This window comes from Enterococcus thailandicus (assembly GCF_001886265.1).
Classification (GTDB): domain Bacteria; phylum Bacillota; class Bacilli; order Lactobacillales; family Enterococcaceae; genus Enterococcus_B; species Enterococcus_B thailandicus.
The window spans coordinates 1-57,671 of sequence record NZ_JXLE01000004.1 but is presented as its reverse complement, the minus strand read 5'-3'; the positions used below and the strand labels follow the sequence as shown (position 1 = coordinate 57,671).

Here is a 57,671-nt window from a genome sequence, read left to right as displayed (position 1 = left end):
ATTTTTGAGTAATTTAGGCTTATTTGGAAGGAGTTACTTCTTGAACACCGAGGAAAAGGCTGTGGCGCAAAGCGTTTAGCTTCAAGCAATAAGAATGCTTTTCTAAAAATAGTTTTCCATATTTTAAGAAAAGAGGACTTATTGCCGAAGGAGCTGCTTTGGGAACACCGTGAATAAGGTTGTGGCGCAAAGCGTTTAGCTTCAAGCAATAAGAATGCTTTTCTAAAAATAGTTTTCCATATTTTAAGAAAAGAGGACTTATTGCCGAAGGAGCTGCTTTGGGAACACCGTGAATAAGGTTGTGGCGCAAAGCGTTTAGCTTCAAGCAATAAGAATGCTTTTCTAAAAATAGTTTTCCATATTTTAAGAAAAGAGGACTTATTGCCGAAGGAGCTGCTTTGGGAACACCGTGAATAAGGTTGCAGCATAAAGCGGTTAGATTTGAAAAAAACAAGTACCAACAAAAAAATTCAAGATATACACTAAGAGGCAAAGACAATTCAACTGATTGTCCTTGCCTCTTTCTCATTAGCTCATCAATCAATTCTTGATTGATGAATCATTCGATCAAATGGACGAATATAGGTAACCGAGTAATCAATAGCTGTAATCTCACTGTATTCAAAAATCCGACCATCAGCCAATAAAGCTCGATTTTTGATTTGCATTGCTGGTGTTCCTCTTCTAACCATTAAAACTTCTGATTGTGCCTTTGTTAAAGTCACTGGCGTGTAGTTACTAATATAATGTGAAATTCGGTACCCTTCTTTTTCAACAAAGCGTTGAATCGAATGTTCGACTACTTCTTTTGTTACTTTAGGGAACAATTTAACTGGCAACAATGATTTTTCTAGTTGCTCAATTTTATAGTTCACTAATCGAATTCGCGAAAATGACCAGATTTCTTCTCCAACTTCTAATTGAAATAGTTGACACTCTTCACTACTTGCTAAACGTTTTTCTAACGTCAACATTTTAGACTCTATTCGATCATAAGGCGTGCGTGTCAAAGAATTAAATATCAATGGGTTCTTAACCCATTTTTCGTGAACAAAGATTCCTGACCCTTGAACGACGCGCACAATTCCAATCTCCTCTAAGCTTTTGATTGCTTGTTGAATCGTAAAACGAGATACTTGGTATTTTTGTGCGAGTGTTCGTTGGGCAGGCAACTTACCATCCTTGAACTCTTCTTGATAAATTTTACTCAGCAAATCTTGAACAATAAATTCCTTTTTTTTCATAAAAAAACTCCTCATCTATAAATGATGACAACTCATGATAAGCAGACCTATCTTTCATTTTTCCCAGTTATTTCTTCTAGTATAGCAAATATTCACACGTTTTATTATTCATCAAAAAAAGGCTACGACAAAAGTCGCAACCTTTTTTAGTTACATGAGTTGATTCAAAGTGACTCTTCTATATAGATATAACTTACATTTACTACAAAGCATTGGAAGTTACTTTGAGTGCCTGCTCATTATCTAGTCGGAGCTAAATGTTTTGCGCCACAGCCTCTATTTACGGTGTTCAAGAAGTAACTCCTTCAAAATAAGTCTAACTTTCACAAAAATTTGAAAAGCAATTTCTGAAAATTTATTCTTATTTTTTGGAGCTAGGCACTTCTTTCACAACCTCTATCCACGGTGTTCCCAAAGCAACTTCTTCGGCAATAAGTCCTCTTTTCTTAAAATATGGAAAACTATTTTTAGAAAAGCATTCTTATTGCTTGAAGCTAAACGCTTTGCGCCACAACCTTATTCACGGTGTTCCCAAAGCAACTTCTCGAAATAACTCACAACTGGTCAAAAATATGAAAAACTATTTTTGGCAGTTGCTCTTTATTCTTTCGAAGCGAACCACTTTGCGCCACAACCTCTATTTACTCGTTACCGTCCCAATAATTTCGTTCACTTCACCATCTTGGCCAGTTGTTACTGAGAATGTATCGATTTTATCTGGATTTGTAAAGACAACGATCATGTCAGCTTCTTTACCACTTGCCTTCAAACTTGCTAGATTGACTTTTGCAAGCATTTGTCCACGTCCCACTTGTTGTCCTTCTTTAACAAAGACAGTGAATGGTTCACCATTTAATTGAACAGTATCGATTCCCATGTGAACTAAGACTTCAATTCCAGAGTCAGTTACTAAACCAATCGCATGTTTTGTAGGAAAGACACTTGTCACTTTCCCAGCAACTGGCGCAAAAATTTCGCCTGATTCAGGAATAACTGCAAAACCGTCACCCATCATTTTTTGTGAGAACACTTCGTCACCGACTTCAGTGATTGGAATCACTTTCCCAGTAGCTACAGCATATACATCTTGTGTTTGTGGTCCTTCTGGTTTGCTGATTTCTTCGGTAACTACTACTGTCCCAGCTGATTGGCTGACAGGACTTCCATGTAATTTACTCATTTCATCTGCTACAAATTGAACCTCTGTTCCAACAATAACTTGGATATTTTGATCATCAATTACTTTCAATCCCGGAACACCAGTTGCTTTGATTTTTGATTGATCAACTTGTTTTGTATCTTTCACTTGTAAACGAAGACGTGTTGTACAGTTATCAATTGATGTCACATTGCTTGCTCCACCAAGAGCCGCATAGATGCTATCTGCTAAAGCAGAAAACTTATCGTTACCAGTTGCTAAATCAGGCGTTTCTTCACCTGTACCTTCTTCGCGGCCTGGTGTCATCAAGTTAAATTTCTTGATAACAAACATAAAGGTAACATAGTAAACGACAGCCATAACCAAACCTAGTAAAATCAACATGTATGGTTTATTCGCAATTGGTACGCGTAAACTCAAGAAGAAATCAATAAAACCAGCACTAAAGTTAAATCCTGCTGTCCAATGGAAAAGTGCTGCTACAAACATTGAAATACCTGTTAAAGCTGCATGAACAACATACAGTGGCCAAGCAACAAACATAAATGAAAATTCTAGTGGTTCAGTAACACCAGTAAAGAATGAAGCAAATGCAGCTGCTAACATCAATGAAGCTGTTTGTTTTTTCTTCTCTGGACGAGCACATTGATAAATGGCTAACGCACCTGCTGGTAATCCAAACATCATTACTGGGAAGAACCCAGCTTGATACATTCCTGTAATTCCTTTTGTTCCTTCACTTGCCCAGAATTTACCAATATCATCAATTCCTGCAAGGTTGAACCAGAACACATTGTTCAACGCATGATGCAAACCTGTTGGGATCAATAGACGGTTAAAGAAACCATATAGTCCAGCACCGACTGCTCCCATTCCAGAAATCAATTCACCAAATGAAACAAGCGTATTGTAAACTGGTGGCCAAATAAAAATCAATAATGCCGAAATCAAAGTCATTACACCAGCAGTTACAATGGGAACTGCGCGCTTCCCGCTAAAGAAAGATAAAGCCATTGGCAATTTTACTTTACTAAAACGATTGTACATTGCTGCGGCAACTAGCCCAGCCAAAATCCCAATAAAGACATTTTTGTTGTTAATTGCGCCAAACGCAATGTTTACTTGTTCAACATCAACTTTTGTGAACAATGCAACTGATGCACTACTTACCAAAGTCATCGGTGTCAAGAAAGCAACCAACCCTGCCAAAGCTGAAGAACCATCTTTGTCTTTCGACATTCCTAATGCCAAGCCGACCGCGAACAACAATCCTAAATTATCTAAAATCGTACTACCAGCTTTAATTAAAAAAGCCGCCAAAATATTATTGCCACCCCAACCACTTGGGTCAATCCAATAACCAATCCCCATGAACAAAGCTGCTACAGGTAATGTTGCAACTGGCAACATCAATGAGCGACCCATTCTTTGCATATAAGCTTTCATCTTTTTCTCTCCCTAATTTTTAATCACAAACAGCGCTACGTAAGCGTTCAATGTGGATTGCTAAGTATCCCATTTCCTCACTCGTAATCGACATTTGATATTGTTTAAGTAATAAAACACGAATTTTTTTCGTCATTTCATAACTTGCTATATATTTTTTCTTGACCATTTTTAAAATATCTTCATCCAAAACAGCGTACTGCTGGTTCTTATAACGTTGTAATAATAATCTCAAGTGATTTGCTAAACGCGTGTAGCTCAAAGACATCTCTTGAGTATGCAAATCAACCTCAAGCTCTGCTTCGATTAAACGAATCACATCTGAAATAATTGTCACCTCTCGAATACTTCGATGATTGTTCAATTGATTTCTGCGACTCGAATGAATATGAATGGCAATATAGCCTGCCTGATCGTAAGTAAATGGCACATCTAACGTTTTCGTCAAATGTTCTACTGCCCATTGTGCAATTTGAAATTCTTCAGCGTACAAAACTTCGATTTCTCGTAATAGTTTGTTACGAATCACGATACCATTTTTCATATTTTCGGCAGCAAATGCGATATGGTCTGTTAATGCAATCAAAATATGTTCATTCAACGGCTCCATTAAAATCGTTTCTGCATGCTGAATGATTTCCTCAGCTGCAAATAAATATTTTTCATCAATTTGATTCAATAAGTTTTGCAAACGAAGTTGTCCTTCCGGTTCCATGACAAAGAGGCGCTCGATGTCCTTCATAAAAATAAGGTCATTTCGTTTCTTCTCAAAGCTGATCCCTTTTCCAATTGCAACTTTTTCTTGTCCGTCATCGTCTACCAACACAGCATTCTGATTAAAGATTTTTTTGATTTTCATAATGAGTTCCTTTTCTGCAGAAATAGGTTTTTGATTTCACAACTAACAATCATTTTCCAGAAATTTTTTGGCCTAAAGAATTTCCAGACAAAAGAAAAGCATGGAAAAATCACCTGGAAAATTGCTCTCCCACGTCATCTTTCCATGCCTAGTATGATCTAGTCACATGAAATCAATATTGTTAACAATTAAATTGTATAGACCAAATAGTATTTTGTCAACCGCTTTCTTTATTTTTTTATTTTTTGCGTTTGACAGTTGCTTTAACTTAACTCTGGCCAGAACTCTTTGTTTGCTTCGTGAAGCTCATCTAAAACTTTTTTACCCACTGTATAGTTAGGAATTGTTTTATTTAACATAACTGCTTCTAATGCTGTTTGATACGACCCTGACAAAGCTGCATCGACTGTCATTTTTTCGTAAGCTTTTTGCATCTCCATCAGTCCTTTTTGGAAAGTTGGTATGTGTCCGACGGTAATTGTTTCTGCCCCCATACTTCCCACATATGCTGGAACTTCGATTACTGCTTCTGGATCAAAATTTGCGATTGAGCCCTGATTTTTTTTGTTGACCGTAAAGCGTTCGCGTGTATTGTGGATAATCGCATAGGCAATATCCACAATATAATTTCCGTGGACACCCGCGTGTAAGCTTGAATCTTTGGCACTGCCATTAGCAATCACACGCCGACATTCTTCGTAAATTCGTTTTTCACGACCTTGCATTACGTAATCGCCACGAGTAAATGAAGGATCATCATGCACAATCATTTCGTCTGGTGTTAAATAATACTGCAAGTAGCAATTTGGGAAATATTCTGGGAACCGTTTGAATAAACTAATCATCTGACGATAGGTATCGATCCAATATTGATCTTCTTTCGTTTCATCATTTGATTGTAATAATGTATCGATTTTACCAGAAAGAACGTCTTCTCTTAAGATTGGTAAAAGGTCTGTTCCTGTCTCATCAATAATATTCGTCCACCAACCAAAGTGATTCATTCCAAAATATTTAAAGGTTAAGTCACGTAAATCTTTATTGAAATATTTAGCTATCGCACCTTCAATTGAAATCGGCATATCACAAATACACAATACATTTGCATCAGGAAATTCTCGATAGATTGCTTCTGACAAAATGGCTTCTGGATTTGTGTAATTGAGAATCCACGCCTTTGGACAAATTTCTTTTACCTTTCGAATAATTTCTAACACTGCTGGAATCACACGCATAGCAAATGAAAATCCACCTAGTCCACAAGTTTCTTGCCCAACAACACCATTGTTAAGACAAATTTTTTCATCAATTGCACGTTGTTTGTTCAAGCCTGGTCTAATTTGCATGAATAAGAAATCAGCATCAACTAATGCTTCATCAATGTTTGTTGTATAACTAACTGCCACTTTTGAACCTAGTTCTTGATAGTACATTTTCGTATATTGGCCAAGTAGTGACACTCTTTCTTCATCAATATCATATAAAACTAATTCACTTAGATTCAATTCTTCTGCACGTTTTCGTAAAACTTCTAAAATTCCTGGTGACTGTGTTGATCCTCCACCAATCATTACAAATTTATTTCCCACTGTTGTTTTCCTCCATTTATCTTAATTATTCATTTCTTTTAGATGAGTCAGATACGCTTCTACTTTTTCCCGTTCTTCTTCTACACCCATCCCAATAATAATCTGGATATGCTTTCCTTTATCCACAATACCTGACGCCTTCACTTTTTGTTTCAGTAAGTCGATGTCAACTTTTTGTTCATCTTTTACATCTACTCGTAGACGCGTATAGCAGTTAACGATGCTTTCAATATTTTCCGCACCGCCTAAACCAGCAACAATTGTTTGTGTTTGCGGCTCAAATTCACTATCGATACCTGTTGTAACAACTGTTTCATCAAGTGCCGCAAGTTGAGCTTCACTTTTCTCGCGTCCTAAAGTCGGAATATCTAAACGAACAATCAATTGCTTAAATACGACATATTCTAAGACAGCCGTTGCAAGAAACATAATTGGAATCAAGTACTGATGACCTAGCCGACTTGGAAATGCAAAGCTGTTGATAATCATATTGATGCCTGTATCAAATTGGATATTGATACCCACTAAATTTGTAAAGAATAAGCTTAGTCCGTAAACAACTGAATGTGCTAACCATAAAACAGGTGACAAGAATAAAAATAAAAATTCTAATGGTTCAGTCACACCCGCTAAAAATGCCGTTGTAACCATTGGAATTAAAATAGCCGCAACTTTTTTACGATTCTCGATTCTAGCTATTTTCCAAATAGCAAAAGCAATCCCAATAGGCAATGAAATCGAACCAAAATTAGATAGATAACCAATAGATGGATGCATTGATGTGATTTGACTAGCATTCCCCAATTCCGCCAGCCAAATATTGTAAGCTCCTTCATAAACTTGACCTGCAATTTCGGCGCTTCCCCCTAATGGTGTATAAAAAATCGGCATCCATAAGAAATGATGTAATCCAAGTGGTAGCAATAAACGATTTAAGAAACCATAAAAGAAAAATCCGGCTGAGCCAGCAGTTGTTGTTGCCTTAACTAAGCTTTCAACACCGAAATTAATCATTGGCCAAACATAAGTAATACCCATTGCAAACAAAATCGTAACAAAGACAATCAATAAGTAAACAGACTTTGTCCCAGAGTAAGGTGAAAGATACCGGTGCAACTTAATCTCACCAAATCGATTCACCATCCAGCCAACCATCACTCCTAATGAGATTCCTAAAAAGACCCCCATGTCTGTGACTTGAATCCCGAAGACCATTCCTTGACCAGTTCCATAAAGACCTTGTTCACCTGCGGTTGCTAAACGATCAGTTATTGTTAACCATGAATTATTTGCGTATAAGAAAAGCAAGTAAGTAATAATTCCTAAAATGGCGGCATCCGTTTTGAACTTTGGTTTTGCCAAAGCTGCAGCAATCCCCACACAAAAAATCGCACTTAGCTGTCCAATCATACCTGAAGACAAAATATTAAATACAAAATTCCCGACATCTTTGGTGAAAGTTGGCATCATCTCAAGTTTTAAGATTGCACAGACAGACAAAATAATCCCTGTAACAGCCATGAACATCACTGGTTGGATAATTGCTTTAGAAAAAACACTAGCCGACTTCATAACTTTCTCTTTCATTCTATTTCTCCTTTTTTAGTTTGGCTTTATGCTACTAAGCTACTTGCTAATGATTGACAATCAAGTGACCTGCTGAGATCTCTTGATAATTACACAACGTGATCTCTTGCTCATCCAATAAATTTTTTAATTGTTCAGCACACAAAATGGCAACTTCTTTGGTTCGTTGAAGATGAAAACTTGAGCCAAAGTATAACGACTCATCAACAAATGCTGGATGAACCATCAATTCAGTCACCTCATCATCTTCTACTTGTTCCACTACTGATTGGATCTCGGCCAAACAAGCAGCCATATTTTCAGCAAATGATTGATTCAAATCACGAATCGAAGGATAATTCATCAAATCAAGAAATCCACTGATATTTTTTTGATAAGGTAAGTTGATTTGTTTTTCCAAATCAAATGCGTTTCGAAAGCATAGCTGGTATTTTTCAGCAATTCGTTGCGTAATCGCTAAATTTTCTGGGAATGTATGCACATGATGATGGCTATCTAAATGGGTTAGTTTCAACCCATTTTCCAACAAGTAATCGATTTGACTTGACCATTCATGGAAAATCTCTTCTTCTTTCATAAGCGGACGATTTTTTTTATAATCTTCCAAATGATAAAATTGCCCTTCTTCATTTGTTAATGACGTTGCAGGTGTCAATGGTTGCCCGCAAGTCAATACAAGATGCCCACCTACGCCAAGTCCCTGATTCTCTTTTGCAAGCTGAATCGCTCCGTCTCTTCCTGACATGTTCGCCATCAAAGTAGTCGAAGTTAATACCCCATCTTGATAGGCTTTGATAATTCCTGCGTTGACAGCTGCAGAATAACCAAAATCATCTGCATTGATAATTACTTTTTTCATGCTTAACCTTCTTTCATCAAAGAAAATAGATTCATACAATTGTATTTGCTTTCTTTATAGCCATAGTATAGTATCTTAATAAAGCGCATACAATGCTTATTTAACAAGTTGACTCCGTTTTCACACACTGAAAATATTTTCAAGAGAGGAACTATTCAATGACAAAAATTTATTATCTTAATCGTTTATTCCCAAATAACTCATTTCATTCAGAAGATGAACGAATGATTGAAAAAATTGTCGAAGCAATCCATAGTGATGAAAACTTAGATATTCGCAATATTGCCAAGATCAATTACACCTCGCCTTCATCAATCAGCCGCCTAGCCAAACGAGCAGGATTTAATAATTTCAAAGAACTTATTTTTTTTCTTTCCAATAAGTTTTCTGCCTCTTCAGTCAATCAAATCGAAGAACTTTCGTTTGTCACAACTAATCATGAATGGGAAAAAATTGATTGTTACTTCAATGAAGCTTTTTCTGAGAGAAAGATCTATCTGTTTGGCGAGGGATTTTGCCAGTTTCTCGTTGATTATACTTACCGAAAATTATTACTAAAAAAAATTTATGCAATCGACTTAGAGGGAGTGGAAATTAGCCTCGTTACTGACGAAACCCCACATACCTTGATTACTTTTTCTCAATCTGGTGAAAATCAAAATGGTTTAATCAAAATGAACGAGTGCAAAAATTACGGTGGACATGTTATCACGATTACGGCTAACGAAAACAGCAGTTATGCCAAAAAAGGAGATCTCTCATTTCTAGTCGAAAGTGGTACTGTTGACTCTGGACCAGAAAATCAACAACTGAATTATTTTTTCGGTAATGCTTTAAATTTGATTGAGTATCTGATTGCTCGTTATGCCAATTGATAATACCACTAAATTTGCTATTGTTTCTATTCACTCGTTGAATCAATGCATCGATTTTTACCAATCAACGATGCAAAAAAGGACGCTAATTTTGTACCCACTTCCAAAACATTAGATTTTTAATCTATTTTTTGGGGCAGTACATTCCTCGCGTCCTTTTTCTGATATTATTTATTATTTTATAAGCCTCACCGTTTCCCGTAGAAAAAACAAAATTTCCTTTGGTCTTTTTAGTCAATCATTTCCCATTGACTTCTCCAAGCGCCAGTGTGAATAGGACTACATTCAAGATAGCCTAGGTTATTTTCTATATGGATTACTTGTGTCGGTTTCCAACGATTCACGAACCGAGTGTAATTACCGACGGTTTCTTTTTTCCACTGTGCACTGTAATACGTTTCTGGCACTACGCCGTGTTCTACATAACCTTTTTGGTGCTCATTGTGTAACAACTCATTTGTCCTTGCATTTTTAATCAGAAAATACTCACCTTTAGGAATCATTTGCCACTTTTCAAGATTTTCGTTTGTCGTAGACAGAATCACCTTGTCTGATTCCGTAGCCAAACTAAGAAATTCACCTGTCTCACGATTTTTAATTCCTTGTTTTGGTATATCATAGCCCGCATCTTTTTTATAAACCCGTACATAATCAATCGCCCATTCTTTAGGATAGACCTCATTGTGTTTTCCTGACCCTGCGTCTGTGTATATATTTAAAATCATCCCCATTGGATAATCTGGTGCTTGATTAATTGTCCTGAACAATTGACCATCAAAATAAAATTTCAGTGAACCAGGTTCCCATTCCATACCATACGTATGAAATTCATTAGTTAAGCTATCTACTCCAACTGCTCCTGGAACAACAGCTTCTGCACCGCCAATTGTTGTTGTCGTACTATCTGTCCACGATCTTGAAAAGAAAGGATCATTCCAACCATATGTGCATACTTGCCATAAGCCTTTCTGGCGATTGTCTTCTGTAACGTTCTTTGTTCCAACTGGTCGCTGAACATTTTTACTGTAATCAAAAAAAGTTTCAATAATATCAATTTCGCCTGTTTCTTTTGAATTTTCCCAATCATTCGTGTCATTTTGCATACCAACTAACCACCATGCTTGATGACCGCCACCACTACTATTTGATAATTTTGCTCGAATTTCAAAATAACCATACGTTGTCGCATACCCACCAGTTTTCTCATCCCCCAACATTTCATTTTCAGGTGAGATAGGAGACATTAGCTTCTTGCTGCCACTAAAATTATGAATCCAGTTTTTATTAAATGATTGAATTGCACTGGATTTGACACCTGTTGTTCCGTATCCATAATTATCCTTGTCTAGTGTTGGTGCCCAAGCTTTTTGATCTGGTTGAATAGACTCAATCAATTTTCCTTCTTCAAAACGATAATTTGCTTTGGCATCATCCGGATTATCTGCCCAATGTTCCAAATACTTATCGCTCCATTTTGATTGATCCAAAGTTGGTCCATTAAATTCATCATGAAAATCTAGGGTATATCCATTTTTTTCTGGAATTTGTTCCTCTGCTGCTACCACTTTTTCTAAACTCAATCCAACACTTACCACAGCCAATACACAAAATAACTTCCTCATAAAAGAAACCCCTTTCATTTTTTTGTTCAACCAAAGTGTAGCACAGCTTTTTAGCGACTTGATTGTGATTTGTTATCATGAATCTATTTTTATATTTTGAAAATAGTTGCAAAAAGAAGAAATGAAACCCAAAGGCTCATTTCTTCTTTTTCAGCTACTTTAATTATTTTGGATTTAGTGGTAATACACTTCATCAAGAAATAGTCCTTGCGCTGGCACTGTTTCTCCCGCACTTTTCCGCACTTTTTGTTCAAAAATCTCATCAATGGCAGCCACTGGCATCTTTCCTGCACCAATCTCTAACAATGTGCCCATCATAATTCGAACCATTTTATATAAAAAACCATTACCAACAAAAGTAAAGTGAAGCATACTTCCATCTTTTTCAATCGTAATTTTTTCAACCGTTCTTGTTGTAGATTTCTTGCTCTTTTTCAAGGCAGAAAAACCAATAAAATCATGTGTACCTACTAATCGTTTGCAAGCCTCGTTCATCGCATCCAGATTTAACTCTTGTGGAACATAAAAGCTGTGATAACGTTCAAAAGCTGTTGGGATTGGGTCGTTCCAAACATAATAGCTGTACTTTTTCCCACTTGCGTTGTAACGAGCGTGGAATCTTTCTGGCACTTCTTCAACCTTCTTGACGACAATATCACCAGGTAAGAAACGATTCAAAAATTCACACATAGCCAATCGATCCATTGTTGACTCTGTCTTAAAATTAGCAATCTGTCCTCTCGCATGTGCACCAGCGTCTGTACGCCCTGAGCCAATAATCTCAATGGTTTCACCTGTCATTTGTTTTAACACAGCTTCAATTTTACCTTGAATCGTTTTATCTGAATCACCAAGACGTTGCCAGCCAAGATAGCGACGTCCATCATACTCAATTGTTAGTTTGATATTTCTCATGTGTCTGCTCCTCTTATTATGAATGATGCGTTGTGAATGACGCAATTTCGTTTCTTAACTCATCGCTCATTATACCAAAGATCATTGCTCATATTAAAAAAAGGAACTGTTTTCTACTAACAACTTTTCCGCGCCAATAAAAAACAATCAGAAACAACGAATTGAGCGCTGTCCTGATTGTTTTATTGTTTTTATTTTACAGAAGCACTCGAAACTGCATCTACTGCAGTTTCATCGTGTGTGCTGGCGCTGGTTACTGCATCTGTTTTTTCATCATGAACAGATGCACTTGAAACCGCATCTTCATTTCCAACAAGTTGTTGACCCGTTTGTTGTAAATACCACTCAATGATTGGTTTGAAATCAAGAATGTATTCATTGATTCCAGCATACTCGCCATTTTCATCATGCATTGCTTGGTAATTATGCACAATATATTTTTCTGGCACTTGTTTTGGTACATGAACACGTACCGCATCTGTTGCTCCGCTTCGCAGTTGTTGAATTACCCACTCTACATTTTTATACGATTTTTCTGGGTGACAGTTGGCTAATGGATTCCCTACCTGACCGGGCACACGAGCAGCTAACATCTCTTTCGCTTCTTGGCGCAAATTATAATATAAAAATTGGTTATTATTATCTGCAAAAGTTAATTCCATCGGCATCGAATCTAAAAAGTAATTGATTTGATCCACTGTCAATAACCCACGATTTAATTTGACGTAAGTATTTCCAGAAACGGCACCGACTGCTTCAGAAGCTTTTTCCAACCAATGATCATCTGACATATCAACATCGGGTATTGTCGTAGCAATTGTTCCTGTCGCATGCAAATCTTCTGGTGGAAGCTTTTTAGGCCCTGCTAAGGTAGACACGACTTTAATGAATTTTACAAAACTTGCTAATGTACTGCCTAAAAAGTCAACAGTTCGTGGATCAATCAAGCGATCTTCTTGGTCAAATGCTTCTTTTGCTTTTCCCAATAAAAATTCATTTCCGGGCATCACCAATGCATTCACACCTGGTGCGTCCAAAATTTGGCGCAAGTGTAATTGCGCGCGTGAAGTTCCTTGATCGTAGTAAGAAGCACCCACAACCATTACAGGTTTATTTTCAAGTGGATGGATTTTAAATGATAGCCATTCAAGTGCACTTTTCAATACTGCTGGAACCGTATGATTGTGTTCTGGCGTAGCAATAATTACCCCATCAGCCATTAAGATTTTGCGATTTAGCTGTTGGATAGCAGGACTATTTGTTTGATCATCATCTTGATTGAACAGAGGTAAATCTTTGATTTCAATGATTTCTAAATTAAATAGTTCATGATATTGTTTTTTGATAAATGTTAATAATTTGCGGTTATATGAAAGTTCAGCTGCTGATCCGACGATACCTATTAATTTCATCTTTGTTTGCTCCCCTCGATTAAATCGTTTCCCATGAAAAGTTTTCGGCTTCACGTTTATTTGCTTGGTGCGCATGTTGCAATTGACTAGTGATTGTGACAAAGAGTAAGAAATCTTTGAATAGTTCACGTAATTTTGCGACTTGTTCTTCATCAATGAGTCGTCCTTGCTCATCAAAGGCTTGGAGTGAATGACCCAATAAAAATTCTGAGCTTGGCATAATTCGTGCCTTTAACTCTGGTGAATCCAATATTTGGCGCAAATGTGCTTGTGCGCGTGAAGAACCTAACGTGCCGTAAGACGCTCCGGTAATCATCACTGGTTTATCCACAAACGGAAAAATACCATATGAAAGCCAATTTAATGCGTTAATCAATGAAGCAGGAACCGCATGGTCATACTCTGGTGTGCTGATGATTACGCCATCTGCTTGTTCAATTTTTCCAGCAATTTCTTTAACAACATTTGGTAGTTCTGTGTTTTCAGGTTTGTTAAATAGTGGCAGCTCCTTGATTTCGACAATTTCGATTTCTGCCTCATTTACAAAATAATTTTTCATAAACTGTAATAATTCACGGTTTGTTGACCGCGTTGAATTTGTTCCTACTAATCCAATAAATTTCATCTTCATTCTCTTTCCTTTCTAACATCGATTTCTGACTGTTCGCACGTACTAAATTTTTTAAAATCCTTTTGTATACAAGAATTGATTCTCTTTTGTTACAACTGCTCCCTCGATACCCGGCTGTTCTTCAAGCGCTTTCAACACTTCTAAAGAAGATGCTCCAAATAAACGTGTAGTCCAGATTTCTCCATCTACAGAAGAATCAGACAAAATCGTCAGGCTTGCTACGTCATTTTTAACTGGAAAGCCAGTTTTCGGATCAATGATGTGATGATACACTGATGAACCATTTTGTAGATAACGTTCGTAGATTCCAGAGGTAACTAAAGATTGGTTGCTTAGTTTAACCACCGCAAGCGATTCTTCACGTGAACCTTTAGGATTTCGCAAACCAATACGCCAAGCACCATCCGAACGTCTTGGTGATTCACCAAAAACAACGATATTTCCTCCTAAGTTAACTAAAGCAAACGCTGCATTTCGCTCTCGGCAATGTGTAATTAATTTATCTGCAATGTAACCTTTTGCTAACGCCCCCAAGTCAATCATCATTCCTGGTTTGGTTAAAAAAACGGTTTTCATTTTTTCATCTAATTGAATTTGGTGTGGATCCGTTAGCAGAAGTAACTCAGTTATCTCTGCTTTTGTTGGAACCAATGCATCTTCAAATCCAATATGCCATTTTTGTACAACCGGACCAATAGCAATATTCAGATAACTATTTCTTGCACAACTATGTGCTTTTCCTAATTTGATGAGCTCAAAAAGTTCAGGATGTACAATCACAGCTTGTCGTCCAGCAGCTTGATTGATGGCCATTAATTCAGATGTTGCATCATGTGCGCTGAAGCGATGTTCATAAACGTGCAACCATTCGCCTAACTCTGCTAGTAATCGACTAGGCTCTTCATGCCCAACTTGTAATGTAATTGTTGTCCCCATCATTTGCCAGATTTTCGTTTCTTCGATCACCTGATTCATTTTTGTACCTTCTTTACTTGAACTACGGATTACATGAGTAATTAGTTTTTATTTTTGTTACTGTTTTCACAATCAGAGGATACGCCTGCTAGATTTATTTGTCAACCGATTTTATATATTTTTTTATATAATAAGGTAATTTTAATATAAAATTTTATATTGCAAAAAACAAATAAGGGAAACAAACAACACATTTTTGTGTGTTGCTTATTTCCCTCTAACTATCGTTTTCTATTTGATGGTTAACCTACTTAAAATAAATACTGCAACGACAAACGGAGATCAAGCATGCTTTGTAACGTATTTTACGAGAATTACGACTTTATTTTATTACTCTATCTTGCTGCCATACCCGTCTATCCCTAATCATCTTTGGTGAATTTTTTCAAAGTTAGCATAACAAAAATAAGTATTTTTTCCTTCGTTAATCAATAGTATCATTTTTTTTCATACGATTTAATTCATCAATTAATTTTTTGTTTTTATTAATTTTAGCAAAAGCTAGTGCATCTTGAATCAATTCGAGCACTTCTGCCTTCGACTTATTTTTAGCCTGTGCGTTCTTCGCTAATTGGGCAGCAGCTCGTGCTAAGTAATAAGTCAAATGGTTATCCGAACAAATATCGATTGCGTAATTTAGTAGTGCATCACTTGTTTCCAAATCACCGTCTTGCGCAAAAAAAACACCACAATGAAAGACGATATTTAACACCCGCCAGATATCTTCTGTTGTATGAATCGGATACGTATAAATTTTTTCAAACACTCGATTGAAATAAACTTCTGCTTTTTCCAACTCTTTTTCTCTAGCATAGACCATTCCAATACCTGTATATGCCAATAAACGAAACAACGTATTGGCTGTTTCTGCCATCAACAACTGATCAAAATGGAACAACACATCCGTAATTGGTGCATTCGTAAAAATCATTTCAAATCCTTTTAGATAGTAGTAACGTGCAATCAGCTCAGACTCGTCAATTACCTTGGGATCAATGGCTGCTAAAATCTGTGTCAATTGTTCATATTCACTCGTAATCAATGAAAACTCTGCTTTTTCTAGCTGTTCATCAAGTTGTGTATTGATCACGTTCATCGAAGAAAAAAGTTCAACTAACGGAAGATTGATTCGATTACATAATTTGATTAAAATTTTTAACGAAGGGACTTGACCATTGTTCTCAAATTTACTTAATGTTGCTTGTGTACAAATTCCTTCAGACACTTCTTTTTGAGATAAGTTGGCAGCCTTTCTTGCCGTAATAAATTTTTCAATGTTCATTATTTTCTCTCCAATCAGACCTCACACGAAAATCATTTCTGTCTCGATTTTAGCATGTTTTCTTTGGGAATGCTTTAATTGGTTAAGATATCAATAGTTTTTTGCTTTTGTTTATTCAACAGCATAATTTTTCAGCCATACTGAAAAATTCAAGAATATCAATCTTTTTATCAGTCAGTCTTCTAGAAAACTGACTGAGAAAAAGAACAAATACAAACCAAAAAAAGGCTCTGCAGTCATCCCCACAGAGTCCTTTGTTGCTATTCATTTTTAAATGATGTTTACTTATTTTTCAGTTGTTTTTTCTATAGTTATTAAAAGAGATAAATAGTCATAAGGTTGGATCGTTGTTGACGCTTGTTTTCTTTCAATAGCATTCACCACGTCACCCATTTCCAGAATTTCTTTTGGCAAAATCACTTCCTTCGCTGTTGGATTGGCAAAACGAACCACATAATAGCCTTCATTAAAATAGGAGGGATAAATTGCTGACACGAGTAGCTCTTCGGGAAACTCAACCAATGAAAATTCTGTTGGAATAGTTAATTCATTTTGCAACGGCCAAATCTTATTATCTATCCGCTGAATAAAAACGTTTAAGTTTTGTTTTTGATAGGAAATTGATTGGTCTAATCGTGATTCGGATAGTTTCGCGACTTTCCATTCATCAAACACACCATTTCTTACCGTAAATCCAAAAGTAAAATGATATTCACCTATTTCCTGTGCTAATGGTGTTTGCATCATGATATGTCCTTCATTAGTCGTATCTCCGGAAGCACGCCCTGGACGCCATGCAAGGTTTGGCTTTCCAAGTTCACCAGTTGTTGCCATTAATGTGATGTACAATTTTTGGCCAATCCGTTCGTATTCCTTCAAACCATCTGCGTAAAAAGTTAGATAAGAATCATCCTTGACAACTGACACACTTTTATCAAAAATTTCTAAATTCACTGGCTTCTCAACCATTCGTTCTTGCCAATCTTCAGGAATAATGTCCGGTTTATTTTCGATAAAGCCATTTTGAATTTGGGCAATTGATTTTTCAGAGTCATCCAATACATTTACTACCATTCGAATACGATGTGAGTAAATAGTATTTTTTATTTTAATGGAACCTTCCACAACTTCCCCAGCACCAATGCTCAGAGTAATTTGATAGTCCACTTCTGCTTCCTCTGGATGTTTTGCTAGTCGATCTTCCAAGTTTTTCGGTAGCTTAGTCTTTCCATTAATAATCAAGGTTTCTTTAGAAGAATCAAGTAACACTTCTGCTTTGTCGAAGTTCAACGGTACCTCGTGATCTCCTTCAAGAGGTGAATAATCATAAGTGTCACCCGCATTCCCTGAATCAACCAAACGAATAAAATCAGGGTATTCAACGCTCCCGACTATCAGTTTCAGAGAACCTTTGCTGAAGGTAATTGTTAGTGCATCATTTTTGATTTCTGTCTTATTCATTTTCACAGCTGCTTCTAATTCTTCTTCGCTCTCCTCGAATTCAACAATTGTGTATCCTAACGCGGGGACTTCTACTTCTATTTTGACATCTAACTCATAGTAAGCTGGTTCGTCAAAATATTCATAGCCAATGGCGGTCATCCGATAAGCATTCTGACGTTCAGGATAAAATATTTCTTTTTCAACAATGGCATAAGAGCTTCCTTTGAATTGAATTTTTTTTGAATTAGCAACAATATGAACTGTCTTAGGACCTTGATACTGTGCAGTTGTCGTATTGAAGACCAAAACTTGATTTGCATTTAAATCTAAAGCATCTGCAATTCTTTTGACAATGAGATTTTCTATCCCATCTGCAATCTCATTAGCTTCTTTGATTCTATGGTTGATGTCCTCCATAACATTATCAGAAACACAGCCGCCGATACTGTCATGCGCTTGATTTTCTAATACCTTTTTCCATAGACGGCGTAGTAAACCTTTTCCGATACGAATTCCATTTTTTTCAGCAATCAGCATCAATGGCTCAATTCGTTTCAAAATCTTTTGCTCCAGTTTAAAATTAGCTAATTTCATCTGTGTTCGAACAGAACCAATTGAACGATGAACCCGAGAATAAACTGGTTGTCTCAACTCTCCTTCATATTGTGGTAAGTCTTTTTTACTCCGAATGACTTCCACATAAGAAGGATAATCCGAAATTACATTGTCATACTTACTCGAATGATTCATTTCATTGATGATTTGGTCAAAGTTAAGTACCATTGACTTTTGATCCACACCAGATGGAACCAAAATATCTTCATTGTTCCCATGCATATGAAGCATTTCTACAGCAACATCCAACTTATCTTTCACAAACTTCGGCACATCATTAATGGCATCAAGATTCATCATGCCAGTCATATAACCGTATGGGAAGTTCATCGCATAAACAATTTTATCCCCTAAACCTTTCCAAATAAAATATGGTGACGATACCATCGTTTCAAAATTCAATCCCCGCCAGCACATAAAATTATCAATTTCTGCTTGATGCAACAATGTTGGTAAGTTTGCATTAAATCCAAATGTATCTGGTAAGTAGCCTACCATCATTGGTTCACCATATTTATTAATTGTGTCGCTGATGCCAATCATTAAATTACGTAAAATAGATTCTGCGTCAACTAACAAAGCATCTGTTTGCGCGTACCAAGGGCCAACAAAAAGCCGACCTTCTTTCATTAATCGTTGAATTGTTTCTAGTTTCTCTGGATTGATTTCTACATATTCATCAACAATAGATGTTTGACCATCCAAACAAAAATTCACGTTTGGATTACGCTCTAACTCATCCAAAACTTCAGTAAATACTTGATCGGATAACACGATGGCATCTTCTTTTGTAAAATACCATTCACGATCCCAATGAGTATGCTGAATAACGTGTGCTTTTACCATTTACGATTACCCTACTTTCTTTATTCTACTGATGTTTCTTGTGTCGTTTTTAGATCTTTCTTGTATTTAATTGATTTCAAAGCATTTACCATTAACGCAGTAATGATTCCGCCAACTGCAATAGATACTAGGTATAATGGAATATTTGTGACAAATGGAATCGCCATGAAAGTAGAAAGCATCGTTTCTTGCGTAATTCCAAAGAAACCACTCAATCCACAGCCGATTGAAGTTCCGACTACAATACTTGGAATAACACGTAATGGATCTTTCACCGCAAAAGGAATCGTTCCTTCTGTAATACCAACTAATCCCATAATCATGGCAGTCTTAGCGTTATCACGTTCTGCATCATCATATAATTTTTTATTTAATAAAGTTGCTAAAAACATGCCAAACGGGGGAATGGCAATAGCTAACAGCATTGCTGTACTTGGTCCAAAACTTCCACTTGAAAATGATGCAACACCAAAAGCATACGCAATTTTATTGATTGGTCCACCCATATCAAAGGCCATCATGGCACCTAATATTGCGGACATTAGTGCTGCATTAACACCAGACATCCCTTCTAACCAAGCCGTTAAGCCAGCTGTCATTCCTTGAATTGGTGCTGCTAATACATACCATAAAACTAGCCCTACTACTAAAGTTGTTACAAAAGGAATTAGCATGATTGATTTTAAACTGATTACTTGCATCGGAACTTTCACTTTTTTCAACGCATTTGCTAAGTAACCACAGGCTAAACCAGCAACCATCCCTCCAATAAAGCCCATTCCTAAGTTTTGACACATCATACCTGTAATAAATGCAGGTGCTAAACCAGGACGATCAGCAATCGAGTACGCGATATAGGCGGAAATCATTGGCACAATAAATTGTAACCCTGTTTGACCAATCATTCGCAAGACACCCCAGAAAGTATCCGTCTGATCCCAAACACCGGTTCCACCAAATATTACAGCAATTGAAGTCAACAAACCTGCAGCTACTACTAGTGGAATCATATAGGAAACTCCACTTTGGAAATGGTTTAATATTTCTTTTCCCTGTTTCTTGATATCCATTGATCCTACCCCCAAAAAATTATTAGTTATTGATTCGTGCCATTGCTTCCTTGATTGTTTCTTCTCCATCTTTTACCACTTCGGAAGTGCTCACGGTAAGAATTTTTTTTCCGTCAAACCGGCTACGTTCTGCCACATTCGTATCTACCGCAAAGATGACTACGTCGGCGTCGGCAATTTCTGCTTCAGACAATTTATTTTCCATTCCCATTGCGCCTTGTGTTTCAACTTTGATTTCAATACCATTTTTCTTAGCAAATTTTTCCAAGTTTGCTTTCGCCATATAAGTGTGCGCGATTCCTGCGATACATGCTGTTACTGCAACCATTTTTGTCATATTCCTTCTCCTCCAATTGTTAAAAAGTCAATGCTTTGATTAACTCCTTTTTATTTTTTGATTCTTTGATTTCCTTCACAAAATCATCATCCATTAATTTCCCAGATAGCTCTGCAAGAACACGTAAATGCTCGTTTCCCTTATCAGCTTCTTTGATAGCTAATAAGAAAACGATGTTTACTGGCTGATTGTCCAATGAACCCCAGTCGACTTCATTCTTTAGTTTGGCAACTGCAACCGTTGAATCAATCACTGCTTGGCTTTTTCCGTGCGGGATCGCTATGTTGTGACCAATTCCAGTTGTCATATGTTCTTCTCGTTCAAAAACATCTTTTTTAAATTGATTAACTTCAGAGACAAACCCGTTAGTTGTCAGTAACGTTGCTAATTGATCTACTACTTCTTCTTTAGAGCCAGCCTCTAAGTCTAATACGACATTTCGTTCGTCGATTTTTTCACGTATCATCTATACCGCCTCTTTCAATATTTTTACTAATTCTTCAAAAGAGGAACTAGCTCTTAGTGTTGTTAGGGCTTGTTGATTCGAAACAATTTCATTAAATGTTTCATACAAGCTATTTAATTCTGGTTTTACTTGCTCATTTAACGCGAAGAAAAACACTGAATGTACAACAGTTCCGTTCCAGTCGATGCCTTGTGGATTAACATAGATGCTAATAACAGGTTCATTGACATAGGCTATCTCCGCATGCGGCATTGCAAAATCATTTAGTGCAGTAGAAGACAACTGCTCTCTACGGGTTGCACTTTCTAAGATACCTATCTTCGCATAGCCCATTTCTTGAAGGGTGCAAGTAATCATTCTAAGAACATTTTTCTGTGTATCCCCTTTTTGTTTGCTAAAAAAGCAAAATTTCTTATCAAGTAATGCGAAAAATGTACTTTCTGGATCTAATGAAACTTTCAAGTATCGTTGAACTCTTTTGATATCTGTTTCAAGCATCAATGGGCTAACGACTACTACCGGAAATTTAGCGTTCTTAATTGGAATCGTACTGATTACTAATTCATCTGTGATATATTCTTCCTGAAGTTCATTGATGCTCAGGACTTTTTTGATTTTTATCGAATCTGCAAAGTTTCTATTGATTCGTTGTTCCAATAATTTTGAAGTTCCATATCCACTGCTGCAAACTAACAACACTTCAGATTTATTAGGTCTGTACCTGTCCAAAAAAGATTGGATATGAAGTGTCACATAAGCAATTTCGTCATCATCAAACCTCACCAAAAATTGTTCTTCTATTTTTTCGAGTAAATCGACACTAAGAAAGAAGGCTTGTTTAAATGATGATTTAATTTTTTCTGTATATGGATTATGGATGTTCACGCCTAAACGTAATCGTTTAACAGCTGCATTGAGATGAAGCACAAGATTGTTAATGAGCTCTGCATCTGCATGAAACTCATTCAGCTCATCAAGTACCAGTTGCTTAAGTTGCTCTCCCAGATCAAGATTAGGTAAAGTGGTCTCACTCAAGTTATGGTTCATGGCATTTTTTTCGATCGCTGAGATATGAATATCAATATATTCTTGCTCATACTTTGGAATGTTAAAATGAAAGGCTTGTTCTAACATGTCAATCAAGTAGCTAGTGTTTTCTAAAATTTCTTTTTCTGTCCCGCCTTCTTGTAATAAAAAATTATTGGAATCAATTCGTTCCAGCGCAATTGCTAGATGAATAGCTAGCGTTTGAAATTCGTAATCCGTAAATTGTAACTGGGTTTCTTCCATGAAGCGATTAAGAATCATTGCTACTTTTTTCAAAATTTCTTTATCCAAAAAATTATTTGCTTCACCCAAGAGATTAATATTCAAATCCAATAAATCTGATTTATTACTAGACGCCGTAAAACCACCCCAATAATAATTCAATACTTCTGACATTAGCTTACGTTTGCCCTTCTCACCCGCATTGATTTTCAATCCATTGCGGTCAGAAATTACTGCCATACCGTGCTTCATCACTCTCTTTTTTACTTCCTTGATCGTACTTTCCATCGTTGATCTGCTAACAAAAAGCTCATCTGCAAGATCTTGTATTTTCAAAGAGCCAGTTGTATTCAGTAACTTAGCAAAGACATAAGTGATACGATCTTCTGATGTATCAACTTTAGTAATCTCAAAATCTGGCAGTAGTTTTCTTAAATCTTCTTTATCACCTACTAACGAAACACCTTTTTTTGGTTGAACAACAATTTGTAGATTTATCTCCTTTTCAACTACAGTTTTTAAATTAGCAATAGCTTTACTAATTGTTTTCGTCGAAACTTGAAGTTGCTCAGCTAATTCTTGATAAGTGGTGTGATCATTTTCCAATAGAAAATTTAAAATTCTCATTTGACGATCGTCTAACTTGATACTCACATAAGCACCTCCTGAATACATTTTTATTTTATAGTTATTGTTTGCGCTTTCATACGGAATTTAGTTCATCATTAATGTGGAATTCGATTAGGTGTCTATTAATTATCAAGATGATTCTCTACAAAATTCCATAGAAAAATCAAGATTCTACAATTCGAATTCTCTTTCACATGGAAATAAAGGCTAGTAAAAAAACAGGAGTTGTGACAAAAGACTTGTCATACCTCCTGTTTCCTTGCGACTTGAAGCTGAATGCTTTGCGCCACAACCTTTTCCTCGGTGTTCCCAAAGCAACTCCTCGAAATAATTCATAACTGTCCAAAAATATGAAAAGCTATTTTTGTCAGTTGCTCATTATTTTGTCGGAGCTGAACGCTTTGCGCCACAACCTTCCTCTATCTATGTCGCTGAAAAAATAAATGAAGCTGATGCGAATGCTTGATCTTTTTATATCTTTTAGGTTGCTTCTGATAAAATTGTTGATGATGATTTTCAGCTGGCCAAAAAGTCTTTGCTTGGCGAATCTCTGTAACGATAGGACGGCTAAATCGGTTAGATTGAATCAGTTGTTCTCTTGATTTTTCAGCCAATTGCCTTTGCTTTTCATTAACAACAAATAGAATTGAACGATATTGTTTCCCCCGATCTTGAAATTGACCAAAGGCATCTGTAGGGTCTGAAATTTGCCAATAAATCTCCAACAGCTCTTCATAGGTTATTTGACGTGTATCAAATATGATCTCAACAGCTTCAACATGCCCAGTATATCCACCACTGACTTGATCGTAATTTGTTTTTTTGGTCTCTCCACCTGTATAACCAGATAACACTGAGATTACACCTGGTTTTGTTTCAAAAGGCTCAACCATACACCAGAAACAGCCACCGGCAAAAATCGCCCGTTCTTGATATAAGGGTGAAGTTATCTTATGTTTGGCATAATCATAAGCTTTTGCACTCGCTGACTCCCCTGTGATTCTTAAATAAAAATCCATCGCATCTGGTGTCAAATTATCTCGTAGCGCTAGCGGACGCAAGTTGACCTCTAGTTTTTCTATCACCTGCTTTATCGACATTTTTGCTAGGTCTTCTTTTGCCTCTTCAAATTGTGTTCTTTCCCATTCTCTTGTATTTCGATTTAAAATAATATTATAAAGGTCTATTTCCATCTGCTCCACATCTAACATGAAGTCACCCTCTTTCAAGTTTTCTTCTTATTCATTCAAAAAATGACTACCTGAAATTTAGCACAACGCATAACAAGTTAAGACTAACTTGCTTTTCGCTCTCCTCATCTCTATTCTTAGTCGAACACATCCACACGAATGGTTACCCACAGAGAAGTTCTTTTACTTAATCAGCTTCACACTGCTTTTTCTACTTTCGTAGTTGAAAAAAACTTAAACAAATCATCGGCAAATAGTTAAAGAAAAAACTTAAGCGTTGAAAGAAGCCCAATTGCTTAAAGAAGGCAAACTGACTAATCGACGGAATCCGTGCTAATCCGTAAAGACCTGCAATTAGTAAACTAATAACTGTTAAAACAAGATAAAAATGGCTAAGCGTACCTTGACCACTTTGACGATAAAGCAGAACAAGTAACAATGGGAAAAGTAGAAAGCCTGCATAGCCTAGCCCAGAACCTATATTATGGATCCAAGTCGATAGATTCCAAGAGCTTTCATTTGTATTGATACTGAATAACCCAGTAAAAACACAATCACCTATCCCATATAAACCAACTGTTGCAACAGCAAGTATTGCAAGTGTTTTTGATGTTCCAACAAATAGGTGATACAACGCAGGCAACGAAAGAACAAAAAAAAGTCCAGATACAACTGACCAGACCAAGAAAGCACGTCTGACTGGACTATCTACGTCACCAAACACACTAATTACGGTAGTCATTTGATTCAGTTTGGGATAAAAAAGGCCAAGGATATACGGTGTCGATAAATCACTAATCACACCTAATAATAAAAAATAAAAACCATATTTTTGCAAAAAAATCATTTTCTTCCCCTACTTTTTAGTGATTATTCGATACATCCAACAATCAAATTTTTTCTCATTTTAACACATATTTTTATTCTAGTTACCTTTTGAACAACCAATAACATAAAGGTGAGTTTCTTCTACACTTAAAAAAATCGAATGGCACTGAAGAGTTCAGTTGTCAGCATCAATCCTACTCAAAAAGGCAAAAAAACGTAAGTCAGATGTTGTTGACATCTCACTTACGCATCCATTGATTGAAAATTTCTTAGTAAAATCTACTAGCCTAAAAATTTGAAGACTTCTTCTCGATCATACAGTTTAAATACTTTCTCGCATAAAAATTGAGTAATTAGTGCCGCAAAAACAGGGATGATTAACCAACAAAGAACAACAAGAAAGCCATTTAGCCCTGCATCTAAAGAAGCCAACGGACCAACAAGTCCGACCACGCCGAAACCAGCAGAAGCAGGCGTACCTGAAATAGAAAATAGAGCGACAGGAATAGCTGTAATCACTGCACTAACTAAACAAGGAATAAGAATCACAGGTTTTCTAAATAGATTAGGCATCATCATCTTCATAGCGCCTAAAGCAATCGCAATTGTCACACCTGACTTATTAACCTTCCAAGAGTTCACTACTAAAACAAAAGTGGTTGCAGCTACGCCCATCGCAGCCGCACCAGCAGAAACACCATCTAGTTGGATTGCCATTCCGATTGCTACTGTTGAAATAGGAGAGATAATCAAAAAGGCAAAGGAACAACCAATCAAGATAGACATTAACAGCGGTTGTAAGGTAGTGAAGTTATTAATCAATGATCCAATTGCAGAAGTAATTGCTGTTACAAAAGGGAATAAATAAAAACCAAGTAAACCTGCACCTACACCTACAACAATCGGTGTTAACACAATCGACACTGACCCAAAACTATTTCCAATCAGTAAAATCAGCCCGACAGCAATCGACGCTGTCAGCATCGTATTAATAATATCGCCTGTACCAGCACCAACGTAAACACCTGTTTCACCCAAATCAGGTGTGAATTTGACTACACCAGAACCAACAAAAGAAGCTCCGGCTACAACCATCATTCTCATCGGATCAAATCCAAATTGTAAGGCAATCAAACCACCAATGATCAAAGGTGTTGCTAGTTGAAAAATAACTGCTAACTGTGCGATCGTTACCGCAAAGGGATACGCACTAAAATATTTTAAAATGGCACCTAATACTGCATTAGGAATCAATCCAATAATGATTCCTGTTGCTGTACCAGCGAGGACTTTATTCAGAAAAATTTTCGGTGATATTTTTTGTGAAGTTTCCATTCAATCTCTCCTTTATTTTACGTTCAAGCTATCTTCTTTTGCATGGACAAGCTCAGTCAAGAAATCACAATAAGGCGTCGCAACACCATATTTCTTCCCTTTTCTAGAAATTGCGCCATTGATATAATCGATTTCTGTTAATCGATGGTTCTTAATCAAGTCTTGATACATTGAAGGATAATGTAGCCCAATTGTTTCCGGGTCAAAACAAGATTCACAATGTGCAATGACTTCTGGGACATCTAATTCAATCTTCTCTACTGCTGCTACTTTGGCAAACTCATTGACAATCGTCGCCACCATTTTATGAGCAGTCGATGTTTTTCCTAGCTCAGCCATATTAACGTCTAAGATTGTGCATAGTCCGTTCATTGTTCCGTTCACACATGCTTTGCGATAAATAGAATAGTGAATATTATCAGAAAAATGAGCATTTAATCCTGATTCAGACAATTTGTCTGCTAATTTTTTTGCAGCTGCTTCTTTTCCATCACCTAAATTTTGTAATTCTACTGAACCACTTCCAAATAATTTGACCTGACCAGGACCTTCAAGACCTGCCGTCCACATGGTATTTCCAATATAGATATTTTCCATTGGTACAAATTTCTCAATAATATCTTCATGCCCGATACCATTTAATAGACATAAGACCTCTGTATCTTTTTTGATTAATGATTGGATATCCTGCAGCATTTTTTCCAGCTGCATCGCTTTGGTAAACAGAATAATCAGATCAACTTGATCTTCTTTTTCTACTTCGGATTGAAGAACGATTGGTAGTTTTGCTTCTACCTCTTTACCATTAAAATTTGCTTGTAATCCATGTTCTTTGATTTGTTGGACATGTTCTGCCCAGCCATCGATTAATAATACCTCGTTCCCACCTTGGTGAAGCATTAACCCAAAGCGACTTCCCATTGCGCCAGCGCCTGCAATTGCTATTTTCATTGATTCTTCCTCCTTTTTCTTTCTATTATACTCATTTGAGAATCATTTCACAATCTTGTTTTGTTATTCTTCTCTTATTTATCATGTTTATATCCACTATTCAAGTTATTTTATCAGCAAATCAATAAAAACTGGAATAGAATCCCAATTTCATCGTAAGAGAAACTAGACTAGCAATAAGAAAATAGAAACATTCATAGAAAAAACCTCACTCCTCTGATTATAAAAGAGTGGGGCATTAACCTCGTGTATACTAAAACCTTCCATTCATTCGATGGATGATTTTCTTTTTGTGAAAAACTATTCATTTTAGTACGATGTTGCGCAACACACACGGATGGTATTGCTTAGTATTTATTAAGCATCGAACAATACACTTATTTAAAAAGTTCTTTCCCAGATTTTCTTTCATTTTTACAGTTATAACTAGTATTATCATGAAAAATAGCCTTTTATTGTCTATGGGAATAATAATTTAAAATTGGTACTTTTTTATTAATTAATTCATCGCCCAATAATCTCTCCAGTTTCTTAGCATCTCCTGACTCAACCGGAATTATCCAAGCCCAGTCCAAATAATTTTTTAAAAGCTCATCATATTTTGCAAATATTTCATTGCCATATTCCGTCCTTAAAATTATATTTTCAGTGCCAGACAAGTGATTTGTATTGAGTTGATAAAAAAGATCTCCATCTAAAAAAATATCATTAGAAGAAGATTTCCCCACAGTAATGACCATTCCATCAGCTCTATGTGTTACATACAAATAATTGTATGACCTCATTTCACCTAATGAATCAATTATTTCTTGCCCTTTAGCTCTAATATATTGATCTCTATTACCTATCTCACTCTTATTTAACAAAAGTTTTTTCATGTCAAATTTAATCGGCTGTTTTATTTTTGTAAATTCGCTTCTACTACTAATCCAATCCGAGATTAATTTTTCAACATGTCCCAGAGTAAACTCTGATTTATTCGCTAAATACTTTTTTTGTTGTATTAAAGACATCTTTCCCCGAAGCTCAAAATTGAGCCTACATCGATTCTCTATCTCTTCAAAAAGCATCTTATCTTCATCATTCTTATATTCATCATTCATAAAACCAATCCAGCTCCTCGATTAAGATAATATTTTAATCTCATACAAAAACTAGCTCTCATCGAAACAACCATTGTTTTGATTTCTCATGAAATTTCTTTATACTTTTCTCCGATTATAAATTCCTAACCCCTTGAGAAAATTACGCATATATTTATCTCCGCAAGGCTTAAAATTTCGTTGGCCTTCTTTTCTCAAAAATGCCCCGATTTCGCCTTTTGATGGATAGATTTCTGCCTCAGCAAAAACGTCTAAAATATCATCAGTGGTCATAGACAAGGCGATTTTTAATTTTTTTAGCAACACATTGTTGATATATTTGATTTCCTTGCTTTTTTGCGGCGTGTCTACTATCGGCTTATCTTTTTGCGGACCACGCGCCAAGAGAATCAGGCCATTTAGGAATGCGTCAAAAACTTGGTTGTTGATGGTTTTTTCATACACATTATTTTCTGCATTATCTTTGTTCTTATCCTGTACTTTGGTCAGTACCGCCTGAGCTTCTTCTTTAGTCAGTGGTACACCGCCTAGCTCAAAAGCTTTAATCAAATCCGTATCTTTCAAATCAATCGCATAACGCAATCGCAATAATCTATCATTGTTATTCATTTGTTCCTCCGAAGTATTTAGTCTTTACTTTCTTACGTACTTTTTGTCTTGCTAAGATTTTTAGGATCAATGATAAAAACCGCATCACTTATGATAAGGTGCCCCAGCATTAATCCGAAACACACGATAGATTTGCTCCACTAAAATTAGGCGCATCAATTGATGTGGATAAGTCATTTTTCCAAATGAGATTTGTGTATTGCTCCGTTTCATGACAGATTCGCTTAGTCCAAGCGACCCACCAATCACAAATGTTAGATGGCTCTTCCCTTGAATACCTAACTGATCAATTTGTTTTGCAAATGCTTCACTCGTTGGATTTTTCCCTTCAATTGCCAATGCAAAGACATAATCATGTTCCTTAATCTTTGAAAGAATACGCTCGCCTTCCTTATCTTTGACCTGTTGCATCTGTGCATCGCTTAAATTTTCTGGTGCTTTTTCATCAGGTACTTCAATCAATTCCATTTTTGCATAAGCACCAAGACGTTTTACATATTCGTTGATTCCTTGAATGAGATACTTTTCCTTTAATTTCCCAACAGATATTATTTTAATATTCATGTTCTACTCCTTTATCAACACAAAATTGCTACTATTAGCACTTCACCTTAGTTTATCATGCTTCTTTCTTTTTTTCTTCAGCCCAAGTGGAAAAGTTTTACACACATACTTATGCACAACATCCACAGGTTTATCCACAGAAACTGCGCTTTTTTTCCTTATTTTATCACTATTTCTTATACGAACATATGTTTCCACCTTTTTTATCCCCTTTATCAACAACCTGTGGATAACTTTTTTATCTGAGTTTTCCTCAATAAAATGAAAAAGTTTTACACAGATACTGTGGAAAAATAAAACGCGATTTTTTCATCTGAAAACAGATATTTTTCCTAAAGTTTTTCATAAAAAGTTCACAGTCTAAAAGTAGACTAAATTTATCAAATGAGTCTATACTAATGATAGATAAAAAAGTGAACGGAGGAGGAAACACATGGATAAAAAAGATGTGACACCTAAAATGAAAAAAAATAAGTATGGATTTTGGAAGAAGTTAGGCCTCGGACTTGTTGGTGGCGTCCTTGGTGGATTGATTACTGCAGGAATTTTTTACGGCGCTATGGGATCGTCTTTTACAACTTCTTCGACAAGCGCAAGTGGAAATCAAAATTCTGCTGGTGAGACAGTCGTTGAGAATGTCAAAGTAAACGTTGAATCAGATATTACTAGCGCTGTTGATAAAGTACAAGGCGCTGTTGTTTCAGTAATCAATTTACAAAATCAAAATCAATCAAGTGAATTCGGTCAGCTCTTTGGACAACAGGAACAAAGCAGCTCTGATGAAGCTTTAGAAGCTTATAGTGAAGGCAGTGGTGTCATTTATAAGAAAGATGGCGACTCTGCCTACATCGTTACAAATAATCACGTGGTTGATGGGCAACAAGGCTTGGAAGTTTTACTGAAAGATGGCAGTAAAGTGAAGGCTGAACTAGTTGGAACAGACGCCTACTCTGACTTAGCTGTATTAAAAATCAGTGCTGACAAAGTCGACACAGTCGCTTCATTTGGCGACTCTGAATCCTTAAAAGTTGGTGAACCTGCTATTGCGATTGGCTCACCATTAGGCTCAGCTTATGCTAACTCAGTAACTTCAGGTATCGTGTCTTCTTTAAATCGTCAAGTAACTAGTACGAATGAATCAAACGAAACAGTCAACATCAACGCAATCCAAACAGATGCTGCAATCAATCCTGGTAATTCAGGTGGCCCATTAGTAAACATTGAAGGACAAGTAATCGGAATCAATTCAAGTAAGATTGCTAGTACCTCAGAATCTTCCTCTGATGTGAATGTGGAAGGAATGGGTTTTGCAATTCCAAGTAATGATGTAGTAAATGTAATCAATCAATTAGAAAAAGACGGAAAAGTAACCCGTCCAGCTCTTGGAATTACGATGGTCGATTTATCTGCTGTTTCTACACAACAACAAGAACAAGTCTTGAAGATTCCAACTTCTGTAACAAATGGTGTCATTGTAACCAATGTTCAAGCAGCTACTCCTGCTGAAAAGGCGGGATTGAAACAATACGATGTTATCACTAAGATTGATGATACCGAAGTTTCTTCTGGTGTTGAGTTACAAACTGCACTTTACAAGAAAAAAGTCGGCGACAGTGTCAAAGTGACTTACTACCGAGGATCTGAAGAAAAAACTGCTACGGTAGAGTTGACAATCGATCAATCTTCATTGAAACAAAATAATTCGAATGAGTAATGAAGTGTAACAAAAAAGGTGGGACAAAACGAAACACGTTTTGTCCCACCTTTTTCTATTCATTTAATTTCTATTTAGGAAATGCTTCACCAACAACTGTATCTTCTGGTAAGACTAAAATTCCTTTTTCTGTTGGTGCATCCGGTAAATGCAATTCACGAGCTGAGCAGATCATCCCATAGCTCTCTACGCCACGTAATGAGCCTGGCCAAATCATCAAGCCATCAGGCATCATTGCACCTGGTTTTGCTACAACTACTTTTTGACCCGCTTCAATATTTGGCGCACCACAAACGATTTGTAAGACATGTCCATTATCAACTTCTGTTTCAGTAATAGATAAATGGTCAGAGTCTGGATGTGGAACACACGTTTTGACATAACCAACAACGATTTTAGGTTCGTTATCTGCAATCAAAGTTTCAGTAAAACCAGCCTCTTTAATCAAACGATTTAATTCCGTTAATTGTTCTTCATTAATTGTTACTTGTCCATTACCTTCAATGGTCAAATGATCAGAAATATGGAAAAAGTTCCAAGCAACGATTTGGCCAGAGGCATCTTTCACTTGAGCTACATTCCATTTTCGTTCAACCGTGTTCTCAGTTCCTTTATCGTCGGCTACAACTACCATTAAGGTATCTCCGACATGTGCTTTGTTATAAGCAAAAATCATGTTCTTTCCTCCATTATCTCTTGCTGAGGTTTATCTTAACAAAAAAAATATACTCCTGCATGAGATTTTTTTCATTCGTGTCATGAAAAATGACCAAAAAAAGGGAGTGACAAAAGTCAACTTTCGAGTTTGCCACCCACTTCTTTTCAACATAATACTTTACAACAATTATTAACTAAAAGAAAGCAAAGATTCTATTCCTCGGCCTCTTTTGTTTCTGTCACAATCAAAACATCACAAGGTGCACGACGAATGACGTGGCTAGCCACACTACCAGTCATAAAACGTTCAACAGCATTTAAGCCAGATTGTCCAACCATGATCAGATCAATCTGATATTTTTTTGGTAAATTAACAGCCATTGCTTCTTTGACTGAGCCATAGGCAATAATTCCTTCAATTTTTGTGTAGTTTACAGATTTACCATAGTCTTTACAACTTTGAATCATTTCTTTGGCATTTTCTGTTCCTTGATCGATCAAGTTTTGATCCATTGGTGCATAACCCATAAAATTATAAAATTGTTGGTCAATCACATTGGCAACGTAGACTGTCCCGTTATTTCGACGAGCGACTTCTACTGCTTTTTTAAATGCTGCACTCGCTTGTTCACTACCATCAATACCTACTAAAATATTTTTATACTCTTGATCCATTTTGACCCCTCCTAATAGATGCTAATCAACTGTGACACTTTTTAGGAAATCTTCAATCTCTTGCTTGGTTTTACGATTTTTATTAACTAATCGTCCTAATTCTTTGCCATCTTCAATGACTACAAAGCTAGGGATACCAAAAATACTCCAACTTGCAGCAAGATCGATATATTTATCACGATCGACTTCAATGAAGCGCCAATCAGAAAAATCTTGTTCAATTTCTGGCATTTTTGGTTTGATAAATCGACAATCACCACACCAATCAGCTGTGAAGAAAAAAACATTTTTTCCTTTTTCTACATATCCTGCTAATTCCTCTAAATTTTCTGGAATAATCATCCGTTTTCGTTCCTCCTACTGTCACATTCTTTACCTAAATTATACACCTTTCTCACAAAGTGACAAACGTTTGAAGTTTTTTATTCTGATATAAAAAAATCTGATAAAATAGAAAGTTTCTATCTTATCAGATTTCTTATTTTAAGCTTCAATTATTTCCCGTAAACAATCGTGTTCACTGTTGATTTGTCTAAGCCTTTCAATGTTTGAATCAACATTTCTCTTGCTGCTTCAAAGTCGCTGATGCTAAACATTGTTTGATGTGTATGAATATAACGTCCAACTACTCCAATAACTGTACTTGGGATTCCTTCATTTTGAGTATGAGCAGCGCCTGCGTCTGTTCCACCTTTTGAAACGAAGTATTGGTATGGAATATTATTTGTTTCTGCTACATCTAATAAATATTCACGCAAACGTGGTAACATGATCAAGCCCGGATCTTGGATACGCATCAAAGTGCCTTCACCTAAGTGTCCAAATGTTCCTTTTTTCGTTACAGTATCATCTGCAGCAGAACAATCTACTGCAAAGAATAAATCAGGTTTAAATTTATTGACAGATGCTTTTGATCCACGCAAGCCAACTTCTTCTTGCACGTTTGCCCCTGCAATCAATGTGTGCCCTAATTTTTCATTTTGTAACGCTTCTAGTGCTTCTAAAACCATTGTACAACCATAACGATTGTCCCAAGATTTGCTAATGATATTTTTTCCATTTGCTGTTTTGATTGTTTCAGCAAAAGGTACGATTGTATCACCAGGTAAAACGCCATAGCTTATGGCTTCTTCACGTGATTCAAATCCTGCATCAAATAAAATATCTGTTACTTCAACTGATTTTTGACCGCTTGTTCCACGTAACAAATGTGGTGGAACAGATGAAGAAATACAAGGATAGTTTTTACCAGATGATGTCTTCAAAGTAAAACGTTGTGCTGAAACAACGTAAGGATTCCAGCCACCTAAAGGAACTACTTTAAATAAACCATTATCTTGGATTTGAGTTAGCATAAACCCAACTTCATCCATGTGTGCCGCAACCATTACTCGTGGTGCATCTGCATCTTCGTGGTTACGTAACCCAAAAATGCCACCAAGACCATCTAATTGTAACTCATCAACTAATGGTTCCATGTGGCCTTCCATGTATGCACGAATATCTTGTTCAAATCCGCTTGTTCCTTGTAACTCTGTTAATTCTTTAATACGTTGAAATGTTTTTTCTTCCATAATACATCGTCTAAATTTCAGACTAAACTCCTCTCAGACTTTTATTTGATCCATTCAAAAAAAGTTTTCTCCGAATAAATCGACGTTTTCATTATAACTTATTTTGCTAAAGTTTGGTTATTTATTTCTGAGAAAAACAGAGAGTATGGTAGAATAAACCCAGATACATGAAGTCAAAGAAGGAGGGTTACCTGAATGTCCAAAGAAAAAGACTACAATTATTTTAAAGGCGGACTAGCGCTTGGTGTTGGCCTTGGTCTCTTGACTGGCGTTGCTTCGACAGTCTGGTATCATCGCAAAAAATCATTGACCGCTGATCAAGTCCTTTCCAAAATTAAAAATGCCTTTTTAAAAGAAGGTTCTATCGAAGGTTCATGGATTTCTTTTGAAAAAGAACCAATCAGAAAATTTGCTATCCATTCAAATGGTTATCGCGGGGGAATTTCTCGAATGGAAGATGGCGAAATCGTCTACTATGAGTTTTTAGCTGATGCTTATACTGGAACTGTGTTAGATATTTCCCGAGAGAAGTATGAATCCACAACGTCAGTTTTCTAAACTAAATAAAAGCAAAAAATAACCCACTAAAATCATGTAGTGACCCCAAAAAGTTAGACTTTTGGGCGTCTTTACATCATAGTAGGTTATTTTTTAGCACTATTTGAGCAACACATATGAACTTAACTAGCATTCTATGAAAGAATAAGCTATTCTTAAACTAGCTTTTATTCTAAGGAGAGTGCAACATGAAGCAACGCGAAAAAATTGCCGTACTGATTCCCTGCTACAATGAAGAAGCAACGATTTCAACAGTTATTGCTGATTTTAAACGGGAATTACCTGAGGCAGATATTTATGTCTATGATAATAATTCAACCGATAAAACATATGAGCTTGCCGTTCAAGGTGGCGCTATCGTCAAAAAAGAACCACGCCAAGGTAAAGGAAACGTGATTCGCCAAATGTTTTTTGATATTGATGCTGATTATTACATGATGGTCGATGGCGATGATACGTACCCAGCCGAAGCTGTTCATGGCTTATTAGAAAAATTACGTTCAGGTGAGGCTGACATGGTAATCGGTGATCGTTTATCAAATGGTACGTACTTTGACGAAAACAAACGACCTTTTCATGATTTTGGTAATAACTTAGTCAAAAACTCGATTGCAAAATTGTATAAAACAGACATTGAAGATGTTATGACTGGCTATCGTGGGTTCAATCGAATTTTCGTCAAGAGTTTTCCAATTATGAGTTCAGGTTTTCAAATCGAAACGGAGTTAACAATCCACGCTTTGGATAAAAAATTTAAACTGGTCGAAGTGCCGATTGATTACCGTGACCGCCCAGAAGGTAGCGAATCAAAGCTAAATACTTTTTCGGATGGTTTTAAAGTGATCATGATGATTATCAAAATGTGTAAAGACTATAAACCTCTATTGTTTTTTGGTATCTGGACCACACTGTTTTTCCTTTTTGGACTCTTGGTTGGTATACCAGTCATTCGTGAATTTATGCTAACAGGTCTCATCAGTCGAATTCCTTCTGCTATTTTGAGTACTGGGTTAATGACAATGGCTATGCTTTCTTTGATCACCGGTATGATTTTAGATACTGTCGTGTCTAATGCAAAAAAAGAATACGAACTGAACTTATACCATGTCTATCATGAATATCATAAAGATCGATCCATATGATTTTATAAATATCATTAATAAAAAACAGATGCAAGACAACATTGTCTCGCATCTGTTTTTTTATGACCATACCAACTCTTACTTAGCCAAACGATAAATTGCATCCGCATAAATCGCAGTTGCTCTGAACAAGTCATCAAGACTCATAAATTCATTTGCTTGGTGCATTGTATCTGTATAGCCTGGGAACATTGCGCCATAGGCAACACCGCGTTTTAGCAAGCGACCATACGTTCCACCACCAATGATTTGTTCATAGCCTTTTTCACCAGTGTGATCTTCGTATACTTGTAATAGCGTTGCAACCAATGGATCATCCATTGGCACATAATGTGGTTCCATTACGCGTGCACCACGCGTAACAGTGGCACCTTCCATTCCAACTGTTTTTTCTACGCCAATTTCTAGCCCTTCAACAGTTACTCCTTTAGGGAAACGGAAGTTCATATTGATAAAGTTTTCTGCTTGTGTGCTGTCATCATCTGCCTTAAATGCAAACAACCCAGCATTCATTGTTAATTTACCCATTTTTTCATCTTCATAAGCCACGCCTAATTTTTCACCATAGAAATCTTCATGGACATAAGCAGCAGCTACATGGATAAATTGTTTTGCAGCACCACCAAAAGCGTAAGTGTCTAAGAATGTTGCTAAGAATGTTCCCGCATTGATTCCAGATTGAGGACTTGCACCGTGAGCCCCTTTTCCGACTAATTCGATTGATACAAATGTTTCATCCGCTTCAATCATTCCGCTAACAGGATTTGCTTCAATAAATTTAAAGAATGCTTCTTCCATCGCGATGGCAGCATCAACATTCGGTACTTCAAGTTTTGCTTCAGCTGTTCCTGGGACCATGTTTTCACGCAAACCAGAAGTGAAAGATTTTAAGACATAGTCGCCTCCGTTATTTCCTTGGAAGTGTAGTCCTAAAGAAACATTTCCTTTTTCACCATTGATAATTGGAAATTCTGCATCTGGTGAGAAACCAAAATCAGGCTCTTCTTCATGTTCGAAGTAATAAGCCATGTCGCCCCAGCCACTTTCTTCATCACTACCAACAACAAAGCGAACTTTTTTAGATAATTTTAAATCTAAATCTTTGATAATTTTCATTGCATAATAAGCTGCCATACTTGGTCCTTTATCATCACTTGAACCACGAGCAAAAATTTTGCCATCTTTGATTACTGGTTCATAAGGATCTGTATCCCAACCGTCGCCAGCAGGAACAACATCCATGTGTCCAAAGATACCTAACGTTTCATCGCCTTCACCCATATCAATGTGCCCAGCATAATTATCAACGTTTTTCACTACGAAACCATCACGTTCACCATAAGCAAGCATGTGTTTTAGTGCATCACGTGGTCCAGGGCCAAACGGTGCATCTGCAGTCACCTTAGAATCATCGCGTTCACTGTTGACGCGTAACAAATTTTTTAAATCTTCAAGTAAGTCTTCTTTACGTGCTTCTACTTCTTTTTGCCAATCAATTGTCATAAAGTTAATCCTCCACCTTATTAAGTCTTCGTGTTTTATGATACCATAAAATCAAGAAAAAAATAGTTCAAAAAGTCTGACAATTTCGTCAGCTTGTAGTTCTTTTGTGAATGCTCAAGGCATTCAACTTATTGGAGGGGATACTGAATGATTCTTGATGAGCAACTGTTACGAGAGGTAATTACAAAACGACCTAAGCACTCTCACAAAGGTACTTTTGGTCGAGTTGTGTTGATTGGCGGAAATCAACAGTATGGCGGCGCAATCATCATGAGTGCTTTAGCTGCAGTTAACAGTGGTGCTGGATTGACCACAGTGATAACAGACAAGAAGAACCATGGCCCACTCCATGTTCAGCTCCCCGAAGCAATGGTTGTTGACTGGTACGATCAAGCGACCTGTCTAACAGTCATTCAACAGGCAGATGTGTTATTGATTGGTCCAGGATTAGGTACTTCCACTTTCAGTCTAGGCTTACTCCAAATGGTCTTGAAGGTGCAAACAAATCAGCAATGGTTAGTCATTGATGGTTCAGCATTAACTTTGCTTGCCGAAGCAAAACTTTCTTTGCCTTATCCGGAACATACTGTATTAACACCACATCAAATGGAATGGCAACGCCTAAGCGGAATTGCTATCGCTACGCAAACAGATCAATTAAATCAGGAGAAGCAACACGAATTAGGTGCAATTCTTGTCGTTAAAAGTCACCAAACTACTATTTATAATAAAGAAAATATCTATTATAATCAGGCTGGATCTGCCGCAATGGCAACTGGAGGAACTGGTGATACCTTGGCAGGAATGATTACGGCTTTTCTTGCCCAATTTCCTCAAAACGATCACACGGTTGCAGCCGCCGTTTACTTACACAGTTTCATTGGTGATCACTTAGCACAAACACACTATGTCGTACTGCCGACATTGATTAGCCAAGCCATTCCACAATGGATGGCACACTTTTGTACAGAATAAAAAGAGGAGTTTGATTATGGAAAAATTTACAGGATATCTGCGCACACCTTTTTATTATGAAACGGATCAAATGGGGATCATTCATCACAGCAATTATATTCGCTGGTTTGAAGAAGCACGTGTCGCACTACTTGATCATCTTGATTTTAGTTACCAAAAAATTGAAGAAACAGGGATTATTATTCCAGTTCTTGAAGTCAATTGCCAATACAAAGAAATGATTCGCTATGGTGAGTCAGTCATTATTTATCCAACAATTGAAAAATATACGGGGACACGTTTAGATTTTAGTTATCAAATTTATGGTGCTGAGGATCAAAAACTACGCACGATTGGCAGCAGTAAACATTGTTTCCTCTCCGCGGAAAATCAGCGTTTATTAAAGCTTAGCCGATTTTATCCAGAGTTGGATGCACTATTTAAAAACTATGCACAATTGGACAACGCGAAAGAAAAATAAAAAAGGACCAAGCATTTTTCTTGTTTTACGGCGTCAAGTTCGTATAATTATAAGAAAAAAGCAGGTGATGAGCATGTACGTTGTTAAAGTATTACATGGTTATATCGACAAAACTGGCTGCCGCACTCGTGAAAAGAATCCTGACAACCTCCTCGTTTTTAAAGACAAAAAGAAATCTGAAACTTTCGCCAAACAAATCGGTGGTCGTGTGAAGCTTTTACAAGAAATGCGACCTGACTAAAGAAATACTTAAATCTGTCAATCAAGCAACACTCCTGGCTACTGGATGTTGCTTTTTTCTCACTTATAAAAAGCAAAGAGCCCGCTCAATGAGCAGGCTTTTTTATTTATCAAAACAAACTCCACCAGGTTGTTTATTAAAAATCAATTTCCCATAAACAACACTAAATTCCTGCTTCAGAAATTTCTTCTACTAAGGTATCCTTGTTCTGACTAAACAATGTGATATTGTCTTTACCCGACTGCAACACTAACTGGCACAATTCAGCTGGTTCTTTAACCAATTTTCTTAACAGACTTGCTTCAAGTAACATCCCTAAATTCGTGCCACTCAATACAAAAACCTGATTTTTTGAAATGGCTAATTCTACACAGGTTTTAAACGGTGTTCCTCCTAATAAATCGGTAAAACAGATGACGCTATCATTTGTCTGTAATTCTGAATCAATTTTTGTACGATAAGCCTCAAGTTGTTCTTCTGCCTTGAAAGGAACTATTACTACATCATCAAGTGTTCCCGCAATCATCGTAAGTGCACTTTTCATTCCAATTGAAAAGTCATCGTGTCCGGTTACTAAAAATTTCATATGCTACCCCCTGTGTTTCTTCTATTTTATTCTCGTTGTTCGCTCATTCTGGTCAATCAGAATAATTTGGCCATAAAAGAATTGGTTGAACTCACTAACTAGCAGTTTATTTCCGCAAACAATATCCTCTTGCAACATAAACAGATCAAACTTCTCCTTTTGATTTTCCAATCTTAAGCCAATTGCTTGATCAAATTTTTTCGTTTCACCAACCTGTTTGACTTCTATTGGAGAAACTTCGACGTCTGTGGTGCTGATTACAGTTACCCAAGTGGTAGCTGTTTCTTGACACTGAATTTTATTTTCGATTCGTTGATGTGTAGTGAGTTGATTATATATTTCTGAACTTTCAGCAATTCCTTGCATCGTTTGTCCTTCAGTAAAATGAATCTTGTACTGTTGGGCGTTCATTTTTAAATGAAATTGATTGTTAATTTTTTGAGAAGTAACTTTCGGCGATAAATTATAGCTAGAAGTTATCTCAGTATTTTCTTGACCAGAAAAGTTATCTAAAATGATTAAAGAATTTATTTCTTTCAAATATAAAAAACGTCGTTCAAATATTGTCCATCCTTGCTTATTCCATGAAGACCAAGCACATTCAGCAAAAAAACCTTCTGAAATTTCTCGGATTTTATGAAATAACGGCTTTGGTAGTCTATCATATCCCCATGTATCCTTAATTATGGTATGTGGCTCTTTAGCAATAAATAATGTATTGTGGGCAGCCATTTCCTTTAATTGACTCCTCTTTTTGTTGTTTACATAAGTATAACGACCACTGTCAATAATCATGTCTTGTCCATGTAATTGTAAGGTAAAGCTTCCTATAGACGCATGGCCGTGTCCACTACCATGCAGACCGTTAAAGAGCGTAAAATAAATGTCTTGGTCTTTATACACCATCATTCCACTATCTTGACCAGCAAAAATAGGAGGCATTTTTGTCGCTACTGATGGAGAACTAGTATACAAGCTTCCTGTCCAAAGTACTGCCAGATTTGAATCCCTTTTGTCCTTTTTTAAGAAGCCTAAACTTTGATAAATAGCGTAAACGTAGTGAAAATCCACATGATCGCTATCATTTAAGGGAAGAAGCATCTCTTGATTATCAGCTAGATAATAGGTGGCTTGAATAGGCTGAGTTAATTTTTCCCTTAAATTTATAGGGAGTGGTTGTTCAAGATACTCTGAAATTTGTAATAAATAGGCATACATTATGATAACTTCATGTTGATAGAGTGGGCTTTGCTCCCAGTGCACCCCATCATCATAAAATTGTAAATCTAGTTGTTCTGCTAATCGCTTCCAAATTAACGTTCTTTGTTCCTCTGTTACTAAATCGGGGAAAAACAAATCTACCGCAGCCATACCGCCGATTGCTAGAACACCCCAATTACTCAGACGATATTTATCAATATAACTATTCTCTAAAAATACCAAATGATCTTGAATTGATTTCTGTAACATTCTCTCGATTTTTGTATTTTTCAGGTGTGCAACAGGCAAATAAGTTAGGCTCTTCATCCAGTTAGTTAAACGTAGCCCAGTATCTAGTGGACGCCAACTATTTTCATTCGCTGGATTAGCTCTTTCACAGCTCGTGATGAAATCCAACAGTAGCGTTGTCCACTTTTCTATGAAATGCTTCTCTTTTGTTAATAGATAACCTTGCGCTAAATCTACCATAAACCCATGTCTACTCAACATAAATAGCCATTCTGGATCTTCTTCTGGGAACTTATTCCAACCAAAGTCCTTCAATGAGTAAGGCGTCGAGCATGCTTCCATGTCCATCGCATCTGTGTAAACAATTTGATCTTTCATTAAAAAATCCACTCGATCAAAAAGTGGCTCTAAAAATTTTTCCTGTTGCTCAACATAATTTGAAACCCAATCATCTTTAAAAAATTTCTGTTGGTATATCTCAATTCTTTGAAAGTCCACTATCTTCTCCTTTTTAACTTTAACCACCTAAACATAAATAATTTTTATAGCTAATCACTTGAAGAACTTATGGCGAAAGAAAAACAATATTTTCTAAAATAAAAGGAAACTTCTCGCCTTTTCCTTAAGAAACTTCAATTTATCTATGCCAAAATACCAAATACAGATGCCAAGATACCAATTGCAAATAACAGTATTAATAGCTGATACGTGTTCCATTTTTTCTTTTTAATCAGATAAAATACAAGGATAGTAAGTAGAACAGCTAACATATTGGGCATAATTTTATCCAAGATGTCTTGAATAGCAATTACTTGTTTTTCTCCTGACTCCACTTTACTAGCATACTGAATAGCAATATTAGCTTTTACAAAAGATGTAGCTAAACCCGAAATTACTGTTACCCCCACAATATTTGCCGCAGCAGAGATTTTTCCAATTCGATCACTTAATGTTTCGATAACACTAGTGCCTAATTTGAATCCCAGATACCCCATGAGGATTTTAATTGCTAACATTGTCACAACCATTGAGAACCAGAAGCCCATTGGAGCAAAACCTAGGCCGTCTAAGGCTAAGCCCGCAAATAACGTTGAGAATAAGGGCGCAATCCCAAACTGAGCAATAGAATCTCCAATTCCTGACATCGGGCCCATGAGCGCCATTTTAATACTACGCGTATCTGAAATACTTTGATCATTATCATACATTGCTAACTGCATACTAGTAATAAATGGCACCATTTGAGGATTTGTATTATAAAATTCTAAATTTGCAGTGGCCGTTTCTTTTAACTTTTCTGGATCATCTTTATAGATTTTCTTTAACGCAGGCATAATTGTATTTAAATAACTCACACCTTGATAAGAGGTATAGTTGAACGCATTTTGTAAAAAGTATGACCGAAGAGCAGTCGTCATATAATCTTTTTGTGTCAATTTAAGTTTTTTAGATTCCATTACTGAAGTCCTCCTCTTCATCCAACAAAGTTTGATTATTCGCTACTAAGCTTTTTTCCCCAACAGGTGTCTTATCTTTCCCATAATACTGAATCAGTGCAAAAACTGCACCGACCATCGCGACTGCCATTGTGGGTAACTCAAGATACGCTACACAGACATAGCCTAACAACACATACGGAATCAAACTCTTTTCTAACATAACCGACATAATCATTGCAAAACCAATCGCTGGGATAAGTCCGCCAGCTACTGAGAAGCCATTAATCAGCCATTCAGGTAGCGCTTCCACAAATGCTTGTAATCCAGGTCGGCTTAATGCTGCAAGTATCCCAATGAGAAAACCTGCTAAAGCAAAAGCAATGTAGGTTGAGTGAGCGATAAGCGTGAATTTTTTAAATTGTCCACTTTCAATAGCATTTTTAGACCACTTAGCACTTCCTGAAAAGAATGTATATAATGCAGTCGTCACTAATTGAAATAAAACGGCAAATGGAAATGACAATGCCAACGCAGACTCAGCGGTTACGCCTTGATCTTTCAACGTGATTGCCATAATCGTTCCAACAATTCCCGGACCAACTGGATTTGGCGGAACTGTTCCACCCGCACCTACGCCAAATCCCATATAAGCTAGCTCAGCTAGTGCCCCAAATTTCAAAGCAGTCGGAATATCACCTAAAACAACGCCAACAAAAAAGGACATGACCAATGCTCGGTTCGTATAGATTCCCAATAATTGCCCAGAATAGCAAAACGCAGTAATTAATCCTATAAGTATTCCTTGTACTAATGTAATCTCCATTTTTTATTTCCTCTCTAAATTAACTGTTTTTAATTTTTTCCATTAATGTATCTAAATGCTGAGAGCCATCATTAGACATCGGCGAAGTTTTGGTAGTAAACGTCACATGGTGTTCATTCTTCAATTTTCTCAAGTCGTTTTTATCTTCTTCACCCAAATAGATAAATTGAGAAATTTTTTCTTTTCCTTCAGCAGCATGAATATTGCCAATATTTAATTGTTCCATTGGAAAACCCAACTCACAAAGTTTTAGTGCATCATGGAGATTTTCGACAACTACAAAAATCGTTTGATGAGGCGCTGCTTTCCAGATCACTTCAGCAGTACGTGCAATGGTCCAAAAGCGGACATTGATATCTTGAGGTAAGACTGTTTTCATTAACATTTGTTGTACGTTATCTTCAGCTGCCTTATCATTCGCGCAAATAACTAAATTAACTCCTAAACTTTTAATCCATAATTGCCCTTGTCCATGGATTAAACGCGCATCTACTCGTACCATTTTTACATTTGGTTTATCCATATTTTCCCCTCCTATTCTTGCTTTACCAATACATTTTCCAATCTTTTTTGAATCGAACTAAAGCCTCCAAGTAAAAATAATCTCCCCAAATATTCCCTTCATTTACTCCTTTGCCACTATGCCATGAATACACACCTTCATTCATTAAAGCTGTAATCCCTTCCGTTTTAGAATCTGTGTAATGTTCTATTAAACTTTTCAGCATTGAATGTTGCGCATACTTGTAAACTAATTTGGATTGATTTGCTTCGGGTAAAAATCTATCCATCAAATTCATTCCACAAATCGCAATGGCTGTTGCAGAAGTATCTCTAGGCTGATTGGATCCATCTGTAAAAATCAAATCCCAATAACTAACGAAATCTTTTGGTAGCCGATTTAAGAAATAATTTGTGACTGCTTCAAATAATTCAGTATTCTGTTCATTCGGACAATATGAACGAAAAAGTGCAATTCCATAAATTAACCAAGATTGTCCACGTGCCCAACTCGACGAATCTGAATAGCCTTGACGTGTTTTTCCATACAAAGGTAGTCCTTCTTTCGTATCAAAAAAGAACGTATGATAGGCAGAAGAATCTTCACGAATCGCGTGTTCAATGGTCGTATGATAGTGTTTGACTGCAACTTCACGATACTTTTTATCTTCAGTAACTTCTGTCGCCCAAAAAAGTAAGGGAATATTTAAAAGGCAGTCGACAATCAAGCGATAATTATCTTGTTTCCCTAGCTCTCCCCAAGCTTGAATAAATTGACCTTTTTCTTGGTAACGTGACAATAATTTTTCTGCCGCCTTTAAAGACACTTGCTTTGCTTGCTCATCACCTACAAGTTTGTAGGCACTCACACAAGATAGGCTATACAGGAAACCTAAATCATGATGATCAATTTCAATATCCTGATCCATTCGATGAATAAAACTTTGAACATTTTTTTCTGCAATTTTTTTAAAGTCTTCATCTTGCGTGACCTCATAGCAAAGCCAGAGAATACCTGTCCAAAAACCATTTGTCCATTCCGTATTAGCCATTGGCATATATGAATTATTTTTAGTCGCTGGTGTAGGATACTGGTCCTTCAATTGAAAAATATTTTTTTTAACTTTTTTCACCGCATCAGCTATCGCTTGATCAATCACTTCTTCCGAAAGTAACCCTTGACCAAAGTATCTCTCACTAGACAATAACTTTTCTTTCTTTTTTTCTTTCAAAAAAATCCCTCCATCACTTAACGTGTTAACCGGTGTAAAAATATCTTAGCTTATTTTTCATTTTTTGTAAACCCTTTCTTTTTTTGAAACTAAAAATAGTTTACGTATTTTATTTTTTGATACACAAAAAAGCACTGAAGAAGATTGTTAACTTCTCAGTGCTTGAGTCATTTAACTATTTTAAAAATAAAAAGTTATTCCCCAACAATTTCAATTTGATAAAAATCTGGATGAATAAAGCTTCGACTGTACTCAATCGGTACGCCATCCTTTCCTGAAATCAAACGTCTAATATCAAATAACGAATAGCTCTCCTCTTCACCAAAACGTTTCTCAATCAGTTTTAGTGGTTCAAGTTCTTCCATTCCTTCTCTTAATAAAATTGTTCGAACTTCCATCGACATCGGAAGATTCGACATGTGCCCAACCAGTCCAAGTTCTTCTGACAGGCTTGCGCCATTGACCCAGCGTTCCAAAGAATCTTTTGCTAATTTATCTCGGAAAAGATAACGGTTTTGTATTTTCCATGGACGACCATTAGTCAGTGCAATTTGGCTTATTTTCACTAACGATCTTTGCCCCGTTTTATCCCCTAATTGTTGTGTGATAAACTTGTCCTTCACTTGACCAAAATTCAAGGTGATTGTTTTTTCAACTGATTTTTTCTTACCATCATTTGATAAAGAAAGCTGTTCAGAAAAAAAGACCTTTCTGTGTTTCAAATTTTTTCTAACAAAGGTTCCTTCTCCTTGGCGACGAATCAAGTAACCCTCATTTACCAAATCATTTAGTGCTTTCACAACCGTTGTGTTACTGACACTATAGATTTTTTTTAAATCACCTTCGGAGTAAATTTTTTCACCTGCACTAAATTCTCCTGATTCAATTTTCTTGATAATATCCTGTTTGATTGTTTCGTACTTGGATGCCATTTTATTCTCCCTTAACCTGTTAACCGTTTATTTACATAATAAATAATTTTTTGTTTTCTGTAAATAGATTGCTTGACTGTAAGAACATATCGACTGATACTTTCCCACAATTTTTACACAGCTTAACGGTTATGTAAAAATAACAATTCACATTAATTGGTAAAAAAATACAAAAAAAAATCAATTTAAGCAGTATCTGCCTAAATTGATTTTCAACTTAGTTATTTAACTAGAATTTCATCAATAAATCTTAACGAAAATCTGAATTATTTAGCTAAAGCGTCTTTTGCTTGGTCAGCGACTAAGCAGGTTTCATGGAGTCTCATAGGAGTGATAAAAAGAGAATTTATAAACATTAAGATCGCATCTGAATTCACTTGATTTCATAAAATTTCAAACAGATTTGGGTCAATTTTCGGTCAAAATAAGAAACATGGGGCGCTGAAAAATGTTTATCTCAAAAATGAATCTCAATATACATTTACGAAAAATAATTTCTTTTGTATAGAAGGAACCATTTTTAACTCATCCTTTAAAACCACTAATTCTATAATTTATGGACTGTGCAATGAATAACTCTATTCAATTCTTCATTGAAGTCTCTTCCTATAAGACTTCTTTTAAACGGAATTATTTCAAAATATTTCGGCTTTTTTTTCCCTAAATTAAAAACTCTTCCGATTCTAAATTGTTTACCAAGTTCCATCCCGGTCATCAGTTCGTTTCGCGAGATATAAAAGGGAGTATCTAGTTTCTCAGACAGTGAACTTTTCACCTCGATATAAACCTTTGACGGACTATCAGTATTTAACGAGTCTACATCCCAAGCTATAATATCGTATCCCCGTCCATGTGTCTTTCCGGTATATTCCATTTCATCAATGAATTGCTGAGCTTCCTCTGTATCTCCGAGCTTATCAATAATCTTTTTAGCATAGTACTTCAAGATAAGTTCTTCACCAATATCACCATAATGCTTTTGATCTAAACGACTTATTTCAAGATCATCATCTGAAATTATTTTAGTTGAAGTTTCCGCTATTGATTCTGAGATAGGAGATTTATTTCTCAATCCTGGCTTTACTTCAACAATTTCATCATAATCAATAACATTAGAATGTTCCTTTCCTAGTTCAAACAACCACTTAGGTATTTTATCATTTACCTCAATATTTAATACTTCTTGCACTTCTCTTTCTATCAATGAATCATTTGCTCGTTCTAATAAATCAGCAACTACAGAATGTTTCATATCTCCGAACATTCTTAATTCACTAATCGCAGTATTTATTGAAGTGTTTATATAAAAACCTTTATGAGGAGCAGTCAATCCGTAATAATGCAAAATATTCATTGCATGGAAACCTTTTTTGGTTATGTTCAACACTTCAGTTTCCAATGTTCTATGAGATTTTCCGTCAAGTAAATATCCTGAGACAACATGAGCGCGCTGAACTAATGTGAATTTGTTAGCCTCTTTTACTATTCTATTTTCTTTGTTACTATCCTTAAATGTTAAATCTGGAAACGTCATTAATATTTCTCCCACTAAAGAATCCCAACTCTGGCTCTTCTAAACTTCCAATTAGTACACTTCTATCTAGGAAAACATTCATTTTCTCACAACTAGTTTCCGAAATAAGTGAACATGCATGACAGGCTGCACCGTTTAACGAATCTCTCCCTTGAGATTCACTTTCAATACACACCGGATCAAAGCTACACCATTTAGCTTTTTCTAATGCAGCATTTAATAGGTCAAAAAATTTCTCTGGAACGCCTTGTTTAACAAGCCCTCCCAATGTTCCTTCCGAATCTGAACTTGATGTATAAATCAATATCCCGTACATTTCTTTTCCAAGTTCATCTGAATAATATATTCTTTCCTTTAAAGAGGATGAAGAATAACCACTACACATACTTAATTCTTTAATAAAAAGGTGAGATAGTGTATGAATAAGGTAGTAATCCGGACGAATGTAACCTTCTTCATCGGGGAATCTTACATTACTCATTTTCTTATAAATTTTATTCGAAATTACTGAGTCTTTAATTTTATCTCTCCATTTTCTTATTTCTTCACTATTCAAGGAAAAGAATATACCTTCTCCTAATGAGCGCATGCCAACATAATAATTGTCTTTTCTACGAAGTGATACTTCCTGCGCCCCTCCAGAAGACTCCTCACCTTCTAAAACCTGTTCTTTCATTAATTCAGAATCAGTAGTCTGTATCCTGCTGTAGCTTCGAAGAGCACTAACTACCTCGAGTTGATGTACCAAAGTTATCCCGTTCAATAATTCACTGTAAATGTGACCAGAAATTTCCTCTGAATTGAAAAGTTTCATTTTGAACCTCTCTGAATCCTCATCATATTTTTCTTTTCCAGAAAGAACTTCAAACTCAGCTCTCCTATAATCCATTACAGTATCTGGATAATCATCACTTATCTCATTAAAAAACTTAACGGAAATTATTTTTTTAACTTCATCAAAACTATATTCAATTTTTTCCGCTAATCGTGTAATCATTTTATTTACTAATTCATCTTTCTCAAGTTTTTCAATTCCTTTTTCTCGTGTGACTCCTCTTAGCTCTGATTCCAAAGCGTTATAATACTCGTCACTCTGGGTTAATTCAATTAATTTATTTTCTTTGAACGGTATATTCACTGAACTTGAGATATTAGGGAAAAAGAAATTGTTTGCATTTCTAAGAAGTACGTGAACCTCTTCATCACATTTAATTCTATTCTCTTCTTTTTTCCAAATGTATTCACCCTTACAACCAATTCCTAATTTCTCTAGTTGATGTGGAAATCTCTTTTCATCAAAAACTCCAGCTAAATTTCGGCTCTTATTGCATCTTTTACAAGATACTATTAAATCTGAAATAGAACCTGATTGTGCTGTACTTCCCAAAGTAATTTCATGATCTTTATAACTATCATAGGACATCCCCTCATGAACCCATTCTAACCAAGGAAAATCTTGTGCATGCCCATTGCAACATGCGCATATAATCCGGACAGGAACAAGCTCGGTTTTCCTTTTACGAGCATCAATTGGTTTCTGATTAAAAGCTTTGACTGAACTTGGTATCCCCTTTGCCTCTACCAACTGACGCCATGAATCAATTTTCCTCAAACTCCTGTCTTCTGGAGAAAAATACCACTGTGGGAATCTTTTTCCTACAATATCATCTTCCTCCTTAAATGGCGGCTCAATGAAACCTTCAGCATCCATAGCTTTTTCTAATCTAATATCATGGACTTTCTCACATCTGCTAGTATTCCAATACTCCGAATCTGCAATCATGACAGATTGATTATTTATATCCATTAAAGCCCCTATACCAAATGGCGTTAAAAGTTGAGATCTTCTAACGTTAAATTCCGGTTTGTCTTTCTGTTTATACACCATAACATCTCCTAATCTATTATTCTCAGATAGGCTGTATCTTCTACATTCCTCATTGTACCCATTACTTTAGTAGCTTCCCAATGTGTACTTTTATCTTCAAATGATCTAAGCAACAATTTTCCTTGGAATTCTTCTGCTTTACTTTTATATAAGTAATATTTGAATAGTTCCGCAGTATCTTCTACTTCTTCAGCAATATCGCACCATTTATCACCAAAATTATTAATTATTCTGCTTGCATCTTCTCTATATAACTTGCGTCTGTCTTCGCTAGCTTTAACACGTTCCATAAGATAATCATTCACTTTTTCAAGTGCATCTTCAAATTCTAAAATGTTTTTTGCAGAATTATCGCCAGCTAATGAATCAATCGTATTCCTAAGCATTGCAACAATGACTCCCGCAGCGGCTTTTTCCAGAGCAGGTACTGAAAAGGGAGTCACACTACTTGATTCGACAAATTTATATAAACTTTCATGATACGATTGAAATGTTTCATAATGAGATCTATCTCGACTTCGAGAAGAATTATACAACGTGCATACTAAGCCTAAAGATTGTCTTCCTACTCGACTGGTCGCTTGAATATATTCTGAAGTCAGTTTCGGCTGCCCTACTACAAACATGGCATTTAAACGATCAATATCAACACCCACAGATAACATATTTGTTGCAATTAACGTATCCACAGTTTTTTGGTATCTTTCCGCTCCTTTACATTCCTCTGTAATTCTATTGTGTGGAATGTCTAATTTCTTTAGAATTGTAGGGATTTCTATACCGGGTATACGCGAAGTCAACTCCACGCTTGTATCGTCATTCATGAAACGTTTATTAGTATTATTTCGCCTGTATAATTGATTGATATGTTCTTTTACATCATCCTTAATCAATCCTGAAGCTTTTCCAAGTTCTCGAATACTGTTAAAGTACCCAGCAACTGTCCAATACAATTCTTCTTCATCAATACTTAGGCCTAATTCTCTTATTGTTTGTAACATTGAAGACAGTAGCCGTATTTCTGCTGTTACTTGTGATTTCCCTGTCGGCATAATTCCAAGGTATTTTCTTCCATACGCATGTGTATCTTCTTTTACAAAGAAGTTATCTGTTATATTTATTCCGCTAGGTGGAAATTGGGAGACTTTCCTGTCAAAAATCCCTTTTACCTGATCATCAGCATTTCTGATTGTTGCAGTTGAAGCTATATATTTTGGAGCAATACTTCCATTTGCATTTTTTAAAATATAATCAAATCCAGCTTCATACAGCCCAACGATGCTTCCGAGCGGTCCAGAAATCAAATGCAACTCGTCTTGAATAATTAATTCAGGGCGTCGATATTTTTCTGGATCGTCCGAACCAAATAAGCTTGCTGTTTCTTCCTTTAAAGGAACTTGGGCGAACTTATCAACAGTACCAAAAAGTAATGTAGGTCTCTTCTTGTAGATTAATTCATCTACTACATAAATCGGTAATCCCTTAGAAAACTCACATTTCTTGTTCAGACATTTCATATTGAAATCATTTTTCTTTTCAATTTCATAGTATCCCCATCTTCTTTTGCTTTGAAAGTTTTTATCATCAGGAATAATACTATGTTGTTCATGACACCAAGGACATTCCAAAACCTGAAATGTATTTTTTTTCTTCGCATATGCAAGATTTTTTTGTTCAACCATATCTTTAAAATCTGCCCTAGCATCTTTTAATTTATTTTGAGTTCCCTCTCCTATCCAAAGTCCAATGCTAATTTCTGATTCCCCTAGATTACCTTCTTTTCTTCTAATAAACTCTAACGCACAAATTAATTGAGAAGCCCTATCAAATTGTTGAGCAGTTAAAAGTCGTAAAGTATATCTCATGATTACCGTCACGCCTGAGTAATTTTGATATTTCAATCTTCTATAAATTACAACGGCTGCGATTGCAAAAAGGTATGCTTCCGTTTTACCACCACCTGTACTAACCCAAATTAAATCCAGTAGCTCACGATCAGAACTTTCTTCATTCAATATAGACTCTAATGAGTTTAATACGAACGCCAATTGAAATGGTCTCCATTTAAAGTTTGCAATTTGATAGTTTTTTGAATTATATGCCTCTTCTTTTTCAATTGAGTTCTTTAATCTTTGTAAAAGCATTGCCTCATTAGCTTTATTGAAAGCCGCAAAAGCATCTTTATCTTTAGAAAGGAAGTTTATTGTTTTCTTCATGCGATGACTACAATTTTTACACTTTTCAATGTTTTCCTTTGAAAGCTCTACATATTCAGGAATTAATGTTTTAGACTCTTTCATAATTGAATCAATCCATTTATCATATTGCTCAACAAACTGATTTAGTTTTTCTAATTGTGCCTTATAATCACTCCCTATATAACTTTCCGCACTCAAAACATCTGGCGAAATACCATCAATATCAAAAGACATTGGGCGTAATTCATAGCTCGGAATATATGATGTTTTTATTTCGGATACTTTTCTATGCTCTTCTTTCCAAACTGCGGATACACCTCTTCCAAAGGCATATGTCCTTTTATCTCTATATAAAAAAAAGTTCATAGCGTCTTCTGAATTTAACTTAGATAGATCTGGAAGTTTTACGTCTTCAGAAGCTTTAAACTCAACACTTTTTTGAGCTTTTATAGAGATTTCTGTTTGAAAAAGATGATTCTCTGAAATATTTTTTAAAACTATAGTTATTGCCGTCACCGTTTCCTCTTTTGCCACGTTGATTTTTTGTACTTTCGAAAATACTTGAAACGTTTTTTCTTCTTCAACTAATAATTTTTGAGAAGAAATACCTTCCTTTGAAGAGTCCAATTTCACTTCAAAGAAAACTGGAACACGTTCAAAACAGCTCTTGTTTTTATAATTTATGTTTTTAATCTTTTTTAGTAAAAATAGCATCTCCGAATCTTTAGCTTTATCATCTGGTTTTAGTTCATTTAGAAAATCAGATATGGTTCCATCTCTATCTTCGAAGCTATCTTCATATTTAATTTTTGAATTTTCCAGATCAAATTTGAAAAGCTTTTCAATATTCATAACTTCTGATAAAGCAATTTTTTCTTGTAGCTCTTCAAGCACCTCTTTTTTCGTTTGAATAAATGGATTCTTTATTTTTTTGTAATAAGAGCTGTGAATTTCGATATCTATATCCTTTTTGCTACTTTTACAATAGAATGTGATACCTAAGGAAGATGGAAGAAAACTATTATCAATCTCGGCTGATTCTTCTTCTTTATTCAAAAACTCTTGAGCTTCAAGAGTTGTTTCAATATCTTCTGTCGAAACTTCTTTTAACTCCTTAAAAGGATATAAAATACCTGTAACGTATCTCGTTTGAGGTTTTTCAGAAATTATCTCGTGCTCAATATCCTGATTAATTCTTTCTGACCCCGGTCCTAATAATAATTGCGAAATAGCATTAGAATAATTTTCTCTTATACTATTTTGTTGTTTCTTATCCGTAATTTTTACCATTAACTTTTTCCTCCCAAAAACTTATTAGTCAGGTATCTCGGTACGTCTTCTATATCTATATCTTCAACTAAAATTACTTTATCCACCGAATAAGATTTTATTGAGCTATCTTTTATTATTTCATTTAGTTTCCTACCGTCAATTGAGTCCATAAGTCTATCTCTTTCATAATTCAAATTTTTCTTTACTATTGTGCTTGCACTATAATACTTATCAGGTTCATTTGTTAATTCAGAGTTTTTCGTAAGTAATCCAATATAATAAATAAAACTAGAATCTCTAGGTAGGATTGGCATTTTGTCAATTGAGGACCATGATCCATAAAAAGTTATTGACTTATCTATCGCACCTAGTTCATCCATTCTTTCTTTGAATTGAGTTGGAGTCATTTCTCTTTCTTTAATGTATTCAAGCAAAATCATTTTCCAAAAATAATCAAGCCTTAAATTTTCATCAAGTGTACTATCAATAAAAATCCCATTTATGAAGTTATACTTTTTCAATTGTTCTCTATAAAGAGTATCGGAATAAGGAACCTCAAATTCAACAATGTTTTGTCCAATTTGAATATTATTCACATCCGTTTTTCTACAAAAATTTTCTTGTAAAATAAAAAATTTTCCAAACTCGGTTCCAAAAATATTTTTTCCTGACTCTAAATCTATCCCACGAACAACATTGACAAGTTGTTTTTCACTTTCAGTCTCAATTCCAGAAGTAGTGATGATTAAATTATTTATCAAACTTAAATATTCTTTTTGTGGATCTTCTTCTTTATCCAGTTCATCATATAGTACCTTGTCATCACAGTTATTATTTACTTGTTTTTCTCTCATTGTTTTTTCAAAATATTTATTAATTGCTTTTAAATATGCAGAATCTCGATCAGAATAGCTATTATCTAAAGTATATAAATGTTGAATTATTCTTTTATCTCTTTTTAAGGAGTGCATGAGGTACTTCTCTTGCAAATCCGGAAAAACAACAAAAAGTTTATTTGTTAGATAGCTCGATAACCATTTTTTCCTATCCCTTGCATATGGGGAAAGCAAGATGACACTATCAAATGTTCCATATAGGTCTTCATATATCTTTTCACTGTATGGTAAAACTGTTATCGTATCATCATTCATGTAAATTTTTTTTGTTTCTTCAACCATTTCATCCATGACTACAAGTGCACACTTATCTTTACTTCTTATAGATTCGATAATTTTCTTGTTTTGAAAACCAAATCTATTACAATAGATATCATATAAAATACCAGAAATTTTTTCGGTCTCTTCCAAATTTAGCTTTTCCATATATTCTGATACAATTATCATTTGTTGCTCAAGGGTACGGGAACACCCAATTATTTGACTGTAATTCATCTTCAAGAATCGTTTTAATAGTTTATCCAGATATTTTAATCTAGGTATTTCACGAATATCTCCTATATACTCATTGAGTTTTGCTATCGCATTATCAAACTCTTCATTACTAGACACAAATTCAAATGAAATCTCCATTTTGCTAAATTCTTTCGATTCAAGCCAGCAAAATTCTCTATCCATTTTCTTCAAAAATTTAAGTTTTGATTCATCCATGACTGATGGTATACTAGAAAATACTGTCATTGGAATTCCAAAATCATCACACGCATCCTCAAGTGTAAACAAATTTGAAAATTGTCCATTTGAAAACCATTTGTCTCCGATAACATATACTCGTTTTTCTGATATATCTCCATCGTTTTCATCTAAATACTCTATGACAGCTCCTATACTTGATGAAAAAATTACCATAGGTTTTTCTGTACTATTAGAATGTGGTATTCGTTCAAAAATCAATGATTCTTTTAAATACTCCGCAGTACAAAATTCACCCAAATATGAATATCTATTATTAATATTAAATTTTACATTTACTATTTCATCTAATAGCTTCTTTTCAAGAATTACTATCACGTTTTCATCATTTGTCCAACTTATAGAAGAAAGCCCCATTTGCTTTCCAAAATCCTCTTTTGTACTTTTTACTTTTGTACTTTTTGTATTGGTTACAATGCTAGCTTTACTTTCAATTACATCTTTTTTTAAAATCCGCGTATAAGAATCTTTCTTTTTATATATCGGCTCCAATATATATCCGCCACTTCTATTGTCCTGTCCCTTGAAACTATAATAGGTCTTTTCAAATAGAAGTTTAGTCTCATCACCCAAATCGTCTATATTAATCTTTTGACCGTCTGAGAGATTCTTATAACTAGTTACCAAACAAATTAGCAAAACAAGTTCTTTATAGTAGCTAGAGTTTAAATACTGATATGCATATGAGCCTTCAAACTTTTCATATTTAAGAAAATTATTCAAAACATTTTTTTTATTTTTAGAAATGTAGCCAAATGGGCTAGTTAATAGTAAAAGTTTCATTACAGCATTCATGTAGTTTTCCCCCTTAATGAATCTATCATAAAAATTATACCTCAGTTCATGTGGCTATTTACAACTATTTTTGTTAACTTTTGCTTTCCCACTAGTAGGTTACTTTTAAACCTGGTATAATTGCGCTGAGGTGAAATCATGCTAAACATCATAGACCTGTTTTCTGGCGCGGGAGGATTAACCGAAGGATTTAGAAAAGATGATTTTAATTTACTTGCCCATGTTGAAATGGATGAGGCTGCAAGTAAAACATTAAAGGTTAGAGACGCTTACTATTATCTAAAAGAAAATGGAAATTTAAATAGATACAACGATTACATCAATAAGAAAATTTCGTATGATGATTTTTTGTCTGAAATCCCTAAAAAAATTGTCGGAAAAGTAATTAATCTAGCAATATCAGAAGATAATTTACCAGAAATTTTCAGGCAAATTGATTCTCAACCAAATTCAAATATGGTTCACGGTATCATCGGGGGACCACCATGCCAAGCTTATTCAACGATTGGTCGGGCAAGAAATAAAAAAATCAAAGAATCTGATGAGCGAATCTACTTATATAAATATTATCTGAGGTTCTTGGAAAAATATAACCCTGATTTTTTCGTGTTTGAAAACGTAAAAGGCCTATTATCGTTTAAGGACTTAGACGGAAATAGTCTTCTGGAAAAAATAAAGTACGATTTTACCAATGTAATTTCTACAGGTCATTACCATATTCAAATAAAATTAATTAACTGTGCTGATTTCGGCGTTCCACAAGTTAGAGAAAGATTAATCATTTTTGGATATAAAACTTCAATGACAGATTTTGATTTTTTCAGAAGCCTTGATCAATTTCAGGAAAAACCACCAATAATCAAAGAGTTATTTCAAGATTTGCCTATATTAAAATCCGGAGAAACTAAAAATGCATATTCGAAAGTTCCTCCTTCAGAATATGTTTCAATAAATCTAAGAAATAGCAAGATTCCTTTGACTCAAAATATCTGTCGTCCTAATAACGAAAACGATTTAAAAATTTATAGGATCGTAGCAAAAGAAAAGAAGAAGAATCGAAACGTTAAGTATTACGATCTTCCAATTGAATTAATCACACATAAAAAATCAAATATTTTCTTGGATAGATTTAAAGCAATAAATGGTAACGGATATAGTCATACAGTTGTTGCTCATATAGCAAAAGATGGTCATTACTATATTCATCCTGATGTATCTCAAAATCGTTCAATCACAGTCCGAGAAGCTGCAAGAATTCAGACATTTCCCGATGATTTTTATTTTGAAAGCTCTCGAACTTCTGCTTTTAAACAAATAGGAAATGCAGTACCACCACATTTTTCAAAAATTATTAGCCAAAATATTTTAGAAAATTTGTATGCAATTACAGGGTGAATATTCAAAGACTATTCATTCTGTAAACAATTCGATTGATTCTTATAAAAGATGTTAATTCGCAGAGTATAATCAAATCGAACATTTCACTTACTTTTAAAGCCAATCTTATCGAGAGCTTGGCTTTTTTGTGTTTAAGTTTGCAATATGTTGAAACAACAGCGATTCTACGCTGTTTCCTTAAAACCAAATGTCGAAAGTTTGCACTGTTTTGCATAGAATTGAAGGTCGATTTTAGCCAAATTTTAGCCACCCTTTTAAGCCAATCCCAAGATATTAGACCACGGGCTGCGCCCCGATAAATCGAATGATAAATTACCGGGAGCGTGATATAAATGGTATTCGACTATGATCAACAACGCAGATTATATTTACAAAACAAAATCACACACGAGCATTTTTACTTATCCTTTGCAGATGCAATCGCATTTGATGACCTTGAAGTATTAGTACCAGAAACTGCGTGTAAATCAAAAGACCCGAACTTAAACGATGTACCTCTCAAATTATGGGATTATCGTTTTGCCGCAGTGCGTATGTTACTAAGTCGAGCTATCACAATCAAGGCCGCGTAAGAAAACGATCAAATGGATTATCAGCAGCAGAATCAGTGTGCTTGCTAAAAGAAGTTGCAAAAGACTGTACTGCTAATTTACAGTATATATAATTGGAACGTTCGGTATCATATACCGAGCGAGATAGAGGATGGCTTTTATAGCTGTCCTCTTTTTTTACACCTTGAATATACACTTTAAGTGCAACAGTTGA

General features: G+C 35.6%; 51 protein-coding genes. 9 read left to right on the top strand and 42 right to left on the bottom strand.

The window, feature by feature from the left end:
- Positions 1 to 19 precede the first annotated feature (19 nt).
- From RV17_RS13220 to RV17_RS03730, 7 genes are all read right to left on the bottom strand, one after another.
- Positions 20 to 529 carry a hypothetical protein gene (locus RV17_RS13220; protein ID WP_143139921.1) on the bottom strand — a complete coding sequence of 170 codons (510 nt, stop codon included), beginning with the start codon at positions 527 to 529 and terminating at the stop codon, positions 20 to 22.
- A gap of 7 nt (positions 530 to 536) precedes the next feature.
- Complete coding sequence (locus RV17_RS03755) at positions 537 to 1,244, bottom strand: GntR family transcriptional regulator (protein WP_071868572.1); 708 nt, start codon at positions 1,242 to 1,244, stop codon at positions 537 to 539.
- A gap of 637 nt (positions 1,245 to 1,881) precedes the next feature.
- Positions 1,882 to 3,849 carry an N-acetylglucosamine-specific PTS transporter subunit IIBC gene (gene nagE, locus RV17_RS03750; protein ID WP_067483212.1) on the bottom strand — a complete coding sequence of 656 codons (1,968 nt, stop codon included), beginning with the start codon at positions 3,847 to 3,849 and terminating at the stop codon, positions 1,882 to 1,884.
- A 19-nt stretch (positions 3,850 to 3,868) separates the two neighbouring features.
- Complete coding sequence (locus tag RV17_RS03745; protein ID WP_067483214.1) at positions 3,869 to 4,708, bottom strand: PRD domain-containing protein; 840 nt, start codon at positions 4,706 to 4,708, stop codon at positions 3,869 to 3,871.
- Between the two features lie 263 nt (positions 4,709 to 4,971).
- Positions 4,972 to 6,297: a family 4 glycosyl hydrolase gene (locus RV17_RS03740; RefSeq protein WP_071868571.1), complete on the bottom strand. Its 1,326-nt coding sequence runs from the start codon at positions 6,295 to 6,297 to the stop codon at positions 4,972 to 4,974.
- 21 nt (positions 6,298 to 6,318) lie between these two features.
- Positions 6,319 to 7,884: a PTS transporter subunit EIIC gene (locus RV17_RS03735; RefSeq protein ID WP_071868570.1), complete on the bottom strand. Its 1,566-nt coding sequence runs from the start codon at positions 7,882 to 7,884 to the stop codon at positions 6,319 to 6,321.
- Positions 7,885 to 7,930: 46 nt separating this feature from the next.
- Positions 7,931 to 8,743, bottom strand: a complete 813-nt coding sequence (locus RV17_RS03730) for a carbohydrate deacetylase (RefSeq protein ID WP_071868569.1) — start codon at positions 8,741 to 8,743, stop codon at positions 7,931 to 7,933.
- 158 nt (positions 8,744 to 8,901) lie between these two features.
- On the opposite strand from RV17_RS03730, the gene RV17_RS03725 reads away from it, so the two are divergent.
- On the top strand, positions 8,902 to 9,618 hold the full coding sequence (locus tag RV17_RS03725; protein WP_071868568.1) for a MurR/RpiR family transcriptional regulator: 717 nt from the start codon (positions 8,902 to 8,904) through the stop codon (positions 9,616 to 9,618).
- 230 nt (positions 9,619 to 9,848) lie between these two features.
- Here the strand turns inward: RV17_RS03725 and RV17_RS03720 are convergent, their stop codons facing one another.
- The 18 genes from RV17_RS03720 to rlmH form a co-directional block, all read right to left on the bottom strand.
- Complete coding sequence (locus RV17_RS03720; RefSeq protein ID WP_083571962.1) at positions 9,849 to 11,240, bottom strand: glycoside hydrolase family 16 protein; 1,392 nt, start codon at positions 11,238 to 11,240, stop codon at positions 9,849 to 9,851.
- A 174-nt stretch (positions 11,241 to 11,414) separates the two neighbouring features.
- Positions 11,415 to 12,155 carry a tRNA pseudouridine(38-40) synthase TruA gene (truA, locus tag RV17_RS03715; protein ID WP_067483226.1) on the bottom strand — a complete coding sequence of 247 codons (741 nt, stop codon included), beginning with the start codon at positions 12,153 to 12,155 and terminating at the stop codon, positions 11,415 to 11,417.
- A gap of 191 nt (positions 12,156 to 12,346) precedes the next feature.
- Positions 12,347 to 13,567, bottom strand: coding sequence for an NAD(P)H-dependent oxidoreductase (locus RV17_RS03710; protein ID WP_071868566.1), 1,221 nt, complete (start codon positions 13,565 to 13,567; stop codon positions 12,347 to 12,349).
- Positions 13,568 to 13,586: 19 nt separating this feature from the next.
- Entirely contained in the window at positions 13,587 to 14,192 is a 606-nt protein-coding gene (locus RV17_RS03705; RefSeq protein WP_067483231.1) for an NADPH-dependent FMN reductase, read from the bottom strand.
- 57 nt (positions 14,193 to 14,249) lie between these two features.
- A complete protein-coding gene (locus tag RV17_RS03700) occupies positions 14,250 to 15,173 on the bottom strand; it encodes an FAD:protein FMN transferase (RefSeq protein ID WP_071868565.1) in 924 nt (307 codons plus the stop codon).
- Between the two features lie 424 nt (positions 15,174 to 15,597).
- Positions 15,598 to 16,455: a helix-turn-helix domain-containing protein gene (locus tag RV17_RS03695; RefSeq protein WP_071868564.1), complete on the bottom strand. Its 858-nt coding sequence runs from the start codon at positions 16,453 to 16,455 to the stop codon at positions 15,598 to 15,600.
- A 285-nt stretch (positions 16,456 to 16,740) separates the two neighbouring features.
- Positions 16,741 to 19,359, bottom strand: a complete 2,619-nt coding sequence (locus RV17_RS03690; RefSeq protein WP_071868563.1) for a glycoside hydrolase family 38 N-terminal domain-containing protein — start codon at positions 19,357 to 19,359, stop codon at positions 16,741 to 16,743.
- 20 nt (positions 19,360 to 19,379) lie between these two features.
- The gene (locus RV17_RS03685) at positions 19,380 to 20,429 is read right to left on the bottom strand and encodes a PTS fructose transporter subunit IIC (protein WP_067483239.1); all 1,050 of its coding nucleotides are present in this window, start codon (positions 20,427 to 20,429) and stop codon (positions 19,380 to 19,382) included.
- Between the two features lie 22 nt (positions 20,430 to 20,451).
- Entirely contained in the window at positions 20,452 to 20,766 is a 315-nt protein-coding gene (locus tag RV17_RS03680) for a PTS fructose transporter subunit IIB (RefSeq protein ID WP_071868562.1), read from the bottom strand.
- A gap of 19 nt (positions 20,767 to 20,785) precedes the next feature.
- Positions 20,786 to 21,232 (bottom strand): PTS sugar transporter subunit IIA, encoded by a 447-nt coding sequence (locus tag RV17_RS03675; RefSeq protein ID WP_071868561.1) that lies wholly within the window; start codon positions 21,230 to 21,232, stop codon positions 20,786 to 20,788.
- Positions 21,233 to 23,155 (bottom strand): BglG family transcription antiterminator, encoded by a 1,923-nt coding sequence (locus RV17_RS03670; protein WP_071868560.1) that lies wholly within the window; start codon positions 23,153 to 23,155, stop codon positions 21,233 to 21,235.
- Positions 23,156 to 23,550: 395 nt separating this feature from the next.
- A complete protein-coding gene (msrA, locus tag RV17_RS03665; RefSeq protein WP_071868559.1) occupies positions 23,551 to 24,342 on the bottom strand; it encodes a peptide-methionine (S)-S-oxide reductase MsrA in 792 nt (263 codons plus the stop codon).
- Between the two features lie 190 nt (positions 24,343 to 24,532).
- Positions 24,533 to 25,168: a DUF998 domain-containing protein gene (locus RV17_RS03660; RefSeq protein WP_071868558.1), complete on the bottom strand. Its 636-nt coding sequence runs from the start codon at positions 25,166 to 25,168 to the stop codon at positions 24,533 to 24,535.
- Positions 25,169 to 25,431: 263 nt separating this feature from the next.
- Positions 25,432 to 26,484: a PTS sugar transporter subunit IIC gene (locus RV17_RS03655; RefSeq protein WP_071868557.1), complete on the bottom strand. Its 1,053-nt coding sequence runs from the start codon at positions 26,482 to 26,484 to the stop codon at positions 25,432 to 25,434.
- A 12-nt stretch (positions 26,485 to 26,496) separates the two neighbouring features.
- A complete protein-coding gene (locus tag RV17_RS03650; protein WP_071868556.1) occupies positions 26,497 to 27,435 on the bottom strand; it encodes a 2-dehydropantoate 2-reductase in 939 nt (312 codons plus the stop codon).
- Between the two features lie 452 nt (positions 27,436 to 27,887).
- Positions 27,888 to 28,538: a hypothetical protein gene (locus tag RV17_RS03645; protein ID WP_071868555.1), complete on the bottom strand. Its 651-nt coding sequence runs from the start codon at positions 28,536 to 28,538 to the stop codon at positions 27,888 to 27,890.
- Positions 28,539 to 28,637: 99 nt separating this feature from the next.
- A complete protein-coding gene (locus RV17_RS03640; protein ID WP_002296569.1) occupies positions 28,638 to 29,147 on the bottom strand; it encodes a YehS family protein in 510 nt (169 codons plus the stop codon).
- An 84-nt stretch (positions 29,148 to 29,231) separates the two neighbouring features.
- Entirely contained in the window at positions 29,232 to 29,711 is a 480-nt protein-coding gene (gene rlmH, locus RV17_RS03635) for a 23S rRNA (pseudouridine(1915)-N(3))-methyltransferase RlmH (RefSeq protein ID WP_071868554.1), read from the bottom strand.
- Positions 29,712 to 30,144: 433 nt separating this feature from the next.
- Between rlmH and RV17_RS03630 the strand changes: the two genes are divergently transcribed.
- Positions 30,145 to 31,425, top strand: coding sequence for a S1C family serine protease (locus tag RV17_RS03630; RefSeq protein WP_067483253.1), 1,281 nt, complete (start codon positions 30,145 to 30,147; stop codon positions 31,423 to 31,425).
- A gap of 70 nt (positions 31,426 to 31,495) precedes the next feature.
- On the opposite strand, the gene ytpR is transcribed toward RV17_RS03630, so the two are convergent.
- From ytpR to pepA, 4 genes are all read right to left on the bottom strand, one after another.
- Complete coding sequence (gene ytpR / locus RV17_RS03625; protein WP_071868553.1) at positions 31,496 to 32,101, bottom strand: YtpR family tRNA-binding protein; 606 nt, start codon at positions 32,099 to 32,101, stop codon at positions 31,496 to 31,498.
- A 194-nt stretch (positions 32,102 to 32,295) separates the two neighbouring features.
- Positions 32,296 to 32,757 (bottom strand): universal stress protein, encoded by a 462-nt coding sequence (locus tag RV17_RS03620; protein WP_071868552.1) that lies wholly within the window; start codon positions 32,755 to 32,757, stop codon positions 32,296 to 32,298.
- 21 nt (positions 32,758 to 32,778) lie between these two features.
- Positions 32,779 to 33,099, bottom strand: a complete 321-nt coding sequence (locus RV17_RS03615) for a thioredoxin family protein (protein WP_071868551.1) — start codon at positions 33,097 to 33,099, stop codon at positions 32,779 to 32,781.
- A 152-nt stretch (positions 33,100 to 33,251) separates the two neighbouring features.
- On the bottom strand, positions 33,252 to 34,331 hold the full coding sequence (pepA, locus tag RV17_RS03610) for a glutamyl aminopeptidase (protein ID WP_067483260.1): 1,080 nt from the start codon (positions 34,329 to 34,331) through the stop codon (positions 33,252 to 33,254).
- Between the two features lie 195 nt (positions 34,332 to 34,526).
- Here pepA and RV17_RS03605 point away from each other — a divergent pair, with 195 nt between their 5' ends.
- Together RV17_RS03605 and RV17_RS03600 are read left to right on the top strand one after the other, a co-directional pair.
- Entirely contained in the window at positions 34,527 to 34,889 is a 363-nt protein-coding gene (locus RV17_RS03605) for a PepSY domain-containing protein (protein ID WP_071868550.1), read from the top strand.
- 188 nt (positions 34,890 to 35,077) lie between these two features.
- Positions 35,078 to 36,031: a glycosyltransferase family 2 protein gene (locus RV17_RS03600; RefSeq protein WP_071868549.1), complete on the top strand. Its 954-nt coding sequence runs from the start codon at positions 35,078 to 35,080 to the stop codon at positions 36,029 to 36,031.
- Positions 36,032 to 36,109: 78 nt separating this feature from the next.
- Here RV17_RS03600 and pepV read toward each other — a convergent pair whose 3' ends face one another.
- Positions 36,110 to 37,534 carry a dipeptidase PepV gene (pepV, locus tag RV17_RS03595; protein WP_067483273.1) on the bottom strand — a complete coding sequence of 475 codons (1,425 nt, stop codon included), beginning with the start codon at positions 37,532 to 37,534 and terminating at the stop codon, positions 36,110 to 36,112.
- Between the two features lie 147 nt (positions 37,535 to 37,681).
- Between pepV and RV17_RS03590 the strand changes: the two genes are divergently transcribed.
- The 3 genes from RV17_RS03590 to RV17_RS13595 all read left to right on the top strand — a co-directional run bounded on the left by RV17_RS03590 (position 37,682) and on the right by RV17_RS13595 (position 39,210).
- Positions 37,682 to 38,509, top strand: a complete 828-nt coding sequence (locus RV17_RS03590) for an NAD(P)H-hydrate dehydratase (protein WP_067483275.1) — start codon at positions 37,682 to 37,684, stop codon at positions 38,507 to 38,509.
- A 16-nt stretch (positions 38,510 to 38,525) separates the two neighbouring features.
- Positions 38,526 to 38,969: an acyl-CoA thioesterase gene (locus RV17_RS03585; RefSeq protein ID WP_067483277.1), complete on the top strand. Its 444-nt coding sequence runs from the start codon at positions 38,526 to 38,528 to the stop codon at positions 38,967 to 38,969.
- Positions 38,970 to 39,042: 73 nt separating this feature from the next.
- The gene (locus RV17_RS13595) at positions 39,043 to 39,210 is read left to right on the top strand and encodes a hypothetical protein (RefSeq protein WP_172843716.1); all 168 of its coding nucleotides are present in this window, start codon (positions 39,043 to 39,045) and stop codon (positions 39,208 to 39,210) included.
- A 163-nt stretch (positions 39,211 to 39,373) separates the two neighbouring features.
- Here the strand turns inward: RV17_RS13595 and RV17_RS03580 are convergent, their stop codons facing one another.
- From RV17_RS03580 to RV17_RS03530, 11 genes are all read right to left on the bottom strand, one after another.
- Positions 39,374 to 39,796 carry a PTS sugar transporter subunit IIA gene (locus tag RV17_RS03580; RefSeq protein ID WP_071868548.1) on the bottom strand — a complete coding sequence of 141 codons (423 nt, stop codon included), beginning with the start codon at positions 39,794 to 39,796 and terminating at the stop codon, positions 39,374 to 39,376.
- 21 nt (positions 39,797 to 39,817) lie between these two features.
- Positions 39,818 to 41,743 carry an alginate lyase family protein gene (locus tag RV17_RS03575; RefSeq protein ID WP_071868547.1) on the bottom strand — a complete coding sequence of 642 codons (1,926 nt, stop codon included), beginning with the start codon at positions 41,741 to 41,743 and terminating at the stop codon, positions 39,818 to 39,820.
- 143 nt (positions 41,744 to 41,886) lie between these two features.
- Positions 41,887 to 42,702 (bottom strand): PTS system mannose/fructose/sorbose family transporter subunit IID, encoded by an 816-nt coding sequence (locus RV17_RS03570; RefSeq protein WP_071868546.1) that lies wholly within the window; start codon positions 42,700 to 42,702, stop codon positions 41,887 to 41,889.
- Positions 42,692 to 43,507 carry a PTS mannose/fructose/sorbose/N-acetylgalactosamine transporter subunit IIC gene (locus RV17_RS03565; protein WP_067483285.1) on the bottom strand — a complete coding sequence of 272 codons (816 nt, stop codon included), beginning with the start codon at positions 43,505 to 43,507 and terminating at the stop codon, positions 42,692 to 42,694. Before RV17_RS03565 ends, RV17_RS03570 begins: the two co-directional genes overlap by 11 nt.
- Positions 43,508 to 43,526: 19 nt before the next feature.
- Entirely contained in the window at positions 43,527 to 44,030 is a 504-nt protein-coding gene (locus RV17_RS03560; protein WP_067483287.1) for a PTS sugar transporter subunit IIB, read from the bottom strand.
- Positions 44,031 to 44,052: 22 nt separating this feature from the next.
- Positions 44,053 to 45,240 (bottom strand): glycoside hydrolase family 88 protein, encoded by a 1,188-nt coding sequence (locus tag RV17_RS03555; RefSeq protein ID WP_071868545.1) that lies wholly within the window; start codon positions 45,238 to 45,240, stop codon positions 44,053 to 44,055.
- A 194-nt stretch (positions 45,241 to 45,434) separates the two neighbouring features.
- Positions 45,435 to 46,172, bottom strand: a complete 738-nt coding sequence (locus RV17_RS03550) for a GntR family transcriptional regulator (RefSeq protein ID WP_071868544.1) — start codon at positions 46,170 to 46,172, stop codon at positions 45,435 to 45,437.
- Between the two features lie 547 nt (positions 46,173 to 46,719).
- Complete coding sequence (locus RV17_RS03545) at positions 46,720 to 47,706, bottom strand: protein NO VEIN domain-containing protein (protein ID WP_071868543.1); 987 nt, start codon at positions 47,704 to 47,706, stop codon at positions 46,720 to 46,722.
- Positions 47,681 to 49,591: a DUF1998 domain-containing protein gene (gene drmB, locus RV17_RS03540; protein ID WP_169819317.1), complete on the bottom strand. Its 1,911-nt coding sequence runs from the start codon at positions 49,589 to 49,591 to the stop codon at positions 47,681 to 47,683. The genes RV17_RS03545 and drmB overlap by 26 nt, the downstream gene beginning before the upstream one ends.
- Before the next feature lie 11 nt (positions 49,592 to 49,602).
- Complete coding sequence (locus tag RV17_RS03535; RefSeq protein ID WP_071868541.1) at positions 49,603 to 53,082, bottom strand: helicase-related protein; 3,480 nt, start codon at positions 53,080 to 53,082, stop codon at positions 49,603 to 49,605.
- On the bottom strand, positions 53,082 to 55,508 hold the full coding sequence (locus tag RV17_RS03530) for a DISARM anti-phage system protein DrmE domain-containing protein (RefSeq protein ID WP_071868540.1): 2,427 nt from the start codon (positions 55,506 to 55,508) through the stop codon (positions 53,082 to 53,084). Before RV17_RS03530 ends, RV17_RS03535 begins: the two co-directional genes overlap by 1 nt.
- A 138-nt stretch (positions 55,509 to 55,646) precedes the next feature.
- Here RV17_RS03530 and RV17_RS03525 point away from each other — a divergent pair, with 138 nt between their 5' ends.
- Together RV17_RS03525 and RV17_RS03520 are read left to right on the top strand one after the other, a co-directional pair.
- Positions 55,647 to 56,903 (top strand): DNA cytosine methyltransferase, encoded by a 1,257-nt coding sequence (locus tag RV17_RS03525; RefSeq protein WP_071868539.1) that lies wholly within the window; start codon positions 55,647 to 55,649, stop codon positions 56,901 to 56,903.
- Positions 56,904 to 57,238: 335 nt separating this feature from the next.
- A complete protein-coding gene (locus RV17_RS03520; protein WP_071868538.1) occupies positions 57,239 to 57,478 on the top strand; it encodes a hypothetical protein in 240 nt (79 codons plus the stop codon).
- Here the strand turns inward: RV17_RS03520 and RV17_RS13590 are convergent.
- On the bottom strand, positions 57,465 to 57,671 hold a 207-nt coding region (locus tag RV17_RS13590; protein ID WP_211276011.1), incomplete at its 5' end, for a hypothetical protein. The genes RV17_RS03520 and RV17_RS13590 overlap by 14 nt on opposite strands.

Excerpts from the sequence above, each read along its gene's own strand:
- RV17_RS13220 (WP_143139921.1), bottom strand. The coding sequence starts at position 529 with ATGAGAAAGAGGCAAGGACAATCAGTTGAATTGTCTTTGCCTCTTAGT.
- RV17_RS03755 (WP_071868572.1), bottom strand. The coding sequence starts at position 1,244 with ATGAAAAAAAAGGAATTTATTGTTCAAGATTTGCTGAGTAAAATTTAT.
- nagE (WP_067483212.1), bottom strand. The coding sequence starts at position 3,849 with ATGAAAGCTTATATGCAAAGAATGGGTCGCTCATTGATGTTGCCAGTT.
- RV17_RS03745 (WP_067483214.1), bottom strand. The coding sequence starts at position 4,708 with ATGAAAATCAAAAAAATCTTTAATCAGAATGCTGTGTTGGTAGACGAT.
- RV17_RS03735 (WP_071868570.1), bottom strand. The coding sequence starts at position 7,884 with ATGAAAGAGAAAGTTATGAAGTCGGCTAGTGTTTTTTCTAAAGCAATT.
- RV17_RS03730 (WP_071868569.1), bottom strand. The coding sequence starts at position 8,743 with ATGAAAAAAGTAATTATCAATGCAGATGATTTTGGTTATTCTGCAGCT.
- RV17_RS03725 (WP_071868568.1), top strand. The coding sequence starts at position 8,902 with ATGACAAAAATTTATTATCTTAATCGTTTATTCCCAAATAACTCATTT.
- RV17_RS03720 (WP_083571962.1), bottom strand. The coding sequence starts at position 11,240 with ATGAGGAAGTTATTTTGTGTATTGGCTGTGGTAAGTGTTGGATTGAGT.
- truA (WP_067483226.1), bottom strand. The coding sequence starts at position 12,155 with ATGAGAAATATCAAACTAACAATTGAGTATGATGGACGTCGCTATCTT.
- RV17_RS03710 (WP_071868566.1), bottom strand. The coding sequence starts at position 13,567 with ATGAAATTAATAGGTATCGTCGGATCAGCAGCTGAACTTTCATATAAC.
- RV17_RS03705 (WP_067483231.1), bottom strand. The coding sequence starts at position 14,192 with ATGAAATTTATTGGATTAGTAGGAACAAATTCAACGCGGTCAACAAAC.
- RV17_RS03700 (WP_071868565.1), bottom strand. The coding sequence starts at position 15,173 with ATGAATCAGGTGATCGAAGAAACGAAAATCTGGCAAATGATGGGGACA.
- RV17_RS03695 (WP_071868564.1), bottom strand. The coding sequence starts at position 16,455 with ATGAACATTGAAAAATTTATTACGGCAAGAAAGGCTGCCAACTTATCT.
- RV17_RS03690 (WP_071868563.1), bottom strand. The coding sequence starts at position 19,359 with ATGGTAAAAGCACACGTTATTCAGCATACTCATTGGGATCGTGAATGG.
- RV17_RS03685 (WP_067483239.1), bottom strand. The coding sequence starts at position 20,429 with ATGGATATCAAGAAACAGGGAAAAGAAATATTAAACCATTTCCAAAGT.
- RV17_RS03680 (WP_071868562.1), bottom strand. The coding sequence starts at position 20,766 with ATGACAAAAATGGTTGCAGTAACAGCATGTATCGCAGGAATCGCGCAC.
- RV17_RS03675 (WP_071868561.1), bottom strand. The coding sequence starts at position 21,232 with ATGATACGTGAAAAAATCGACGAACGAAATGTCGTATTAGACTTAGAG.
- msrA (WP_071868559.1), bottom strand. The coding sequence starts at position 24,342 with ATGTTAGATGTGGAGCAGATGGAAATAGACCTTTATAATATTATTTTA.
- RV17_RS03660 (WP_071868558.1), bottom strand. The coding sequence starts at position 25,168 with ATGATTTTTTTGCAAAAATATGGTTTTTATTTTTTATTATTAGGTGTG.
- RV17_RS03655 (WP_071868557.1), bottom strand. The coding sequence starts at position 26,484 with ATGGAAACTTCACAAAAAATATCACCGAAAATTTTTCTGAATAAAGTC.
- RV17_RS03650 (WP_071868556.1), bottom strand. The coding sequence starts at position 27,435 with ATGAAAATAGCAATTGCAGGCGCTGGCGCAATGGGAAGTCGCTTTGGG.
- RV17_RS03645 (WP_071868555.1), bottom strand. The coding sequence starts at position 28,538 with ATGAATGATGAATATAAGAATGATGAAGATAAGATGCTTTTTGAAGAG.
- RV17_RS03640 (WP_002296569.1), bottom strand. The coding sequence starts at position 29,147 with ATGAATAACAATGATAGATTATTGCGATTGCGTTATGCGATTGATTTG.
- rlmH (WP_071868554.1), bottom strand. The coding sequence starts at position 29,711 with ATGAATATTAAAATAATATCTGTTGGGAAATTAAAGGAAAAGTATCTC.
- RV17_RS03630 (WP_067483253.1), top strand. The coding sequence starts at position 30,145 with ATGGATAAAAAAGATGTGACACCTAAAATGAAAAAAAATAAGTATGGA.
- ytpR (WP_071868553.1), bottom strand. The coding sequence starts at position 32,101 with ATGATTTTTGCTTATAACAAAGCACATGTCGGAGATACCTTAATGGTA.
- RV17_RS03620 (WP_071868552.1), bottom strand. The coding sequence starts at position 32,757 with ATGGATCAAGAGTATAAAAATATTTTAGTAGGTATTGATGGTAGTGAA.
- RV17_RS03615 (WP_071868551.1), bottom strand. The coding sequence starts at position 33,099 with ATGATTATTCCAGAAAATTTAGAGGAATTAGCAGGATATGTAGAAAAA.
- pepA (WP_067483260.1), bottom strand. The coding sequence starts at position 34,331 with ATGGAAGAAAAAACATTTCAACGTATTAAAGAATTAACAGAGTTACAA.
- RV17_RS03605 (WP_071868550.1), top strand. The coding sequence starts at position 34,527 with ATGTCCAAAGAAAAAGACTACAATTATTTTAAAGGCGGACTAGCGCTT.
- RV17_RS03600 (WP_071868549.1), top strand. The coding sequence starts at position 35,078 with ATGAAGCAACGCGAAAAAATTGCCGTACTGATTCCCTGCTACAATGAA.
- pepV (WP_067483273.1), bottom strand. The coding sequence starts at position 37,534 with ATGACAATTGATTGGCAAAAAGAAGTAGAAGCACGTAAAGAAGACTTA.
- RV17_RS03590 (WP_067483275.1), top strand. The coding sequence starts at position 37,682 with ATGATTCTTGATGAGCAACTGTTACGAGAGGTAATTACAAAACGACCT.
- RV17_RS03585 (WP_067483277.1), top strand. The coding sequence starts at position 38,526 with ATGGAAAAATTTACAGGATATCTGCGCACACCTTTTTATTATGAAACG.
- RV17_RS13595 (WP_172843716.1), top strand. The coding sequence starts at position 39,043 with ATGTACGTTGTTAAAGTATTACATGGTTATATCGACAAAACTGGCTGC.
- RV17_RS03580 (WP_071868548.1), bottom strand. The coding sequence starts at position 39,796 with ATGAAATTTTTAGTAACCGGACACGATGACTTTTCAATTGGAATGAAA.
- RV17_RS03570 (WP_071868546.1), bottom strand. The coding sequence starts at position 42,702 with ATGGAATCTAAAAAACTTAAATTGACACAAAAAGATTATATGACGACT.
- RV17_RS03565 (WP_067483285.1), bottom strand. The coding sequence starts at position 43,507 with ATGGAGATTACATTAGTACAAGGAATACTTATAGGATTAATTACTGCG.
- RV17_RS03560 (WP_067483287.1), bottom strand. The coding sequence starts at position 44,030 with ATGGATAAACCAAATGTAAAAATGGTACGAGTAGATGCGCGTTTAATC.
- RV17_RS03550 (WP_071868544.1), bottom strand. The coding sequence starts at position 46,172 with ATGGCATCCAAGTACGAAACAATCAAACAGGATATTATCAAGAAAATT.
- RV17_RS03545 (WP_071868543.1), bottom strand. The coding sequence starts at position 47,706 with ATGACGTTTCCAGATTTAACATTTAAGGATAGTAACAAAGAAAATAGA.
- RV17_RS03535 (WP_071868541.1), bottom strand. The coding sequence starts at position 53,082 with ATGGTAAAAATTACGGATAAGAAACAACAAAATAGTATAAGAGAAAAT.
- RV17_RS03530 (WP_071868540.1), bottom strand. The coding sequence starts at position 55,508 with ATGAATGCTGTAATGAAACTTTTACTATTAACTAGCCCATTTGGCTAC.
- RV17_RS03525 (WP_071868539.1), top strand. The coding sequence starts at position 55,647 with ATGCTAAACATCATAGACCTGTTTTCTGGCGCGGGAGGATTAACCGAA.
- RV17_RS03520 (WP_071868538.1), top strand. The coding sequence starts at position 57,239 with ATGGTATTCGACTATGATCAACAACGCAGATTATATTTACAAAACAAA.